Raw genomic sequence first — 57,223 nt, 5'->3', positions numbered from 1 at the left:
AACAGCGCCGGTGGGACCAGTAGGGCCGGTGACACTGCCTCCACCGGCCGGTCCGGTGGGGCCGGTCGATCCCGTAGGCCCGGTGGGCCCGATGGCTCCTGATGAGCCGGTGGGACCGGTGGGGCCAACTCTGCCAGGGACCCCCGTTGCCCCGGCAGGACCGGTCACACCTGCCGGACCGGCAGGACCCGTGGGACCAGTCGATCCGGTGGGCCCGGTGGGGCCGGGACAGATGCAGACCGGCCGGCATACCTTTCCCAGCGGGTCGCTGTTATAATACCTGTACGAATCGTCGTGATTCCGCCGCATAGGCTGTTCCACACCCTTCCATCCGCCGCTCTGCTGCGTCCCTACAGTCTATGCACCACTCCCCCGCCCTGCCACCGAGGACGTAAAAAGGCCCCTGCCGCTTTCGCGGCAGGGGCCTTTTGAACTACTGGAACAATCAATACAGCAGGTTCTTCTCGGTCTGGGGATCAAACAGGTGGATGAGCTCCGGACGGAAGGTGAAGTTGATGTCAGTGCCGTAAGGAATACCGGCGCGATGCTCCTCAGGCAGCTCGGTGGTGGGAATACGCAGCACCACGTCCTTGCCGGCGGCGGTCACATGGAGGTAAACCTCGCTGCCCATCATCTCGGATACGTCCACCTTGCTGGCCACGGTGTGAGGACCAGCCACAGCGGCGAAGGAGATGTGCTCGGGACGGATACCCACAACCACGTCCATATCGCCGGCGCCCTTCTCGGCCAGGATCTTCTGGGCCTTGTCGGCCAGCTCCACCACGGCGTCAGCCACGGCGATCTGATACTTGCCGTCCTTCTTCATCAGCTTGCCGTCGAAGAAGTTCATCTGGGGAGAGCCGATGAAGCCGGCCACGAACAGGTTGGCGGGACGGTCGAACACCTCCTGGGGAGTGCCGATCTGCTGAATGAAGCCGTCCTTCATGATGACGATACGATCACCCAGGGTCATAGCCTCGGTCTGGTCGTGGGTCACGTAGATGAAGGTAGTGTTGATGCGCTGACGCAGCTTGATGATCTCGGCGCGCATCTGGTTACGCAGCTTGGCGTCCAGGTTGGACAGAGGCTCATCCATCAGGAAGACCTGAGGATCGCGGACGATGGCGCGGCCGATGGCCACACGCTGACGCTGGCCGCCGGACAGAGCCTTGGGCTTACGCTCCAGGTACTGGGTGATGTCCAGGATGGCAGCGGCCTCCCGCACCTTCTTGTCGATCTCCTCCTTGGGCACCTTGCGCAGCTTCAGGGCAAAGGCCATATTCTCATAGACCGTCATGTGGGGATAGAGTGCGTAGCTCTGGAACACCATGGCGATATCACGATCCTTGGGCTCCACGTCGTTCATCCGCTTGCCGCCGATGAGCAGATCGCCCTCGGAGATATCCTCCAGGCCAGCCACCATCCGCAGAGTGGTGGACTTGCCGCAGCCGGAAGGACCGACCAGCACGATAAACTCCTTGTCCGCGATCTCCAGGTTGAAGTCGTGAACAGCAGTCACCTTGTTGTCATAGATCTTCTTGATACCTTTCAGAACCACAGTTGCCATATGCATGGACCGTAAGGGCAATGCCTCCGCAAATACCCTCTTGCTCCGGGAGAGCGAAACTCCCGGAACGTTACGACAGGTCTCCACACTGCCGCACCGCCGGTCCGGCGGATTTTCCTCCTTTTTTTCGACTCTTCCGGCCTATAGGAATGGAGTAGGACCGGAAGGCCAGTATTTGGGGGTGCGCTCTATTCAGCCGCAGACCTGTTCGCCGCGGAAGAATACATCTTTCAGTTCCAGGTTCTCGTCCAGGATAACTACATTGGCCCGCTTGCCGGGCTCCAGGCTGCCCACCCGGCTGAAGATGCCGATGGCCTTGGCCGGATTGACGGCAGCGGCGTGGACAGCGTCCGCCAGGGGGATACCGAAGGACACAGCGGTCTTCATGCAGCTCATCAGATCGGTAACCGAGCCGGCCAGAGTACCGTCCTCCAGGGTGGCATACTTACCTTTTACCTTGACGGCCTGACCGCCCAGGGTATAGTCGCCGTCGGGCATACCGGCAGCCCGCATGGTGTCGGAGATCAGGATGACCCGCTTGTCTCCGAACATCTTGAAGACTGCCCGCACCACAGCGGGATGGATATGCACGCCGTCACAGATCAGCTCCACATTGCACAGCGGAGTGTCCAGGGCCGCGCCCACCACGCCGGGAGCCCGGTGGGTAAAGGCAGGCATGGCGTTGAACAGGTGGGTCACCTGCCGGGCGCCCAGCCGGAAGGCCTCCATGGCGGTGTCATAATCGGCGGTGGTATGGGCCAGGGAAATGGTGACCTCGCTCTCCATTGCCTCAATAAACTCCATGGCGCCGGGCTCCTCGGGAGCCAGGGACACCAGCTTCACCAGGCCGTGGGAGGCGGCAATGAGGCGGCGGAGCATATCCACGTCAGGGGCGTGGAGCCAGTCGCCGTTCTGGGCGCCCTTCTTGGCCATGGAGAGGAAGGGCCCCTCCAGGTTGATGCCGCACAGAGCGGCGCCGGGCTTGTCGGCCTCCTTGTGGGCGGCGGCCACCTGGCAAACACGGGTCAGCTGATCCTCCAGCAGCGTCATGCCGGCGGGGCAGATCTGGGTCACGCCCCGGGACAGCTCATATTGAGCCATGATCTCCAGGCCCTCGGGGTCGGCGTCGGAAAAGTCATGGCCCTTGCAGCCGTGGAAGTGCACGTCGGTGAGGCCGGGGATCACATAACAGCCGCTGGCGTCGTAGGTCTTGCCGTCGGCGCTGGAGTTGGACAGCAGGCGGCCGTCAAAGCACACGTCCCGCTGGACAAAGCCCTCGTGCAGGTCAAATACCTGTCCGCCGGTTATCCGCATACGGAAACACCTGCTTCCACCAGCTTGTGGAGGGCAGCCTTGTCGCCCACCAGGGTCACGTCGGGGTGCAGCTGCAGCACGGAGGCGGGCACGTCCTTGGTGACGGGGCCGGTAAAGGCCTTCTTCACGATGTCGGCCTTCTCCTCACCGCTGACGATGATGAGGATGCGGCGGGCATTCATGATGTTCTTGATGCCCATGCTCAGGGCGTGACGGGGCACCTCGTCCCGGCTCTCAAAGAAGCGCTTGTTGGCCTCGATGGTGCTCTCAGTCAGATCCACCAGATGGGTCTCCAGGCCAAAGTCATCGCCGGGCTCGTTGAAGGCGATGTGTCCGTTGTGGCCCATACCCAGCAGCTGCAAATCAATGCCGCCCAGATCCTGGATCAGCTTGTTGTAGGCAGCGCACTCGGCCTCGGGATTCTTGGCCAGGCCGTTGAGCACGTGGGTGTTCTCAGGCTTGATGTCGATATGATTGAACAGATTGTCCTGCATGAAGTAGCGGTAGCTCTGCTCATGGTGAGGAGACAGGCCCAGATACTCGTCCAGGTTGACGGAGCGGACCTCAGCGAAGGACAGGTCGCCCTTCTTGTACCACTCCACCAGCTGCTTGTATGTACCCACGGGGGTGCCGCCGGTGGCGAGACCCAGCACGCAGTCGGGCTTGTAGATGACCTGGGCGGAGATGATGTTGGCCGCCCGGCGGCTCATGGCCTGGTAGTCTTCAGACTGATAAATACGCATATAACGTTTCTCCTAGCCTTTCATTTCAAGGGTGGGGCGGGCAGATGCCCGCCCCGGATATTGAGACGGAATCAGCAGTACTTGGCAATGGCGGCGGTGATCATGGCATAGGCCTCGTCCACCACGGCGGCATCGCTGTCGATCAGACCGGGCATGGGCTTGCGGACAGAGCCGCAGTTCACGCCGTTCTTGGCCAGGATAGCCTTCATCACGGCATACAGGTTGCCGTGGGCGGAGCACATCTTATAAATGATGCGGCAGATATCGTTCTGGATCTGGCGGGCGGGCTCCATCTCGCCCTTCTGGAAGTGCTCATACACCTTCAGGAAGAGCTCGGGCATGACGGCATAGGTGCCGCCGATGCCGGCGCAGGCGCCCATGGCCAGACCGGACACATACTGCTCGTCGGGACCGTTGAAGACGATGACCCCGGCGTCCTTCCACATCTGGATGTCCTGGACAGGCATGGAGGAGTTCTTCACGCCGATGACCTTGGGGTTCTTCTGCATCTCGGCCAGCAGAGAGGGGGTCAGAGCCACACCGGCCAGCTGGGGGATGTTGTAGATGATAAAGTCGGTGTTGGGCGCGGCAGAGGAAATGTCGTTCCAGTAGCCGGCGATACCGTACTCAGGCAGGTGGAAGTAGATGGGCGGGATAGCGGCAATGGCATCCACGCCCAGGCTCTCGGCGTGGGCGGCCAGTTCCATGCTGTCGGCGGTGTTGTTGCAGGCCACGTGGGCGATGACGACCACCTTGCCCTTGGCTTCAGCCATAACATTCTCCAGCACCAGCTTGCGCTCGGCCACGCTCTGATAGATGCACTCGCCGGAGGAACCGCCCACGTACAGGCCGTTGACGCCCTTGCCGATGAGGTAGCGGGTCAGGGCACGGACACCCTCCGCGGAGATGTTGCCGGCCTCGTCATAGCAGGCGTAAAAGGCCGGAATCACACCCTGGTATTTTTTCAGATCGCTCATGTTAGTATTCCTTCTCTCAAATTACAATAATAAACGAAGTTGGAGGATAAATCAACCCTTGACGGCGCCCATGGCAATGCCCTGGGTGAAGTATTTCTGGAAGGCGATGAACACCACCACGATGGGGATGGCAGCCAGCGCGGCACCGGCCATGATCAGGCCGAAGTCGTTGGACATTTCGCCCTGCATGTTGGCGATGGCCAGAGGCAGGGTCCAGTTTTCCCGGCTGGTGAGCATGACCAGCTGGAGGAAGTAGTCGTTCCAGGTGTTGACGAAGGTGAAGATGGCCAGCGCACCGATGCCCGGCTTGATCATGGGGAAGACCACGCTGAAGAAGGTGCGCAGCTCGCCTGCGCCGTCCACTCGGGCGGCCTCCAGGATCTCGTTGGGAATGGTCTCGGCAAACTGCTTCATCAGGAACACGCCGAAGGGCCAGCCTACGGTGGGCAGGATGACGGCCCACAGGGTGTCGTTCAGGCCGATGGCAGTCATCTCCTGCAGCAGGGGGATGACGATGACCTGCTTGGGCAGGGCCATGGCGCAGATGATGATGGTGAAGAGCACGCCCCGGCCGATAAACCGCTTCTTGCCCAGGGCGTAGCCAGCCAGAGCGGCGGTGATGCAGGTGAGCACCATGGCCGCGGCAGAGATGAAGATGATGTTGAACAGCCACTGGAAGGCAGGGTTGTCAAACAGCTTCATGTAGTTTTCCAGCGTCGGGCTGGTGGGGAACCACACAGGATGCTTGGCATTGATCTCAATGACGCCCTTGAAGGAGCCGGTGACGATCCAGTACAAGGGGAACAGGAAGAACAATGCGACCAGGATCAGCACCACAGCTGCAAATACCTTGTAGCCGGTGGAGGTTCCGCTCAGATCAGTTTTTGCTTTCATGTTCTCACTCCCCCCTTAGTCAGTCTTCGCCACTTTGAACTGGATGGCGGAGAAAATGGCGATGATGATGGCCAGCACCACGCCGATGGCATTGGCATAGCCCAGGTCGTTCAGACGATAGGCGGTGTCGTAGACCTGATACATGATGGTCATGGTGGAGTTCAGCGGGCCGCCCTTGGTCAGCAGCTGGATCAGAGCGAAGCACTGGAAGGAGTTGATGGTGGTGATGACCAGCACGTACAGGGTGGTGGGCATGATCTGGGGCCACTTGATCTTCCAGAACACCTGGAGCTTGGTGGCGCCGTCCACCTGGGCAGCCTCCACCAGGGACTGGTCCACGTTGCCCAGGGCGGCTACGTAGAGGACGATGGGCTGACCGATGGAGGTGGTGAACAGAATCAGGATGATGAACCAAATGGCGGTGGAGGAATTGCCCAGCCAGTCAAAGCCGGTAGTACCGGCCACCTGGTTGAGCAGGCCGTTGTAGGGGTGCAGGATCCACTTCCACACCACGGTGATGGCTACCGAGCCGGTGACCACCGGCAGGTAGAACACGCAGCGGAAGAAGGAACGGGGCACGGAGTGCATCTTGTAGATGGCGGAGCTCACCCACAGGGAGAATGCGGTAACTGTGGGCACCGCAATCACCACGATGAGCACGGTGTTCAGGAAGCCCCGATGGAAAATGGGATCCTGGAACAGCTTGATGTAGTTGTCAAGTCCGGCGAAGCCCTTGATGCCGCCCAGGCCGTACTCCATGAAGCTGTAGAACACACAGATGAACATGGGTACCACCACAAAGCCCACAAAGAAGATCAGGCTGGGCAGCAGGAAGCAGTAAGCCGAAATGGTCTCTCTCCGGACCAGAGCCTTGCTCATGCCGGAGAACTGGGAATTCTTCTGCTTGTTCGGCTTCTGCTGGGGCGCTACAGTGTTTTGCGCCATGAGTCTCTCCCCTCTTTCAATGTAGTGTCGTTGGTTCCGGGGACCACCCCGGGATAAAGCATTGTGCCCGCCCCCTCACAGGGAGCGGGCACAACATTGCTAACTCATGTTAGGCCAGCTTGGATCTGACTCAGCCAATGTTGGCGTTGGCCTGCTGCACAAAGCTGTCAGCAGCAGTCTGCACGTCGGCGCCGGTGGTCATGATCTCCTGCAGCATGGGCCACCACAGAGCGCGCTGCTCGGTCCAGCCGCCGGTCAGAGCATAGTAGCGGCCCAGGTAGTCGCTCATCAGAGCGAAGGGAGCGCGGACATCAGCGTCCTCAGCATCGGCGTAGACGTCGCCCCACTCAGAGTGGACGGGGAAGAAGCCGGTGGTCTTCACAGCCTCAACGCCGGCAGTCTTGTCATTGCACACGAAGTCGATGAACTTCTTGGCAGCCTCGATCTTGGCCTCGTCGCCGTTGTTGAAGATACCGAAGCCGTAGGGGCCGGCCATCTCCAGCTCGGGCTTGCCGTCATCAGAGGGGAAAGCCATGGCGAAGGGAGTGAACTGGGTCTGCTCAGCATACTGAGTGTAGTTGGAGTAGTTCCAGCAGAAGGTCACAGCGGCGGTCTGGTTGGCAAAGGCCTGCAGCTCGTCGGAAGCGGCGAAGGAGGCGTTGGCGCTCATGGAGCCGTTGTTGACCATATCCTGCAGCAGCTTCAGAGCCTTCACGTTGTTCTCGCTGTTGGCGTTGTAGGAGCTGCCGTCATCGGTGACATAGTAGTCGGAGTACAGGTTGTTGACGAGAGCACGGGTGCCCTGGTCGCCGCCCTGAGCGCCGCAGTAGATGATGCCGGGCACGGTCACGTCGATGGTGCCGGCGGCAGCGGCGTCGCGAATGGCCTCCATGGCCTTCACGAAGTTATCGGTGGTCCAGGTGCGGGTCTCCTCGTCGATGTACTGCAGAGCGCCGGCAGCCTCAAAGGCCTCATAGTTGATGGCCATGCAGTGAGCGGCCACGCTCAGGGGGTACATGTAGTAGGTGCCGTCCAGCTGAGACACGCTGGAGATACCCTCGGCGATGTCGGAACCGCCGGAAGTCCACATGTCGGACAGGTCCACCATCAGACCCTCACGGGCGTAGTTGCCCACGATACGCTCGGGGCCCTCAAAGATGATGTCGGGGGCGTTGTTGGAGCTGATAGCGGTGGTCAGCTTCTGGTCGCCGTCCTGATAGTTGATGGGGGTGACAGTGATCTTGATGTCGGGGTTGGCCTCATTGAAGGCAGCCACAATGGGCTCCCAGGCGGCAGAATCGGTAAAGCCGCCGATGTTGAAGGACCACAGGTTCAGCTCCACAGCGCCGGTGGACTCGCCGCCGTTGCCGGAAGGAGACTCAGTGGATGCCTCTTCGCCGCCGCCGCAGGCCGCCAGGCCCAGGGACATGGAGGCAGCCAGCGCGAGTGCAAGAATACGTTTCTTCTTCATCGTTCATCCTCCTCAATTTCGATAATTTTCGTGATTACACAGAGGTAACCCGTTGTGTAGATTGTACAGTTCAACACAGGATTTGTCAATAGCGAATCACATATTTTTTTCTTTTTCTATGAAATCTGCAAATTTTTTTCACCGTTCCATGGCAGGCGGTCAGATGTGCTTGTCCGACAGCACTTCCGCCACCAGCTCCTGTCTGGCGCGGCACCCCTCCCGGTCCCGGCGACATACCTCATGGAACAGAACGTCCATCAGGTAGAGCTGGGCGATACGGGCGGCCACCGAGCCGCCCTGGAGGGGGCCCTCCCGGGAACCGCACTGAAGCACGATATCGGCATAGGCGGCGCCGGGAGATTTGGGGAATCGGGTGATGAGGATGATTCTGGCCTGCCGGTCCCGGATGATCCGAAGATTCTTCATCAGTTCCTTGGTGGAGCCGGAATAGGAGAAATAGATCACCAGGTCGCTGGGGGTCAGCTGGGAGGCGGCGATGGCCTGGAGATGGGAATCCATCACGGCGGTAAAGTTCAGCTGGATGGTGCTGAACAGGTGGGCGCACTCCTGGGAGAGGATCATGGATCCCCCCTGCCCCATGCAGAGCACCCGGCTGGCGGAGATAATCATATCAGCCGCCTTGCGCACGGTCTCCGGCTGAATGAGCTCCAGGGTCTGAGCCAGGGCCTCGGCGTCGCTGCGGTAGACCGAGCGGCACATCCCCTCCACGCTGTCCTCTTCCTCCGCCTCCCCCGTCTCGGCGGCGCTGTGGTCCACCCGACCGGCGGTGGCGTTGGCAATGGCCAGCTTGAAGGCGCTGTAGCCCTTATAGCCCAGCCGCTTGCAGAAGCGGGAGATGGTGGCCTCGGCCACCCCCGCCTCCTCCGCCAGCTCGGAGATGGACATAAACTGGGTCTGCTGCTGGTGGATGACAGCGTAGTCAGCCACCTTTTTCTCCGCGCTGGTCAGCTGATAGTACTCGCTGTTGATCCGTTCAAATACATTTACCAACGGCATTGCCGCCCTCTCAATTCCGCTCCAGGATCTGGCCGATCATCTGATCGCACATGATGAGCATACGGGGCAGGTGGAAGGGGCCTTTGAAGGTGGAACCCTTGCAGGGAGGCTCGGTGGGCTTGCCGTCCCGGCGCAGGTAGCCGTACCAGTCGCCGAACTCGGGATCGGAGAAGTACTTCTTGCAGTAGTCCAGGGTCTTCTCGAACCACTCCAGATACTTCTCGTCGCCGGTGTCGCGGTAGATCATCATGGAGGCGATGAGGATCTCATCGTGGGGCCACCACAGCTTCATGTCGTGCTCATAGGCCTCGGGGGGACGGCCCAGGCAGTCGATAAAGTAGAGCAGTCCGCCGTACTCCTTGTCCCAGCCGGCATTGATGGCCTGGTCGAAAATTTTGATGGCGGTGGCATGCTGCTCCTTGTTGCCCCGCAGATTGGCGTCCTCCATCAGGAACCAGGAGCACTCGATGTCGTGGCCGGGATTGACCACGCGGCCCTCGGTGACGTCGCCCCGGAACTCGCCGTTGGGGCCCACGCTCTCCAGGGTGCAGCCCAGCTCGGGCTTGTAGTGATAGCGGAAAATCTCGTCCACACACTGGGCGGCCCGCTGGTTGTACAGCTCGGCCTGCTCAGGATCCACCCGGCGGAGCACGGAGGTGATGTTCAGGTAGATCATGGGGTTGGCCAGAGCGCGGCCGGACCGGGTCTCGGGGATGGTCTTGGGACCCATGCCGGTGGGGTCCTTGATGAGGCCCTGGTTCAGGTTCCAGATCAGTTCATAGGCGGCACGGGCACGCTCCAGGCACTCCTTGTCCCCGGTAACACCATAATATTCTGCGTTGGCGATGGCGTAGAACCCCTCGGAGAAGCAGTAGCGGCGCTGACGCAGGGGCTTGCCGTCGCCGGTGACGGTGAAGTACATGCGGTTGCCCGCCTCGCGGTTGATGCAGCAGCGCTCCATGAAGTCCAGGCAGCTCTTGCTGGCGGCCAGCCACTCGTCCTTCACCCCGTAGGTGTGGCACAGGTAGGCAAACATCCAGGCGCAGCGGCCCTGCATCCACACGCTCTTATCGGTGGAGAAGATCTTACCCTCCCGGTCCAGGCAGGTGTAAACGCCCCCGTTGACCGGGTCCATACCGTTCTTGAGCCAGAAGTTGACGCTCCGTTCCAGCTCTTCCTTGATCCATTTCTGATGGTCCTGCAGACGTGCAGTGATATCCATAGTTGCAATTCCCACCTTTCCAATGTTGGGAGAGTTCCCCCATTGGTTCCATCATACCCGTCAGTACATCCCCCGTCAAGCCCTGAAAGAAAATAATTTTCAGAATCCCGAAAATATGCTTGACAGATTGAAAAAAGCTGGTAGCCTATACGTATAACAGTCTGCTTATTCCCACATATGAAGGAGGACGTCTCATGAAACATCTCGGTATCGAAGTCCCTGTCAAGCACGTACCGGAGCTGGACCCCGGTTTTCTTCCTCTGGGCAAATTCTGCACTTCCTTTCTGAAGGACGCCAAGAAGCCTCTGGACCTGGCTGTGGAGCGGGCCGGCGGTGAGGTTGCCGTCTACAAGACCTTTATCCACGGCACCCCCGACATGGCCGAGGCCGACCGCTACTATGTGGACCGGCTCATCAAGACCATGCTGTGGTACATGGGCGGCTTCAAGGTGTACATCAGCGGCGACAAGGACATTTTCGAGGCCATGAAGGCCACCTACTGCGTGGGCGGCAAGCGTTCCTTCGACGCCGACTTCATGTCCAACGTATATGAGAAGCCCTTTGAGGTGGTGTACTGCGACCAGGTGCCCGCCGAGAAGAGCAATCCCCAGGCCGTGGGCCGTCACCTGGGCGGCTGCCGCATCGGCTTTGACGCCGGCGGCTCCGACCGCAAGGTGTCCGCCGTCATCGACGGCCAGCCCGTCTTCTCCGAAGAGGTGGTGTGGTTCCCCAAGACCACTGCCGACCCCGACTACCACTATGAGGGTATCGTGTCCGCCCTCAAGTCCGCCGCCGAGCACATGCCCCGGGTGGACGCGGTGGGCGTCTCCTCCGCCGGTATCTACATTGAGAACCGCACCATGGTGGCCTCCCTGTTCCTGAAGGTCCCCAAGGAGGACTTTGACGCCAAGGTAAAGGACATCTACATCCGCGCCATCAAGGACACTTTTGGCGACATCCCCTATGTGGTGGCCAACGACGGCGACGTGTCCGCTCTGGCCGGCGCCATGAGCCTGGAGGAGAACAACATCCTGGGCATCGCCATGGGCACCAGCGAGGCCGTGGGCTTCGTGGATGCCAATGGCAACATCACCGGCTGGCTCAACGAGCTGGCCTTCGCCCCCGTGGACGTGAACCCCGAGGCCATGGAGGACGAGTGGTCCGGTGACATCGGCTGCGGCGTGAAGTACTTCTCCCAGGACGGCGTTATCAAGCTGGCCCCCCGGGCCGGCATCCAGCTGGACGAGAGCCTCTCCCCCGCCGAGAAGCTGAAGGTGGTGCAGAAGGCCATGGAGGAGGGCAATCCTGCCGCCGCCGCGGTGTACCGCTCCATCGGCGTGTACCTGGCCCACTCTCTGGCCCTCTATCATCACTTCTACGGCTTCAAGCACGTGCTGCTGCTGGGCCGGGTCATGTCCGGCAAGGGCGGCGACCTGCTGCTGGAGACCTGCCTGAAGGTGCTGGCCGACGAGTATCCCGAGATCGCCGACAAGATCAATCCCACCATGCCCGACGAGAAGGCCCGCCGTGTGGGCCAGTCTGTGGCCGCCGCTTCCCTGCCCGAGCTGAAGTAAATGCGCCACCACATTCTCTGTCTGGGGGACTCCAACACCCACGGCTACTGCGCCGACCCGGCAGACTGCGCCGACAGCGCCCTGTTCCGCTTCAATGAGGAGGAACGGTGGACCTGCCTGCTGCAAAAAGCTCTGGGCGAGCAGTATCTGGTGATTGAAGAAGGGCTGTCCGGCCGCACCACCGTCTTTGACGATCCGGTAGAGGAGGGGCTGTCTGCCCTCCCCTATCTGCGGCCCTGCCTGAAGAGCCACCGGGCCATCAGCCTGCTGGTCATCATGCTGGGCACCAACGACGCCAAGTCCCGGCTGGGAGCCAATGCCCACGCCATCGGCCGGGGTATGGAGCGGCTGGTTCAGGCCGCCCAAAGCGTGGACTGCTGGGGTCCCGGCGGCCGGCCCAACATTCTCATCATCGCCCCCAAGGCCATTGAGGAGGCGGTCTACACCTCCCCGGTGGCTGACGAGATGGGCCCCGGCTGCGTGGAAAAGACCCGGCAGCTGGCGGCAGAATATGAGGAAGTGGCCCGGCGGAACGGCTGCGCCTTCCTGGACGCCAACACCCTGGACCTGGCCTGCAACGGCGTGGATTTCATGCATCTCACCCGGGAGAGCCACGCCAGGCTGGCGGCGGCCCTGGCCCGGATCATCCCCACTCTGATGTAAAGAAAAAACGTGGACGGCAATGCCGTCCACGTTTTTTGTTTCTTTTATCTTATTGAATGGTATAGCTCCCCCGCACCATAATGGTCACATCGGTGGAGGCCTTCACCCCCCGGCCGTCGATGGTGGCCAGATACAGGTGGTTGGCAGTCAGGGCACTTCCGCCGGACAGGGTGGAGCCCGCCGTGGTATCGATGAGACCGGGGGCAGAGTCGGATACGCACACCGCTGTGCCGGAGCGCAGCAGAAACTCGCAGGCCGCGGTGCCCACCACTGTCTGTCCCGCCTTCAGGTTGACGATCTGGAACACACCGCCGGAGGAGGACCCGGAGGAGCCGTTCAGCTTGCTCTCCACCTCCTGCACATAGCCGTCCACCACCGCGTCCAGCTTTTTCTCCAGTTCGGTCTGCTTGTCCGCCACCTTGTCGTCCACCTGCTCCAGAATGGCGGGGAGGGCCTGGTCGTTCAGGTAGCTGAGGGTGACCAGGGGGTCGTTCTTGCTGCCCTGCTGTCCGGCAGCCACCGCCACCCCCACCAGGGCCAGGGTCATCAGACCGCCGGAAATGAGCCGGACCGGCCACTTCTTCTGTTTCATATGTACCTCCTGTCTGGCGGGGAGCCGCCCGGCGGGCGACTCCCCCCTCTTGTGTTCAAACCATGGTTCCCGTGTGCAGGCCAAAGCTGACCGCGATGGCGTTATCCACCCGCTGCATCTGCGCTTCGTCCAGCCGTCCCATGTGCTCTCTCAGCCGCCTTTTGTCCAGCGTCCGGATCTGTTCCAGCAGCACCACCGACTCCTTGGGGAGCCCGTAGGTGTTGGCTGAGAGCTCGATGTGGGTTGGCAGACGGGCCTTGCCGGTCTGGGATGTGATGGCCGCCGCAATGACAGTGGGGCTGTGGCGGTTGCCGGCATCGTTCTGCACGATGAGCACCGGCCGCACGCCTCCCTGCTCGCTGCCCACCACGGGGCTCAGATCGGCATAAAAAATGTCTCCGCGTTTTACGCTGTTATCCACAAAAGCTCACACTCCGCCGGAAAATAGTCACCAGCGTCACACGACCGGAGGCCTATGTAACGCGGTCACTATGATTTTCCCACGGGGCGGCGGGAATTATACCCGCCCTGCAAAATTTCGCGGGGCAGGTCGGCCACCCGCCGTCTGGCCGGGCCTTTCTCCCCCGGCCCATTGTATGCCCGGATGCCGGGGCCGGTGCCTCAGTCCAGATAGGCCCGGTGGACCCGGGGGGACACGGCGCACAGCAGCTCGTACTGGATGGTGCCCGCCATGGCCGCCATATCCTCGATGGGCAGGTGCTCGCCGAACACCTCCACCTCGTCCCCTGGCTCCACGTCCAGGCCGGTGACGTCCGCCATGCACATATCCATGCAGATCCGGCCCACCACACGGGCCCGCTGGCCCTTGATGAGCACCTCCAGCTTGTCGGAGCACAGCCGGGGCAGACCGTCGGCATAGCCGATGGTGAGGGCGGCCAGCCTGGTCTCCCGGTCCAGCACATGGGTACAGCCGTAGCTCACCGGGGTCCCGGCGGGCACCGTTTTCACCGAGGCCACCCGGGTCTTGAGGGTCATGACCGGCCGCAGGCCGGGGCCGTCCAGCCCCTCGCAGGAGGGGTCGGGATAGTGTCCGTACAGGGCAATGCCCGGCCGTACCATGTCCAGATAGGTGCAGGGGAAGTTGAGGGCCGCGGCGCTGGCGGCACAGTGGCGGATGGCAAAGGTGATCCCCCTGCCCTTCAGCTCCTCCAGCAGGTCCAAAAAGCGGGTGAACTGGAGCATGGTGTAATCTTCGTCCCCGTCGGCGTTGGCAAAGTGGGTGTAGATCCCCTCCGCCTCCAGGCCGGGCAGGGCACACACCTGGGCGATGGCGTCCGCCGCCTCCGTCAGGGAATCGCCGCCGCACAGCCAGCCCAGCCGGGACATGCCGGTATCGGCCTTGAGATGAATTTTCAGGGTCTTGTCTGCGGCCACCGCCGCGTCCGACAAGGCTTTGGCCATATCCAGATCGTACACAGTCTGAGTAATGCCGCCGTCCAGCAGGGTGTTGGCCCGCTCGACGGGGGTATAGCCCAGGATCAGGATGGGGGTGGTGATCCCCCCCTGCCGCAGCTCCATGGCCTCGTCCAGGCAGGCCACCGCCAGGTATTCAGCCCCCAGCTGTTCCAGCCGCCTGGCCACCGGCACGGCGCCGTGACCATAGGCGTCCGCCTTCACCACGCCCAGAAAGCGGCAGCCCTGAGGCAGCATGGCCCGCAGGGCTCTGTAATTATGTTCCAGATTGGACAGATCGATCTCCGTCCAGGTCCTTGTCTGCGTCTGTTTCATCGGTTATCCTCTTAATGCCATAAGATACGCGGTATCTGCGTCAGATACCAAAAGGGCGTTGCCGCCCATGGGCAGACTGCGCCGTTCTCATTATACTACGCTGCCGCCGCCGCCACAACCCCGAACCTGATCCCACTTTCATCTATTTTTCATCTAATGTTCATAGATTCCTCAAGACATTTGGGCCACTTTCGGATATACTATAAATACAACGCGCAAATCAACGGACCATTGGGTCCCCCTCAACGGGTATGATAAAGGAGGTTATTCCTATGGTGGAAGGTATCGGCAAGGTATTGGCGGACGTAGGTCTGGCCAGCGTGGGTCTGGTGGCCCTGGCTGCAGAGCAGGCCGGCAAGGCCGGCAAGGTTCTGGTGGAAAAGGGCGCCGTGGCGCTGGAGGAGGGCCGTAAGCACGGCGTGGAGCTCCAGCGCAAGTACCAGGAGGAGGCCCAGCGCCGCCGGGAGGAGCAGTTCGACAAGCATGTCAACGAGATGACCGCCCAGCAGCGGGAGGAGCTGCGCCGCCGTCTGTCCGAGCTGGACGACCTGGAGCAGGAAGTGGCTCAGGCCGCGCCCGGCGACGATGACGACAACGGTCCCACCGCATTTTAAGCCAAAAACAGGAGGCGCCTAAGCGCCTCCTGTTTTTTTAATCTTCTCCAGCGGAGCCCATGGGCTGAAAGTCGGAAAAGACACACTGGATCACCGTGTACCCGTCCTGGGACAGCTCCCCCCGCAGCAGGGCGTGGCTGTCCGGATCAAACCAGAGGGAGCACTCCTGCCCCTCCCCCGCCTGATGGTCCGGGTCCCGGCAGATCACCCGCAGTACCTGCCCCTGGTCCCGCTCCTCCATCACGCACTCGGCCATAAAGCCCTCAGCGGCGTAACGCATCAGGGCGGGCACCGCGTCCATGGGACTCATGCCGCTGTCGTCCAGGGGACCGGTCTCCACCCGCACCCCGTCGTACTCCAGGCTTCCGCCCTCCTGTTCCAGCCGGGCGGTCACTCCGGCCACAGCCTCCGGGCTGGTGATGGTAAACACGCTCTCACCCTCCCGCCGGTATTCCAGATCCATGCCGTACTCATAGACCCGCTGGCCGTAGTCGGCGGTGACGGTCAGCGATGCCGTACAGCCCTCCATGGCCAGGTATTCTCCCCGGATGTCCAGGGCCAGCTGCTCCGCTCCGGTGGCTCCGCCGCCGCAGGCGGTCAGGGCCAGGCAGAGGATCATCGTCAGTACGCACACACACCCTCGGCGGCGCACGGCCGTTCCCCCTTTATTCCACGTGTTCCTTCAGGACCCGGGGCAGGGCGGCCACCACATCGGTGGGGGTCATGCCGTACTCCCCGATCTCCTCCGCGCACAGGTCGCCCGCCGCTCCGTGGAGCCACACCGCCATGGGCACCGCCTGCCGGGCGGGCAGACCCTGGCCCAGCAGGGACAGGATCACCCCTGCCAGCACGTCGCCGCTGCCCCCCTTGGCCATGCCGGGGTTGCCGGTGGTGTTGATGTAGGCAGTACCGTCCGGGAAGGCGGTGATGGTCCGGTGTCCCTTGAGCACCAGACAGCAGCTGTGCTCCACGGCAAAGCTCCGGGCCGCACCCAGCCGGTCCCCGTCGGACAGGTCTCCCCCCAGCCGGGCAAACTCCCCGTCGTGGGGAGTGAGCACCGTATGGAGGCCCTGCCGCGCGTCCAGTATATCTATATGTCCCTCCAGGGCGTTTATGCCGTCGGCGTCCAGGATCACCGGAATGTGGACCTCCCGCAGCAGGTGGCGCACCACGGCGGACACACCGTTGCCCCGGCCCAGGCCCGGGCCGATGAGGCACACGCCACAGCCCGCCAGCTTGTGGTGGATGGCCTCCCCTGCCTCCAGGGAGAGCTGCCCCTCCTTCCCCGCCGGGAGCGGGTAGGGCATGGCCTCATCCAGCTTGGCGGCAGCCACCACCCAAATAGGCGTGGGCACCCCCAGCGACACCAGACCGGCACCGGTACGCACCGCCGCCTGGGCCGCCAGCACCGGGGCGCCGGTGTAGCCCACGCTGCCCCCCAGAATGGCGCAGCGTCCGAAATCCCCTTTGTGGGCGTCCAGCGGGCGGCGGGGCAGAACCACGTCCCCTCCATCCACACTTTGGACCGGGCAGTCCAGGGCGTCCACCAGATCTTTGGGGATGCCGATATCGACCACCGTCAGCCTGCCGGTACACAGGCCGCCTTTGCCTACAAAGTGGCCCGCCTTGGGCAGGGTAAAGGTCACCGTACGGGCGGCCTGTACCGCTGCGCCCAGTACCCGGCCGGTATCGCTCTCCACTCCGCTGGGGATGTCAGCGGACACCACCGGGATGTCGCAGGTATTCATCATATGGATGGCGGTAAGGGCGTCCCCACGCACATCGCTGTTCAGTCCGATACCGAAGATGGCGTCCACCATGGCGTCCGCCTCCAGGCACCAGGCCGCAAAATCCGGGTCGTCCGGCTGGAAGATCTCCAGCTTTCCGCCCGCCGCAGCCAGCTTGACCTCCATGGCCCGGGTATCCTGGGTCATCTTCTCATGGCTGCCCACCAGGACGCACCGCACCTCAAAGCCCGCCTCCAGCAGCTGTCGGGCACAGGCCACGCCGTCTCCGCCGTTGTTGCCCGGCCCGCAGAAACACACCACCCGGCCGGCACAGTCTCCGGTCAGCGCCATAACCTCCTCGGCCACCGCCGCGGCCGCCCGCTCCATCAGCTGGGTGGAAGGCACTCCCCGCTCCTGAATTGTGATCCGGTCGATCTCACGCATCTGCTGCGCTGTGGCGATTCGCATTTTCATCCACGCTCCTGTTCCATGGTATCTCTCGTTTCCCGGCGGGACCGTTTTTCCTCCCGCCAGACCGTCCCCATTATATGCTGTCCGCCCCGCCCAGTCAATTTTAATCTTGCGCTTTTCGTCAATCTGTGCTATAAATAGGTTTACATGCGAAGAAGGGAAAAAGAGCGGCCCCCGGCCCAGCAGAGAGCGTCCGTCACCGGCTGAAAGCGGATGTGGGGTTGGCCCGTTCGGTTCGTCCTGGAGCGGCCCTGGAGACAGGGACGGTCTCGCCCCACGTTATCGGGGCCAGAGTGCCCGCTGTGCGCGGGAAATGCGGGTGGTACCGCGGAAGGTTTGCCTTTCGTCCCAGTGATTTGGGATGGAGGGCTTTTTTCATTTGTAAATACTGCAAAAGGAGCTGCGAATATGAAGGAAACACTGGAAACCATACGCCGGGAGGCGCTGGCTGCCTTTGAGGGCGCCGGAACCGCTCAGGACCTGGACGCCCTGCGGGTCAAGTACCTGGGCAAGAAGGGCGAGCTCACCGCGGTGCTCAAGATGATGGGCAAGCTGTCTGCCGAAGAGCGCCCCGCCATGGGCCAGCTGGCCAACGAGGTGCGCGCCGCCCTGGAGAGCGCCCTGGAGGCCAAGGGCAAGGAGCTGGAGGCCAAGGCCCTGGAGGACCGGCTGAAGGCGGAGGCCCTGGACATCACCGTCCCCGGCAAGGCCGTCAAGACCGGCCACCGTCATCCCATGTATATCGCCCTGGACGAGATCAAGGAGATCTTCATCGGTATGGGCTTCACCGTGCTGGACGGCCCCGAAGTGGAGCTGGCCAAGCTCAACTTCGACCGCCTCAACGCCGAGGAGGGCCACCCCTCCCGTGACTGGTCCGACACCTTCTACTTTGACGAGGACAGCCGTGTGATGCTCCGCTCCCAGACCTCCCCCATGCAGGTCCGGGCCATGGACACCATGGAGCTGCCCATCCGCATCATTGCCCCCGGCCGGGTGTACCGCAAGGACGAGGTGGACGCCACCCACTCCCCCATGTTCCATCAGGTGGAGGGCATGGTCATCGACAAGGGCGTCACCATGGCCGACCTGAAGGGCACCCTGAACACCGTGGTGGAAAAGCTGTACGGCAAGGGCACCAAGACCCGCTTCCGTCCCCACCACTTCCCCTTCACCGAGCCCTCCTGCGAGATGGACGTCCAGTGCCACAAGTGCGGCGGCGTGGGCTGCCCCACCTGTAAGGGTGAGGGCTGGATCGAGCTGCTGGGCGCGGGCATGATCCACCCCCGGGTGCTGGAGATGAGCGGCATCGACCCCAACGTGTACTCCGGCTGGGCCTTCGGCATCGGCCTGGAGCGTACCGCCATGCGCCGCTTCAAGATCGCCGACCTGCGTCTCATCTTCGAGAACGACGTCCGGTTCCTGGAGCAATTCTGAGAAAGGAGTGTAGAAACAATGAATCTGAGCAGAAAATGGCTGAATGAATTTGTCACTGTGACTGCCTCCGACAAGGAATTTGCTGAGGCTATGACCCTGTCCGGCTCCAAGGTGGAGCTGACTCACGACCTGGGGGAGGAGATCTCCAATGTGGTGGTGGGCAAGCTGCTGTCCCTGGAGCGGCACCCCGACTCCGACCACATGTGGATCTGCCAGGTGGACGTGGCTCAGGATGAGCCCATCCAGATCGTCACCGGCGCCTGGAACATTCACCCCGGCGACCTGATGCCGGTGGCCCTCCACAAGTCCACCCTGCCCGGCGGCGTGAAGATCCAGAAGGGCAAGCTGCGTGGCGCCGTGTCCAACGGCATGTTCTGCGGCCTTGCCGAACTGGGCCTGGATACCCGTGACTTCCCCTACGCCACCATTGTCCCCGCCGCCATTCTGGGCGACTATCACCCCCTGGACAAGGACAAGCCCTCCATCCCCGCCGACATTGCCCCCGGCCACAAGATCTATGGCCCCGTGGTGGCCGCCAAGGTGACCGCCGTCACCACCACCGGCTACTCCGCCTATGATGTGACCCTGGACACCGGCGACGGCTCCGTCTCTGTGTCCACCACCTGCCCCAACCTCCATGAGGGGGATCTGGTGGCTTACAATACCAAGAGCAGCACCATCTGCACCCTGACCGACCTCCACGCCCAGCAGGCCGAGTTCCCCCACTGCATCGAGGACGGCATTTTCATCCTCAACGAGGAGGGGATCAAGCCCGGCGACGACATCAAGCCCATCATCGGCGCTGACGACCACGTGGTGGAGTTTGAGATCACCCCCAACCGCCCCGACTGCCTCAGCGTGATTGGTCTGGCCCGGGAGGCCGCCGCCACCTTTGACGCCCCCCTCACCCTCCACGAGCCCGTGGTCAAGGGCGGCGGCAACGGCAGCCTGATGGAGCTGCTGGACGTGGAGACCGCCGCCGCCGATCTCTGCCCCCGGTACACCGCCCGCATGGTACGCAACGTGAAGATCGCCCCCTCCCCCAAGTGGATGCGGGAGCGGCTGCGCTCCATGGGCGTGCGTCCCATCAACAACATCGTGGACATCACCAACTATGTCATGCTGGAGTACGGCCAGCCCATGCACGCCTTTGACTACCGCTATGTGAAGGGCGGCAAGATCATTGTCCGCCGGGCTGCCGAGGGCGAGGAGCTCACCACCCTGGACGGACAGGTCCGCAAGCTCAACGCCAACCACCTGGTCATCGCCGACGAGACCCGGGCCGTGGGCCTGGCAGGCATCATGGGCGGGGAGAACAGCGAGATCGTAGACGACACCGTGGACGTGGTCTTCGAGTCCGCCTGCTTCGACGGCACCTGCATCCGCAAGGGCGCTCTGGCCCTGGGTATGCGTACCGAGGCCTCCGCCAAGTTTGAGAAGGGCCTGGACCCCCTGAACACCCTGCCCGCCGTCAACCGCGCCTGTGAGCTTGTGGAGCTGCTGGGGGCCGGCGAGGTGCTGGACGGCACCATCGACATCCTCAACTATGTGCCCCAGCCCCGGGTCCTCAAGCTGGAGCCTGAGAAGATCAACGGCCTGCTGGGCACCGATGTTTCTGAGGTTGAGATGGTGTCCATCCTGAAGAAGCTGGACTTCCAGGTGGAGGGCGACCAGGTGACCGTGCCCTCCTGGCGCGGCGACGTCATCGGCATGGCCGACCTGGCGGAAGAGGTGGCCCGCTTCCACGGCTACAACAACATCCCCACCACCCTCATGCGTGGCCAGACCACCCTGGGCGGCTACGGCGAGGAGGAGCTGCTGGAGCGTCAGCTGGGCTCTATGTGCCGCTCCATGGGATATGATGAGATCATCACCTACTCCTTCATCTCCCCCACCTGCTACGACAAGATCCGCTGGGACGAAAAGGACCCCCGTCGGGAATCCTTCAAGATCCTCAACCCTCTGGGCGAGGACACCTCCATCATGCGCACCACCGTCCTGCCCTCCATGCTGGAGATCCTGACCCGCAACTACAACTACCGCAACCAGGACGTGCGCCTGTACGAGGTGGGCCGCATCTACCTGCCCGGCGGCGAGGACGGCCTGGCGGTGGAGAACAAGGTCCTGTCCATGGGCGCCTACGGCGATGACATGGATTTCTACACCCTGAAGGGCTGCGTGGAGGCCATTCTCAAGGACCTGCGGGCCACTGATATCCGCTTTGAGGTGCCCTGCGTGACCAACCCCTCCTATCATCCCGGCCGGGTGGCCGACGTGTACGCCGGTGACCAACCCATTGGCGTCATGGGTCAGATCCATCCCCTGGTGGCTCAGAACTACGGCGTGGACGCCCAGTTCTACTGCGCTGAGCTGGACCTGGGCCAGCTCATGTGCGCCAAGGGCGCCGATCCCGAGTACGTCCCCCTGCCCAAGTTCCCCGCCGTCACCCGTGATATCGCCGTGGTGTGCGACGAGGCGGTCACCGTGGGCGCGCTGGAGGAGTGCATCCGCAAGGGGGCCAAGGGCCTGCTGAAGGACTGCAAGCTCTTCGACATCTACCGCGGCAAGGGCGTGGATGAGGGCAAGAAGTCCGTGGCCTTCAACCTGGTGCTCCGTGCCGACGACCGCTCCCTCACCAGCGAGGAGGCCGATGAGGATGTGAAGAGCATCCTGGCCGCCCTGGAGAAGGACCTGGGCGCTGTGCTGCGCTGAGTCCCTGCAAGAAGAACAAAAAGTGCCTGCTGCATATGCAGCAGGCACTTTTTTGATGGATTTATTCCTCTTCCTCCGGCGTCCCTCTCTGGGCGTCGATATAGGGCTTGAAGATCCGCTCCAGCGGGAAGGAGTGGAGCAGCGCCACAATGGTGGGCAGCAGGAACAGGAAGAGGATCATATTGGAGCACACCGTCAACGCCGCAAAGAAGATGACCGCCAGCAGAATGGTGCTGGGCAGGTGAGCGATGGCCAGCTTGGCGCAGGTGACCAGCAGTCCGCTGACCTGGAAGGTGAACCGGGAGAGGACGGGAAAGAGGTAGCAGGCCGCCCCCACCGGCAGCAGCAGAAAGATCTGATAGGCATAGAAGAGCACATACCCCGTGCTGCTGAGCAGGGCGGACTGGTAGAGCAGGTCATAGAGGAAGATCAGAATGACCGCCACCGGGATCACCACCAGGCTGGTGAGGGCGCCCACCTTCAGATTGCTCTTGAAGGTGCTGAAGAACATCCCCCAGCTGTTGCGCTCATTATGGCGGATGCAGCGGACCACGGTGTTGTACAGCGCGGCGGTGGCCGGTCCCAGCGTCACCAGAGGCAGCGAACAGGCCACCCAGAATATGCTGAGGAGGATCAGATCCACCAGTTTCTCTGTATAGCGGTAGATTCCATTCTCCGGATTGAAAATGCCCATTGACGCGGCCTCCCTGGAAGAGTGATTAGGTTGATTGTACCCTATTTTGCCGAAAGATGCAATTCCCTGTTCCAGGCTGTCAGTCCTCAATATGGATGGGAACCCCGTTGACCTCCACCTCTCCCTCCGCCGGGATAAGGATGTACTTCTTACCGTTGAGGGTGCGGGTCTCCACCAGGGCGCTGTACTCGGGGGAAACCTTGATGGTCACATCGGGCATGGAGACCTGAACCTGCTTGGCGTCCACCAGATTGCGGGGACTCAGGCGGGTGTCCTCCCCAAAGCTGTCATCGTAGCGGCTGTCAAAGGCGTTGATATGGCTCTCCGACACGCCGCAGGACTGGAGCACGCATTTCACCGCCCCCTTGGACACCATCAGGGGCTCCTCCTCCTTGTTTTCCTTGTGCTCCTCCACCAGCTCCCGCAGCTGGTCGTGGACCGCCTGCACTACCTCATAGCTGCACTCCTCCCCCAGGGTCTCCCCCAGGATGGCCTGAAAGGTCTCCTTCTGGGCCTGGGCGGGCATGGGGATCTGGGTGCAGAATACGGCCTGGGCAAAGTCCTGGTGGTTCTCCCCCACGTCCTTATTGTAGTAGAGGGCGTCGTACAGGTTGGTGGTGCGGTTGTCAAAGGCGGGGAACAGGAAGCCCAGCTCCGGCGGGGACACCAGCCAGTCGGCCTGCCGGTTGTAGAAGCGGTTCTCCCGCACGTAGAAGCTGAGGGCGGGCTTGGTCTGCTTCACCGGGCAGATGCTGCACAGGATGTAGGAATAGACCTCCTCCGAGGCGTCCTTCTGGGTCTCGCCGTCCTTGGCGCGATAGGGCACGTCGTAGCGGTCATGGGCCAGCAGGATCAGATAGCTGCCCTCCAGGTCCAGGCTGCCGATGGCTTTTTGGAAAAAGGTCTGGACCGCCTCCTCATTCTGAAGGCCGGAGTCCCGCAGGGCCATGAGCAGCTTGTGCTCCTCCCCCTCGGCCACCTGGCGGGTGGCAAAGCTGACGTCGATGAGGTTGCGGTCCATACCGCCGGAGAGGGTGCGGCGGAGAATGGCCAGCAGCTTCTCGCTCTCCTCCTCGCTCATCAGGGCCAGAGACTGGTCAAACTGGGAGACGATCTCCCGCTTTTCATTGACATAACATCCGCGCACATGGGTGATGGCGCTTTTGTCCCCCTTGAACCGGCGGCGCAGCTCGCCTACTTCCTTCTCATTCATGGTCCTGTTCCTCCATTCCCGGGATGATCGCGGCCCCAGCTGCGGGCCGTACAAATAGATTTGATCTCTTGGAGTATCCAAAAAAGAAAGACACGACTTACGTCGTGTCTTTCTTTTTTGGTGCGCGAGGCGGGACTTGAACCCGCACGTGCGTAATGCACACTAGAACCTGAATCTAGCGAGTCTGCCAATTCCACCACTCGCGCATATGGTGCGGATGACGGGACTCGAACCCGTACGGCCGTGGGCCACTAGCACCTCAAGCTAGCCAGTCTACCAGTTCCAGCACATCCGCAAAACACAGCCCCGTCAAAAGACTGCTTGATTATTATAGCGGCCTGGACCTGGTTTGTCAACTATTATTTTCCCCTGCCGCGAAAAATTTATCGGTTCTTCTCCCAGTCCAGCAGCGCGGCAATCACATCATGATAGACCCGTTCCGGCTCCTCCCGAAAGCCATCGGCCATCCGCTGGGCCTGTTCCCGGGTGCCGCAGAACAGCTGGAGGGTAAACAGGTTGCCCTTGTCGTCGTCCAGCTCCATCTTGACCACACTGCCCCCCTCGGGCCGGTCCTCCACACTGGAGCGCACCTGGGCATTGCGGCGGAGGATCCCGTTGACCTTGGCCAGGCGGACATTGCACTTCTGCTTGACGGTATAGGGCAGGCTGCTCTCGCAGGCCGCACCGTTGGCCCGGCCCTTGTCCGTAATGGCGTAGAGCTCCTCCTCCAGGGTCAGATGTCCGGTCTCCACCAGCTCAGAGACCGCCTCGGCAAACTCAAAGTAGTCCACCCCGTCGTCACACATGGTCAGATCGGTGAGAGCGTGAAAGTCAATGGGGGCCGCCACCCGCGCCATGATATAGAGGATGAGAAACTTGATATCCAGTTTGTCGTGGATAAAACCGTGACGTGCCATGGAGCGCTCCTTTCCAAAGCGTTTGCCGCTTATCCTTCATTATACCCAAGCCGGCCCCAAATCACAAGTGCAATTTCCAATGGTCCCACCGCTTGACGGAGGCTTGTCCGACAAGGTATGATAGAATCAGCATTCCGGTTGACGCCGGGCACTCAGTCAAAATTGGAGGATACCGTCATGGGAAAAAAATTACTGCCCCTGCTGCTCACCCTTCCGCTGCTGCTGTCTGCCTGCGGCGGCACGCCGGAGCCGGAGGACTCCGCCTCCCCTTCCCCCTCACCCGCTCCCACGGTGGAAGTGGCCACGCCCTCTCCCACCCCCTATGACGGCCCCGTCAATCCCCTCACCGGCCTGCCCATCGGGGAGGAATGGGTCAACCGCCGCCCGGTGGCCATTATGCTCAACAATCTGAAGCAGGCCCTGCCCCAGCTGGGCCAGTCCCAGGCCGACATCATCTATGAGATCCCCGCCGAGGGCGGCATCACCCGCATGGTGGGCGTTTACCAGTCCCTGGACGGGGTGGGCACCATCGGCTCCATCCGCTCCGCCCGCCCCTACTATCTGGAGGTTGCCCTGGGCCACGACGCCATCTTCCTCCATGCCGGCGGCAGCGAGGACGCCTACAGCAAGATCAGTCAGTGGGGCGTCACCGCCCTGGACGCGGTGCGGGGCCCCTACCTGGGCAAGACGGAGGGCAGCAACCTGATGTGGCGTGACCCGGTACGCCGTCAGACCTACAGCCTGGAGCACACCGTGGTCACCACGGGACAGACCATCACCGATCTGCTGCCCACCTATAACATCCGCCTGGATCACAAGGAGGGCTACACCTATGAGATGGAGTTTGCCGAAGACGGCACCCCCGCCGACGGTGTAACCGCCAATCAGATCACCGTTCCTGTCTCCACCTACAAGACCGGCCGCTTCGTCTACAACGAGGACACCGGCAAGTACGGGGTGGAGGAATACGGCTCTCCTTACATAGATGGCAATACCCAGGAGCAGGTGGAGGTAACCAATGTGGTGATCCTCAAGACCGCCTGCCGCAACACAGGCGACTATCTGGGCCACATAACGGTGGATCTGTCCAGCGGCGGCAGGGGCTACTTTGCCTGCGGGGGCAAGATCACCGATCTGACCTGGAGCAAGCAGTATCCCAACGGCCAGTTCCACTACACCGACTCCAACGGCGATCCCATCACCTTCGGGGCGGGCACCACCTATGTGTGCATCGTCCCCACCGACTGCGACGTGTCCTTTTCCTGAATCATAAAAAAGGTGCCGCGGCGAATCACGCCGCGGCACCTTTTTTAGAGCTCTTCCGGATGAACCGTAATGTCCTCCGCCGGCACCTTGCCCCAGTCAAAGCACTTGGCCAGCTCCGCCGGGGTCACCGGCTCCGGCCGGTCCAGCTGCCCTGCCCAGAAGGCCAGCAGGCCGGTAAGCTCCTCCGGCGCGAACCGCTGCCGCAGCTCGCCCATGTCCAGGTCCCGTTCCCGCTTGGACAGCCGCCGTCCGTCCGGGGCCAGCAGCAGGGGGACGTGGCAGAACTCCGGGGGCGGAAAGCCCAGCAGGGTGTGGAGCCAGATCTGCCGTGGGGTGGAGTCCAGCAGGTCTCTCCCCCGTACCACCTGATTGATCTCCATGGCCCCGTCGTCATACACCACCGCCAGCTGATAGGCATACACCCCGTCAGACCGGCGGATGATAAAGTCTCCGCAGTCCGTTTGCAGGTTCTCCCGGTAGTCTCCCTGCAATTTGTCCTGAAAGGATATCTCCTGATCTTCAACCGCCAAACGCCATGCGGGACAACGGGTTGCGGATAACTCCCGTTTTTCTTGTTCCGTCAGGTGTTTGCACCTGCCTGAGTAGATGATCTGTCCGTCCGACCGGTGAGGCGCCGAGGCGGCCAGCCGCTCGGCACGGGTGCAGAAGCAGGGGTAGACCAGCCCCATCTCCTCCAGTCTCCGGAATGCTCCGGCGTATAATTCAGTGCGTTCACTCTGGGAATAGGGCCCATGGGGACCGCCAACCTGATACCCCTCGTCCCAGTCCAGCCCCAGCCAGCGCAGATCGTCGGCCACCTGACGGGCGTACTCCTCCCGGCACCGATCCGGGTCCAGGTCCTCCATCCGCAGCACCATGGTCCCCCCGGCGGAGCGCACCGACAGCCAGGCCAACAGGCCGGAAAACAGATTGCCCAGGTGCATCCGTCCACTGGGACTGGGGGCAAAACGTCCCCGCAGCTGTTGCATATGCCCTCTCCCCTTTCCTCCTCAGTATACTATACACCGCCCCTCTTGACCATTGCAATTTTCCGAAAACCATGCTACACTGATGACAATTGGATACGCTCCGAGCGGGACCGCCTAAGGGCAATGCCTACGGCGCACCGCCAGGGTCGGGCTGGAAACGGCGCGGCCTTCCGTCTTTGAAAAGGAGTCTCTTTTACAGGGGGGGTATTGTACCCCTCTGCCTGGAGGTACCGTAAAAAGACGGTACCTCTTTTTTGTTTGGAGGGACATCACATGAAATTGATCGATACCCACGACGCGGTAGGCCATGTGCTCTGCCACGATCTGACGCAGATTATCCGGGGTGTTACCAAGGACGCCCGGTTCCGCAAGGGCCATGTGGTCACCGAGGAGGATATCCCAGTGCTGCTGAGTATGGGCAAGGAGCACCTCTATGTGTGGGAAAAACAGCCCGGCATGCTCCACGAGGACGAGGCCGCCCTGCGGCTCCAGGCCCTGTGCCAGAACGAGCATATGCACGCCACCGCCGTGAAGGAGGGCAAAATCGAGCTCATCGCCGACATGGACGGTCTCTTCCAGGTGGATGTGGAGCGGCTGACCGCCCTCAACGGCGAGGATGAGATCATGATCGCCACCCGCCACACCAACACTGCCGTCCATAAAGGGGACAAGCTGGCGGGCACCCGCATCATCCCCCTGGTCATTGCCGAGGACAAGCTGAAAGCGGTGGAAGAGCGGGCGGGGAGCGGTCCCATCCTCTCCCTCACCCCCTGGAAGCTGAAGACCTGCGGTCTCATCACCACCGGCAGTGAGGTGGCAAAGGGCCTCATTGAGGACACCTTCACCCCCGTCATCATCGACAAGCTGGCCGCCTACGGCATTCAGGTCACGGAGCACTGCCTGCCTGGCGACGACATGGCCGCCATCACCGCCGCCGCCCTGGACTACAAGGCCAAGGGGGTGGACCTGATCCTGTGCACCGGCGGTATGAGCGTAGATCCCGACGACAAGACGCCCAAGGCTATCAAGGACACCGGCGCGGACATCGTGTCCTACGGGGCCCCCGTGCTGCCCGGCGCCATGTTCCTGCTGGGCTACTTCGCCGACGGCACCCCCATCATGGGTCTGCCCGGCTGCGTCATGTACGCCAAGGCCACTGTGTTCGACCTGGTGCTCCCCCGCATCGCCGCCGGGGTACCCATCAGCCGGACTGACCTCAAGGCACTGGGCCACGGCGGTCTGTGCCTGGGCTGCCCTGAGTGCCACTATCCCATCTGTCCCTTCGGCAAGGGGTGCTGACCATGCTCACCGATCTCTCTCTGGAGCAGGCGGTAGAACGAATGACCCAGGGGCTGTCCCCCTTGGGCGTTGAAGTGCTGCCTGCTTTTCAGGCTCTGGACCGCACGCTGGCCCACGACGTGGCCGCCCCCATGGACCAGCCCCCCTTTGACCGCTCCCCCCTGGACGGCTATGCCCTCCGCTCGGCTGACATCGCCGGGGCAGACCGGGAACACCCCGTCCTCCTGCCTGTGGCAGATACCCTGTACGCCGGGGACGCCCCTCACCACCCTCTGGGTCCCGGTCAGGCCATCCGCATCATGACGGGGGCCATGCTGCCTGAGGGCTGCGACTGTGTGCTCCGACAGGAGGACACCGACCGGGGGAACCCTGTTTCCATTTACGCCTCCCTCCCTCCTTATCAAAATTATGTTCGCCGGGGCGAGGACTACCGGGCGGGCAGTCTGCTGCTTCCTGCGGGCGCACGGCTGGACGCTGCCGCCCTGGGCGTGCTGGCTAGTGCCGGCATCACGGAGGTACCGGTCCGCCGCCGTCCCAAAGTGGCTCTGCTCACCACCGGGGACGAGGTGGTGGAGGCGGGCCAGCCCCTGCCCACGGGAAAAATTTACGGCTCCAACGGCGTGCTCCTCTCCGCCCGTCTGGCGGAGCTGGGCATCTCCGTCCTCTGCCGCCACGCCGCCGACTCCCCAGCCGCGGTGGCAAAAGCCATGGCAGAGCTGCTGAATCACTGTGACCTGCTGATCACCACCGGCGGCGTGTCGGTGGGAGACAAGGATATCTTCCACCAGGCCCTCCCCCTGCTGGGAGCGGAGCAGGTGTTCTGGAAGGTGAACCTGAAGCCGGGCACTCCCGCCATGTTTTCCCGCTTCGGCGGCAAACCCATCCTGTCCCTGTCGGGCAACCCCTTTGCCGCCTTCACCACCTTTGAGCTGCTGGCCCGGCCCCTGCTGGCCGCCCTGGCCGGGGAACCCCATCTGCTCCCCCGGCAGAAGCAGGCTGTTCTCACCACCCCCTATGACAAGCCCAGCCTCCGGCGGCGCTTTCTCCGGGGCATCTACCAGGACGGTGAGGCCGCCCTGCCCCAGGGCCACTCCTCCGGCCAGCTGGCCTCTCTGGTGGGATGCAGCTGTCTGGTGGAGCTGCCGGCGGGCGCCCCTCCGGCGGAGGCCGGACAGACCGTTCAGGTCTGGCTGCTGTGACCGCCCCATATCGATTCAACAGGAGGTTAGTATGGAACCTGCTTTCAATCATTTTGACGAGGCCGGCAACGCCATCATGGTGGACGTGACCGGCAAGGACCCCACCTACCGCACGGCGGTGGCCGAGGGTACCATCAAGGTCACCCGCCCCATTCTGGACGCCATTACCGGCCGCACCGCCGCCAAGGGCGACGTGCTGGGGGTGGCCCGGGTGGCGGGCATTATGGCCGCCAAGCGCACCTGGGAGCTGATCCCCCTGTGCCATCCTCTGCTGCTCAGCCACCTGTCGGTGGATTTCGAGATTCTGGAGGAGGTCTGCGCCGTGCGGGCCACCTGCACCGTCAAGCTCTCCGGCAAGACCGGGGTGGAGATGGAGGCCCTCACCGGCGTCTCGGTAGCCCTGCTCACCATTTACGACATGTGCAAGGCCATTGACAAAGGCATGGAGCTGGGGGACATCCACCTGGTCCATAAGGAGGGTGGCAAATCGGGGGTGTATGACCGTGTCTGAGCCCCTGGTGGTGGCGGTGTCCGGGGTGAAAAACTCCGGCAAGACCACCCTCATCGAATCGGTCCTCCCCCTTCTGTCCCAGGCCGGGCTGAACGTGGCGGTGGTCAAGCACGACGGCCACTCCTTCCTCCCCGATCCCCCCGGCACCGACACCGGCCGCTTCATGGCCGCCGGGGCTGCAGGCACCGCCATCTTTGACGGGGAGAAATTCAAGGTGGTCAAGCGCCGGCCGGTAACGGAGGATTTTCTGATCACCCAGTTCCCCGAGGCCGACCTGATTTTGCTGGAGGGCTTCAAATACACCGCCTGGCCTAAGCTGGAGGTGGTGCGCAGGGGCAATTCGGAAGCCCCGGTGTCCGACCCGGCCACCCTGCTGGCTCTGGTCACCGACCTGCCGCTGGAGTGCCCCGGCGCGCCGGTCCTCTCTCTCAATGATCCTCAGGGCGTGGCCCGTTTTCTGCTTCATCTGGTAAAGGAGGGCCTGCCTCATGTATGATCAATTTGGCCGCAACATCCGCTATCTGCGGGTGTCCGTCACCGACCGGTGCAACCTGCGCTGCCGCTACTGCATGCCCGAGGAGGGGGTGGAGTGGGTGGACCACAGCGCCATTCTCTCCTACGAGCAGATTGCCCATCTGGTCCGTCTGGCCGCCGGTCTGGGGGTGGAGAAGGTACGCCTCACCGGCGGCGAGCCTCTGGTGCGCAAGGGCCTGGCCGGGTTGGTCCGGGAGATCAAGGCCATTAAGGGCATTCGTACCGTCAATCTCACCACCAACGGGGTACTGCTGGCCGAACAGCTGCCCGACCTGCTGGAGGCCGGACTGGACGGGGTCAATCTCAGCCTGGACACCCTGGACCGGGAGCAGTTTGCCGCCCTCACCCGGCGGGACGAGCTGCCCCGGGCTCTGGAGGGCCTGGAGGCCGCGCTGGCCGCACCGGGACTCACCGTCAAGGTCAACTGCGTCCCTTCAGGCGGCAACGACGCCCAGCTGGTGCCTCTGGCCTCCCTGGCAAAGGACCGGAACCTGTCGGTCCGCTTCATTGAGCTGATGCCCATTGGTCTGGGGGATACCCTCACCCGCCGCACCGAAGAGGAGGTCCTGGCCCGGCTGGAGGAGGTCTTCGGTACCGCCATCTCCTGCCCCACCGACCCCCTCAGCGGCCCCAGCCGCAACGTGACCTTCCCCGGCTTCCGGGGCCAGGTGGGCTTCATCAGCGCAGTATCCCACCAGTTCTGCCAAAGCTGCAACCGGGTGCGGCTCACCGCCACCGGTTTTCTCAAGACCTGTCTGCAATACGACCACGGGGTGGACCTGAAGGCCCTGCTGGACGCCGGCGCAGACGATGCCACTCTGCAAGCCGCTATGGCGGACGCCATCAACCACAAACCCGCCAGCCATCATTTCGGCGGCCAGCGGGAGGCGGCCGACGAGGGCCGCAACATGAATCAGATCGGAGGATAAGCACATGGGCAAAGTGATCGCTGTCTGTGTCAGTGAACAGAAGGGTACCCAGAAGAAAAACGTGGGCTCCGCCCAGTTCGTGGAGGACTGGGGCATCCAGGGGGACGCCCACGCAGGCAAGTGGCACCGGCAGGTGTCCCTCCTCTCCCACGAGCAGGTGGAGGCCTTCCGGGCCCGGGGCGCTGTAGTGGATGACGGCGCTTTTGGTGAAAACCTGGTGGTGGAGGGCTACGACTTCAAGATCCTGCCCATCGGCACCAAGTTCAAGTGCAACGACGTGCTGCTGGAGCTGACCCAGGTGGGTAAGCAGTGCCACGCCCACTGCGAGATCTACAAGGTCATGGGCGACTGCATCATGCCCCGGGAGGGCGTGTTCACCAAGGTGCTCCACGGGGGCACCATCTCGGTGGGGGATGAGCTCACCATCGTGGAGGAGGGCTGAGTATGCGGGTAGCCATCATCACCCTCAGCGACTCCGGCTATGCCGGACAGCGGGAGGACAAGAGCGGCCCGGTGATCCGGGAAATGGTGGAGGGGGCTGGCTATGAGGTGGTCCACACCGCCCTGCTGCCCGATGGGCTGGAGCCCCTGTCCTCGGAATTGAAGCGGCTGTGCGACAACGACCTGGCCGACCTCATCCTCACCACCGGCGGCACCGGCTTCTCCCCCACCGACCTGACGCCCGAGGCCACCCTGGCGGTGACCGAGCGCCCCGCCCCCGGCATTGCCGAGGCCATGCGGTGGCAGTCCCTCCAGATCACCCCCCGGGCCATGCTGAGCCGGGCGGCGGCGGGCATTCGCAAGCAGACACTTATGGTCAACCTGCCCGGCAGCCCCAAGGCGGTGCGGGAGTGTCTGGAGTTCATCCTCCCCGCTCTGGGCCACGGCCTGGAGATTTTAAGGGGGACTGCGGGCAACTGCGCCCGTTAACATAAGTCCTGAATTCTTCGAGTCCGTCATGCCTAAAATGTATCACATCATGGCGGCGGGCCGGGGCGCTCCTGGAAACGGGGCCGCCTACCATTTTGTAAAGGAGAATGCAGTATGAAAAAAATCCTGTCCCTGATCCTGTCCCTGTCGTTGGTCCTGGCCCTGGCCGCCTGCGGCGGCGATCCCGGCGCCGCAAACAGTCCCGCCCAGAATAGTGAGACCCCTGCGGGCAACACCCCCGCTCAGGAGGAGCCGGTGGATGTGGTGGTGTTCGCCGCCGCCTCCATGGAGGCCACCCTCACCCAGATCGCCGAGCAGTACAAAGAGGTTGCGCCCAATGTCAACCTGATCTTCACCTTCGACTCCTCCGGCACCCTGAAGACCCAGATCGAGGAGGGCGCCGTATGCGATCTCTTTATCTCCGCCGCCCAGAAGCAGATGAACCAGCTGGACGCCGCCGACACCACCGGCACCAACGAGGGTCTGGACTTTGTGCTGTCCGACACCCGCATCAACTTTGTGGAGAACAAGGTGGTGCTGGCGGTCCCTGACGACAACCCCAAGGACATCCAGTCCTTCTCTGATCTGGCCACCGACAAGCTGTCCCTGCTCTGCCTGGGCAACGACGACGTGCCCGTGGGCGCCTACTCCCTCCAGATCCTGGACACTCTGGGCATCGACATCGCCGCTCTGGAGAGCGCCGGTAAGGTGACCTACGCTTCCAACGTGTCCGAGGTGGCCAACCAGGTGAAGGAGGGCGCCGTGGACTGCGGCATCATCTACGCCACCGATGCCTTTACCTATGAGCTCAATGTGGTGGACCAGGCCACTGCCGACATGTGCGACCAGGTCATCTACCCCGCCGCCGTCATGAAGTGCGGCACCGACGAGGCCAGCCAGGCCGCCGCCCAGGCCTTCCTGGACTACCTGCACACCGACGAGAGCGCCATCTCCGTGCTGGAGGGCGTGGGCTTTACCGTGATCCAGTAAAAAACAGGGGCCTGCCGCACAGCGGCAGGCCCATTTGATAAGGCAGGTGATCCCTCTGGACCTCTATCCCCTTTTGAATTCCCTGCGCATCGCCGCCATCTCCACCGTGCTCATCTTCTTCCTGGGCATCCTGGCGGCCTACTATGTGGCCAAGCTGCCCAGGCTGGTCAAGGGTGTGCTGGACGTGGTGCTCACCCTTCCCCTGGTCCTCCCTCCCACCGTGGTGGGCTATTTCCTGCTGCGGCTGCTGGGGCCCAAGCGGACCATCGGGCTGTGGTTCCTAAATATGTTTGACCTGCGGCTGACCATGGTGTGGTACTCCGCCATCTTCGCCTCGGCGGTGGTGGCCTTCCCCCTGATGTACCGCACCGCCCGGGGCGCCTTCGAGTCCTTCGACGTCACTCTGGCCCATGCCGCCCGTACTCTGGGCAAGTCCAACACCTGGATCTTCTGGCGGGTCATGATGCCCTACTGCAAGCAGGGCATCATCGCCGGTACCGTACTGGCCTTTGCCCGTGCTCTGGGCGAGTACGGCGCCACCGCCATGATTACCGGATACACCCCTGGCAAGACCGCCACTATCTCCACCACAGTGTACCAGCTGTGGCGCACCGGAGATGATGCCGGAGCCATGCGGTGGGTACTCATCAACCTGGCCATCTCCGCCGTGGTGCTGCTGGCTGTCAATATGCTGGAGAAAAAGGACCGCCGCCCCCGCCGCCGAACCGTTCCTGTCACCGGGGAGGTGGAGTGATGCGGCTACAGGTTGACATTCACAAGGACTTCGGCAAATTCCGGCTGGACTGTTCCTTTGAAACGGAGAGCGGCCAGGTCACCGGTCTGCTGGGGGCCTCGGGCTGCGGCAAGAGCCTGACCCTCAAGTGTATCGCCGGGATCGAAAAGCCGGACCGGGGCCGTATCGTGCTGGACGGCAGGGTACTTTTTGACTCGGAGCGGCACATCGATCTGCCCCCTCAGAAGCGGCGGGTGGGCTACCTCTTCCAGAACTACGCCCTCTTTCCCAACATGACGGTGGAGCAGAATATCGCCGTAGGGGTACAGGACAAGGCGCTCCGGAAAGAGACGGTAAACCGTCTGATCTCCTCCTTTTACCTGGAGGGGCAGGAGCACAAATATCCCCGGCAGCTGTCCGGCGGCCAGCAGCAGCGGGTGGCATTGGCCCGCATTCTGGCCAGCCAGCCGGAGGTCCTGCTGCTGGACGAGCCCTTCTCCGCCCTGGACAGCTATCTGAAGTGGCAGGTGGAGCTGGAACTGGCCGACATTCTCTCTGCCTTTTCCGGCCCGGTGCTCTTTGTCACCCACAACCGGGACGAGGTACAGCGGCTGTGCCAGCAGGTGTGCGTACTGGACAACGGCCGCTCTCAGGCCGTGATGCCGGTGCATGAGCTCTTTGAGGCCCCCCGCACCCTGTCAGCCTGCCTGCTGTCGGGCTGCAAGAACGTATCCCGGGCACAGCCCACAGCCGGCGGCATGGTGGAGGCTCTGGACTGGGGTGTGACCCTGGACCCGGGGCAGCCCCTGCCGGAGGGACTCACCCACATTGGTGTCCGGGCCCACTACATCAGGCCCGTGGAGGGTCCCGGCCCCAATCGCCTCCCCTGCCGGGTGGAGCGGGTGGTGGAGAACGTGTTCTCCACCGTGGTCATGCTGACCACTCCCGGCGGCAGTCAGGGCTTCTCCTGGCTGCGCATCGAGCTGGAGAAGGAGCGCTGGACTGCCCTGGCAGGCCGTGACCCCCTGTGGCTGGAGCTGCCCGCCAAGGATCTGCTGCTGCTGACCAGTAATTAGAAAGCGTCCCCACGGCATGCCGTGGGGATTTTTCTGCATTCATTTGATGGGTACCGCCCGGAAAGCCTCTCCCAAATTCACGGGAGCCACACCCCCGGCGGTGAGCTCGGTAAGCCGGGCCGCAAAGGCCTCGGTATTCTCTTCGGGCAGCAGCACATGGACGGTGACATCGGCGGCATACTCGCTCTCCCCCAGCACGCCCCCCTGAGCCTCCGCCTCCTGGCGCACCCGCTCGAAGAAGGAGTAGGGACAGGTCACCGCCGTTTCCACCCACCGGCGCACCACCGAGATCCCGGCGGCGTCCAGGGCGTCCTTGGCACTTTGGGTGTAGGCCCGCACCAGGCCTCCCGCCCCCAGCAGCACCCCGCCGAAGTAGCGGGTCACCACACAGCACACGTTGGTGACCTCCTCCCGCTGGAACACGTTGAGCATGGGCTGTCCGGCGGTACCCTGGGGCTCCCCGTCGTCGGAGTAGCGCTCCACGCCCCCCTCCTTGATCCGGTAGCACCAGCAGTTGTGGCGGGCGTCGTAGTACTTCTTTTTCATGGCCTCGATGTAACCCCGGGCCTCCTCCTCGCTCTCCACCGGCCAGACATGGCCGATGAACCGGGAGCGCTTCTCCACAAATTCCGTCTCAGAGGCGGCGGTGGGAATGTAGTATTCCGTCATCTGCCCTCCCACTCCCTTCTGGTGATGGCGAAGTAGTGGGCCAACCGGGTCTCTCCCAGCTGCTCCACCGGCTCCACTCGGGACAGGCGGTAGGTCATGCCGCATTTCTGCATCACCCGCTTGGACTTGCGGTTGCCGTCGTAGTAGGCTGCCCAGATTGCCTGGTAGCCCAGGTCGGCAAAGGCGTGGCGGAGGATGGCCTCCACCCCCTCGGGGATCAGGCCCTGGCCCCAGCAGTCCCGGGCCAGGGAGTAGCCCACCTCCTCACTGGGAGTACCCAGCTCGGTGCGGTGCTTGCCCACAAATCCGGCGGAGCCGATGAGACGCCCGTCGGACTTCTGAATGACCGCCAGGGTATCAGAGGGCAGGAAGATGTCCCGGATCACCCGCAGACTCTCCTCCACGTCGGCATGAGGCTTCCACCCCGCCCAGGGGCCCACCTCCGGGTGGCTGGCGTAGGCGTACAGGCCGGCCGCGTCCTCCTCGGTAAAGGGACGCAGCAGCAGGCGCTCGGTCTCCAGTGGTTTCATGGTGTTGCCCTCCTTAATCTTCCCAAAACTCCTTGGGGGGCGTCCAGCCGGACACAACATAGTCCTTCAGCCGGCCCAGCTGGATGGGGGTACACACGGCCTCCACCTCGATGGTCTCGCCGTAGTCCACCCGCTCCACCTTGGCCTCCCGGTGGAGCAGATCCAAAACGCCGCCCTTGTCGTAGGGCAGGTGGAGCACCACACGGCAGGCACCGGTATCCAGCCGGTCGCCGATCTTACTCAGCAGCTCGTCCAGCCCCTGGCCGGTTTTGGCGGAGATGGACACAATGTCCTCCCCGTGAGGCAAAATCTCGCTGGGGCAGCGGTCGATCTTGTTGAACACGTCGATGCGGGGAGTCTGCTCCGCCCCCAGCTCGCAGATCAGCTTCTCCACCACCTCGGCCTGCTCCCGCCACTCCGGGTTGGAGGTATCGATGACGTGGAGCAGCAGGTCGGCGTAGGACAGCTCCTCCAGGGTGGCCTTGAAGGCCTCCACCAGATGGTGGGGCAGCTTGCGGATGAAGCCTACCGTGTCGCTGAGGAGCACTGTGCAGGTATCGGAAATCTCCAGAGTGCGGGTGGTGGTGTCCAGGGTATCGAAAAGCCGGTTGTTGGCGGGGATGTCCGCCCCGGTCAGCTTGTTGAGCAGGGTGGACTTGCCCGCGTTGGTGTAGCCTACGATGGCCACCACCGGCACCTCGTTTTTCTCCCGGCGGGCCCGCTGGGTGGAGCGCACCCGGCGCACCTGCTCCAGCTCCTCCCGCAGCTTCTGGATCTTTCGGCGGATGTGCCGCCGGTCGGTCTCCAGCTGGGTCTCACCGGGGCCGCGGGTACCGATGGCGCCCTCCTGCCGCTCCAGGTGGGTCCACATACCCAGCAGCCGGGGCAGCAGGTACTGGTACTGGGCCAGCTCCACCTGGAGGCGGCCCTCCTTGGTGCGGGCCCGCTGGGCAAAGATATCCAGAATAAGGGCAGCCCGGTCCAGCACCTGCACCTTCAGGTCCTCCGACAGGGCCCGCTGCTGGGAGGGAGACAGGGGGTTGTCCACGATGACCATGTCGGCCTCCATGGCGTCCACCAGCTCCTTTACCTCCGCTACCTTGCCCTCGCCGATGAAGGTACGGGGATCGGGGGTGTCCTTGTTCTGAAACACGGTGCCCACGCATACGCCGCCCGCCGTCTCCAGCAGGTCGGCCAGCTCCTCCATGGAGGAATCGTCGGCGTTTTCCGCCTCGGACAGGCAGTGGGCGTTGAGGCCCACCAGCACTGCCCGGTTGATGGCTTTTTTCTCTTGGTTTTCTGTCATGTGTCCTCCGATGGGCGCAGGCTGTGCGCCCCCGCATTATTTTTTCCGCAGAACTTCCACGATCTCACCGATGAAGATACGGTGATAATCCTTCTCTGGGTACCACTTGCTGTCGATCTCCCCGTCCAGGAAGTGGGTGGGGTCCATGTCCTGCCAGTAGGCTTTCTTGCACACCAGCACCAGGTCGGCCTCCTCAAAGTAGGGGGCCCCCTCCGCCGTGGCTACGGTAAAGCCGCACTCCTTCACCTTATCCACATCCCGGCCGCTCTTGGAACCGCAGAGGGCCAGGGCCTTCCGGTATTGCTCTCCGAAGAAGCACAGGGTAAAGGTGTCCTCCCGCTCCACGAACTCCAGGGTGTACCGCTGAGGCCGGATGTATACCGTGGCCACCGGCTTGCCCCACAGCACCCCCAGGCCGCCCCAGCTGGCGGTCATGGTGTTGTACTGGTCTTGTTTTCCGGCGGTAATGAGCATCCACTGATCCCCGATCAGGGAAAAGACGTTCTGGTCCAGAGCCTTGGGATCGATTTTCTCAAACATGGTACGCACCTCCTGTTATCTCCCCTATTATATGTGTCTTTTCCGAAAAAAGAAAGGTGCTGTTCCTGCTGGTGACGGATATTCGCCGGGCCAGGATCTTTTTTGTCAGGCAAGCAGTTTTCCCGCAGGCATACTTTGTGTATGGCAAGGGGAAACTGCGCGGCATGGCGGAAAAGGGCCGGCCCCGCGGATGTCCGGCATCAGCAGGTACAGCACCATTGAAAAAAGGGCTCGCACCGAAACCGGTACGAGCCCTCAGAGACGAACTTACTTCTTGTCCAGGCCGAACTTCTTGTTGAAGCGGCTGACACGTCCGCCAGTATCCACCATCTTCTGCTTACCAGTGAAGAAGGGGTGACACTTGGAACAAACTTCCACGCGGATGTCCTTCTTGGTAGAACCAGTCTCGATCACGTTACCGCAGGCACACTTGATGGTAGTCTGCTCGTAGTTGGGATGGATGCCTTCCTTCATGATGTGTTCACCTCTTTCTCGTTCCGGATGAAGCGGCGCAGCAAACCTCCACGCCTTATAAACGCTAGAATATGATAGCACAACGGCTGGTGGATTGCAACAGTTTTTTTCAGAAATTTTCAAATTCCTACAGGTCGATCCCCTGATTCAGGGCAAAGAACCACAATACCCGGCGGATCACCTGTTTCCCGGTGATCTCCTCCAGGGCACGGCTGTAACCCTCCAGCTGGGGCCGGTAGTGCTCCGCCCGCTCCGCCACGGTGCGTTTGGTCACCCGGTCGGTCTTGAAGTCCACCACCGTGATGCCCTCCAGGGTCTCATAGCAGCAGTCCACCACGCCCTGGAAGAGTACCTGCTCCCCCTCCCCCGCCTGGGGGTAGTAGCGGCTGGCAGGCTCCAGGATGGAGAACTTGAACTCCCGCCGCAGGGAGACCGAGGACAAAAGCGCCTGGCCCAGGTCCGACTGGAAGAAGGCGGCGATGGGGGCCGGGTCGGCAGCCTCCCCCTGCTGGGGGGTGATGTACTGCTCCGCCACCAGCCGGTCAATCTCGGCCTGTACCCCTTCCACCGTCTCAGCCTTTTCAAAGTCAATGTATTGCAGCACCTGATGGAGGGCGGTGCCCCGCTGGGCGGCGGTAAGCCCCATCTCCTCGGCGGCAAACCGGGGTCTGCCGAAGCTGAGAGGCCGGGCGGGCCGCGGGGCCTCCTCCGCCGCCTCTTCATCCAGTCCCCGTCCCTTTAGCTGGGTAGCAGTGAGCTTGGAGGGAATGGTCACCTCCGCCCCATGAGGATAGGTCCAGCGCAGCAGATCGGTCAACGCCCGGCCATCCTCCCCTTGCACCTCATCCGCCGCCTGGGCGGGAGCTGTCCAGTGCCGTGGCGGCGCCTGCGTCAGCGGTGTGCCATCCACAAACTGGATCTCCCAGTCCGGGCCGAAGGGAGCGTCCGGAATCGCCACCTCCTGGCCCGCCGCCCGGCGGAGGGCTCCCCCGTCGGGGCGGCACAGGGCGGCCAGCAGCACCCACTGGCCCACGCTCTGGCAGCCCAGCAGCACCTGGGGGTCCACCGGATACCCGCTGTCCCCCGCCAGCTTCTCCAGGTCCTTTCCGCCGCCGGTGAGGGCCACCGACAAAATCAGCTTCTCCTTGGCCCGGGTCATGGCCACATACAGCAGCCGCAGCTCCTCCGCCATCATCTCCCGCTCCAGCTGCCGGGCCACCGCCATCCGGGCCAGAGTGGGATACTCGATGCCACGGTCCATATCCAGCCCCTTGGGGCCCACCCCCAGCTTGGGGTGGAAGAGGATGGGACGGCTCATATCCTCCCGGTTAAGCCGGCGGGCCAGCCCACACAGCAGTACCACCGGGAACTCCAGGCCTTTGGACTTGTGGATGCTCATGATGCGCACCCCACCGCCGGTACGGCCCGCCGTGGGCGGAGCCAGCTTGGCCCCATTCTCCCGCAGCCGGGTCAGGTAGGTGAGGAAGCGGAACAGGCCCTTGTGGCCCGCCCCCTCGAACTGCCGGGCCAATTCCGCCAGGGCCAGCAGGTTGCCCTGCCGGGTCTCCCCCTCCCCCATGGCGCCGAAGATGCCCAGCAGATTGGTGCGGTCGTAGATGTGCCACAGCAGCTGGTGGCTGCTCATATCCCCCGCGCCGAACCGCAGGTCGTCCAGCTCGGCCAGAAAGGCGCGGCTGTCCTCCCTGTCGTCTGCGGCCAGGGCGGCGTAAAAATCGGTGTCCGGGCTAGCAGCCCGAATCTGGGCCAGCCGGTCGGCGGAGAAGCCGTACACCGGGGAGCGCAGCACCGAAATGAGGGCCACGTCCTGCCGGGGGTTGTCTACGATCTGGAGCAGGGACAGGGCCACCGAGATCTCGGTGGAACCGAAGAAGTCCCCGCCTCCCTCGGCCTCCCACAAAATGTCCCGCTCGCCCAGGGCCCGGGCATAGTGGCGCAGCACCGTATTGGGGGAGCGAAGCAAAATCACAATGTCAGAGGGCCGCACCGGCCGGGTGCCCCCCTGCCCGTCAGAGACAGGGAAGTGTTCATCCAGCAGCTCCCCGATGCGGCGGGCGGCAAACCGGGCCTCCAGCAGGTCCCGGCTCACCTTTTCCGCCCCCTCCTCCCCGTCCATATCCCCATCCAGGGCGTCCAGTTCCACGCAGTAGGTGGGGTCCGGTTCAAAGGGAGCCCCGGGGTAGAGGGCCTGGTCGTCGGAATATTCCATCTCACCAAAAGGCACCGACATGATGGCCCGGAACAGGTAGTTGCTCCCCTCCAGCACCTCCGGCCGGGAGCGGAAGTTGCGGGACAGGATGACCCGCCGCTCCTCCCCCTCCATCGCCTCGGTGTAAGGCTTGAAGGTACGGTATTTGCCCAGGAAGATGGTGGGATCGGCCAGTCGGAACCGGTAGATGGACTGCTTCACATCGCCCACCATGAAGAGGTTGGTGCCGTCCCTGGACAGGGCGGAGAAAATGGCATTCTGTACCTCGTTGGTGTCCTGGTACTCATCCACCATGATCTCGTCGTACCGGGTACTCCACTGGCGGGCCAGTTCGGTGGGCCGGCCGTCCTCCCCCACCAGCAATTTGACCGCCATGTGCTCCAGGTCGGAGAAGTCCAAGAAACCTCGCCGGGCTTTTTCAGTGGCGTAGGCCGCTTCAAAGTCCCGCACCAGGGCAAACAGCCCCCGCATGGCAGGATAGACCGTCCGCAGATCGGCCAGCAGGTCCTCCCCGCTGTCGGCAAACCAGTCCTCCAGCTTCTCCAGCCGCTTTTTGCAGGCGGTGCGGATGGCCTTCACCCGCTCCACAGCGGCAGGGTCGTCCACCATCTTTTTCCGCCCCACGGTGGGGAAGGGGATGGGCAGCAGGGCCCGGGCTTCCTCCCAGCCCCGGCCCGCCGCTTTCTCAAATTCCCCCAGGGCTCTGGCAGTCTCGGCCACGCTGTCGCCGTAGTTGGCCAGCAGGTTGGCGTCCCGCTCACACAGGTCCCGGGCCTCCTCCATCCGCCGCCGCCAGTAAGCCGCCTGCCCGGCGGCATCGGCCAGCAGCAGCGCCCCCCAGGGGGTCTGGACCGGATCGGTCACCCCCTCCAGAGCAAAGGTGCGCTCCTGCCCGGCCAGCCAGGCAGCGGGATCGGGGTGGGCCTGGACCCTCCCCCGGATATCCAGTACGATCTGCACCAGGCGCTGGTCGTCCCGTCCGGCGGACATGGTGTCCACCAGCCGGGCAAAATCGCTGTCCGGCTGGATGTCCTCATAGCGCTTGTCCAGCACATCGTTGAGGGCGCGGAGCATCAGGATGCCCGCCTCCCCCTCGTCGCACAGGCGGAAATCCGGGTCGATGTCCAGCAGGTGGCCGCACTCCCGCAGCAGCTGGGCGCAGAAGGCGTGGACGGTGGAGATGCCCGCCTTGTACACCAGGGTGGCCTGACGGCGCAGATGGCTGTCGGCGGGCCGCAGAGCCATCCGGTCGGAGATCTCCTCCACGATACGGCCCCGCAGCTCGGCGGCGGCGGCCTTGGTGTAGGTGATGACCAGGAAGCGGTCCACGTCGGCCCCCTCCTCCACCCGGGCCAGCAGACGCTCCACCAGCACCCGGGTCTTGCCGGAGCCCGCCGCAGCGGACACCAGAAGGCCGCCCCCCCGGTTGTCCACCGCCGCCTGTTGTTCTTCTGTCAAGGAAAAGGCCATCTGGTTTCCTCCTTTCTATGGGGCCGGATTTGATCGACCGATTATCTGCCCTCCCACTTGCGGGCGTGGGCCTCGTCCCAGATCTCGGGATCGCCGATGCCCACTTCCTCGTAGCGGTACACCGGGTTCTTGCCCGCCTTCTTCTGGTCCACATAGTCCTTGAGCACCTTCAGGGCCTTGCCCCCCAGCAGCAGGATAGCCACCAGATTCACCAGGGCCATCAGGCCCATGAGCACGTCGGCCAGATCCCACACCATGGAGAAGCTCATCTGGGCCCCGATGAAGATGGCCGCCACGCAGGTCAGCCGGAAGATCAGCAGGCCCACCTTGGAGTCCCGGATGAACCGGAAGTTGGACTCAGTATAGTAGTAATTGCCCACCAGAGAGCTGAAGGCAAAGAGGAAGATGGACACGGTGATAAAGATGGGGCCAAAGGGGCCCACCTGGGCATGGACCGCCGCCTGGACGAAGTTCATGCCCTCGCTGTAGGCGTCGATGGGCACGCCGGACAGCAGCAGCATGAAAGCGGTGGTGGAGCAGATGAGAATGGTGTCGATGAACACAGAGAGCATCTGTACCAGGCCCTGCTTCACCGGGTGGGACACGTCGGCGGCGGCCGCCGCGTTGGGGGCGGAACCCATGCCCGCCTCGTTGGAGTAGAGGCCCCGCTTGATACCCTGCATGATGCAGGAGGCGCCGATGCCGGCAAACATGGCCTTGGGGTCGAAGGCCTGGGAAAAAATGAGGGAGATCATGTGGGGCACCTGGCCAATGTTCTTGACGGTGATGAACAGGCCAAGGGCGATATAGATGGCGGCCATGACCGGCACGATGCCGGAGGTGATGGCGCTGATGCGCCGCACGCCGCCGAAGATGCACACCCCGGTAAGGATGGCCAGCACCGCGCCCACCACGGCGGGCCAGATGCTGGTGGCATAGTTAGGCAGATAGTACTGGAGGGCAGAGCCGGCGTTGTAGGCCTGGAGGGCGTTGAAGCCGTAGGCAAAGCAGGCAATGAGCAGCACGGCAAACACCACGCCGAAGAAACGGCTGCCCAGGGCCTTCTGAATATAGTAGGCTGGGCCGCCCACCCAGTTCTCCCCGTGCTTCTCCTTGTAGCACTGGGCCAGGGTGCTCTCAATGAAGGCGGAGGCGGCGCCGATGAGGGCCAGCAGCCACATCCAGAATACCGCGCCGTAGCCGCCGATGACGGTGGCGGCAATGATGGCGTTGGCCACGCCGGCGATGTTGCCGGTACCCACCCGGGAGGCGGTGGAGATCATCAGGGCCTGGAAGGAGGAGATATCCTTGCCGTCCTTCTTCCGCTCCCCCAGCACCCGGATGGCCTCCGGGAACAGGCGAAACTGCACCCCCTTGGTCCGGATGGTGAAGTAGAGCCCCGCGAAGATGAGCAGGGCGATGAGGATATAGGTGTAGAGGAAGTTGCTGGTATTGCTTAAAAAGCTTCCAAAAAACGCCATGTGGTTGTAATTCCTTTCTTTGATCCTTACCTGGATTTTATCTTTTTCCCATGGGATTCAAACAGCTAATTGTCCGGGAAATACCTGAGGGGGAGTTCAGTCCTTCTCCTGCTCCACAGCCGCCCAGAAGTCCTCGCCTTTGACGGTGGGCAGCCACCGCTTTTTGTCGCTCCCTCTGCCCTCCTCAAAGTGGCAGGCGGCGGCATAGTCGCACCACTGGCAGGCGTTCTGCTCCGGGCCCCGCCAGAAGGGGTCGGCGTTGATATTGCCCGCCGCCAGCTCCTGGCCGATCTCCCGCAGGACGTGGTCGGTGTGGCGGGACAGCTTGCCCAGCCGCTCGGCGGACACCAGTGCGTCGCCGGTGATCTGGCCGCTTTTGTTCACCCGGACGGGCAGGAATCGGACGGGCCCCTCCTCCGGGTCCTCCATGGCGGCCAGCACGGCGGGGTCGTCCAGCACCACGCCGCGGCGCCGCAGCTCGGCGTCCACCTTCTTCTGCCGGGCCTGGTCGCTCATAGCCCGGCTCCCTGCCACCACCGCGTCTCTGGCTGGCAGGTAGAGGACGCCAGCCCCTATCACATCTTGCTTGTAAAGCTCTTTTCCCTCACGCTCCAGCGTAAAAAGATAGAGCAGCATCTGAAGGCCCATACCGTGCCAAATATCTGTCAAGTCAAAAGACTTGCGTCCCGTCTTGTAGTCTACGATCCGCAGGTAGAGCCGCCCGTCGTGCTCCCAGCCGTCCACCCGGTCCACAAAGCCGGAGATGCTGACGGTGACCCCGTCCACGCTGAGCTCCACCGGGGGCAGATCCTTGCCGCTGCCGAAGCCCAGCTCAAAGGAGATGGGCTGGAACCGGGAGGCGCGCAGCTCCTCCGCCACGTTTTCCACCACGGCGTACACCGATTTGCGCAGGCGGCGGAACAGGTATTGGAACCGGGCGTTCTCGTGCTCCAGTCCTCCCAGCTCCTCCGCCACATAGCGCTCCACGACCTGATCGGTGAGGGTGCGCAGCTCCTGGGGGGAGACCTCCTTCACGCCGCCCCTGTCCTTACAGGCTTTTAAGACGTGCTCCAGCACGTCGTGGATGAAGGTGCCGTACTCGGGGGCCTGAAACCCGGCGGCCCGCCGGGGCTCCGCCTTCAGGCCGTACTGCATGAAGTAGGAGAAGTGGCAGGCCTTGTACTTGTCCATCCGGGAAGCCGACATAGGCACCCGCCGTCCGTAGAGCACATCCACCGCCGGGCGGGACAGCCGTCCCCGCTCCCGGCTGGCGGCGGTGGTCATCCGCTCCACCAGGGGGGCATACTCCGGCAAAGCATTGAGAGCAGATGCCGCCTGGGAAAACCGCCCCGCCAGCTCCAGGGCGGGCCGGGGAGCCGCCAGACGGAAGGAGCCGTCCAGCCTCCCCTCCTCCACCCGGCGCAGGTGGGGGAACATGGCCTTCAGCCGGGAGCTCAGGAAGGAGGGGCGATGCTCCTCCCCCTCGGCCCCGGCGGCCGACCAGCAGACATAAAATTTCTCCCGGGGCAGGGCGCAGGTCTCATAGACAATGGTCATCTCCCGGTACAGCTTGTCCCCCGTCCTTGGGGCGGGCTCCAGGCCGTAGGAGGCCAGCAGACTGCGGTCGTCGTCGCTGAGCAGCCCCGGCGAGGGGGCCACCGCCGGGATGGCGCCGTCGTCCGCCCCCAGCAGGAAGACCGCCCGATAGCCCTTGTGGGCCAGTCGGGGCATCTCCCCGGCATTCACCCGGTCCAACGACACCGGGATGGCGCCCACGTCGTACTGGGAGAGCACCAGGGAAAAGAGCCGTGCAAACTCCTCCAGCTCCATGGGGGTGTCCCCCAGGATCTGGGCGCACTGCTCCAGGCCGCCGCACAGGATCTCCCACAGCTGGGCGTACTCCTCCGCCAGGGCGGCCTGATCCCGCTGCCTTAGTTCCTCCGTCCGCCGGGCCAGCTGCCCGGGCACCTCCATGGCCTCCAGAAAGCGGTAGAGGGCCATGGCCTGACCCTTCCCCGTCTTATCCGGCTGCCTGCGCAGCTCCTCCAGGGGGGCGGTCACCTGCCGCCGCAGGGCGTTGAGCCGGGCCAGCAGGGCGGTGTCCTCCTCGCTGAATTTGCGGCCGTAGCCCTTGGGATGGTTGGTCCAGTCCTTCTTGCCCGTCCAGGCGCTCCCCTCCAGGCTCCAGGTGAGGGCATAGTTCTCCAGCAGGTCCACATCCTCCTGACTCAGACCGGTGAGGCCGGTTTTCAGGCAGCGGAACAGATCGTCATACCGGTAACCCCCGGACACGGTGTCCAGGGCGGCGGTAATGAGGGTGAGGATAGGCTTTTCCAGAATGTCGCTCATGCGGCTGAGGAAGACCGGTATCCCGTAGCGGGCGAATACCGTCTCGATGGTTGGGCCGCAGCCCTCCAGGCTGCGGGCGCACACCGCGATGTCCCGGAAGCGGAAGCCCTCCTCCCGCACCAGGCGTAAAATCTCCGCCGCCGTCCACTCCACCTCGGAGTAGGGGGTGTTGGCGGTAAAGAGGGTGATCTCCTCCCCGCCCTCCTCCAGAGGGGCGGGCCGGGCGGCAAACAGCTGGCTCTCCAGGTGGGCCAGGGCGGCGCTCCGGCCGGTCCGGTCTCCGGTCAGCACTTCCACCTGGGCGGGCACTCCCCGGTCCTTGGCCAGCCGCAGCAGCTGCCGGGCGGTGCGCCGGGCGGGCGAAAAGATACCGGTCCCCCCCTCGTCCTCCTCCAGCTTGTCACAGGTGAGGGCCACCGTCACCGAGGTCCCCTTGTCCAGCAGGGCGGAGAGCACCTGCCGCTCCTGGGGCGTGAAATCGGTGAAGGCGTCCACATAGAAATCCTTTCCCGCTGCCCAGTCTGTCTCTGCCAGTACCTGGGCCAGCCGGGTCAGCTTGTCCCGGGGATCGGCCCACCGCTGGGCGGTCATGGCCTCGTAGGCGCCGTAAATGAGGGAGAGGTCGGTAAGCTTGTCCCCTTCCCCGCCGCCGGTCTCGCTGCCTGCCGTCCACAGCTGTTCCGGGCTGATGCAGCAGCTCTTCAGCTCGTCCACCGTGGCCAGCAGGCTGCTGAGGAAGGCGGGCTTGCGGGAGGGCCGCTGGTACACCTTCAGCTGGTCGGCCACCGACTTGAGGGCGGTACACAGCAGCAGCAGCCGGCCGCCCCCGTCCAAAGTGGGAGCCGCCAGGCCGCCGTGGGCGGAAAACACCCGGTTGGCCAGCCGGGTGAAGGAGAGAACCTCGGCGTGGAGGGAAATTGCGTTGCCGCCAATGGCGCACAGCTGCCGCTCCATGTCGTGGGAGTGCTGCTCCGGCACGATCAGGACCTGAGGCCGGGGCGTCTGTCCCATGGCTGTGAGCATGGCGTGGGTCTTGCCGGTGCCTGCCCGGCCCAGCAGCAGCTTGAGCATATGGATCCCTCCTTTCCGGTCAGTGGTGAGATTATAGCATATTTACCGCTCCGGCACAATGGACAAAGGCGGCCCCCGCTGTCCGCGGGGGCCGCCTTTGGGCTCAGCCGTTCTGATCCTTGTCCATCATGATGCTTAGAATGGTCTTATCGGTCTGGACCATGCCGGGGGTGCTGACCAGGCCCATGTTCCGGATGGCCTGCTCCGGGGTAGCCGCGCAGATACCGTCGCTGGCGCTGACCACCACGCCGCCCACCGCCAGATAGGCGCTCATGATAGCGGCGCTGGTGGCGGTGGCCAGCTTGAGGGCACAGCCGATCTTGCCGCCGTCACAGATCATGCCGGTGAGGTTGCCGCTCATGTTGATGATGGCGGCCCCGATCTGGGCGTCGGTGCCCCCCAGCAGCCACACCATGGCGGCGCTGGCAGCGGCGGCGGCGGACACGCCGCAGCCGCAGGTGGCGCTCAGCTTGCCGGTGAAGAGCTTGATGTAGACGTTGAGCATATGGGAGAAGGCCAGGGCCTTTTCTGTGGCCTCCCGGCTCGCTCCCAGGTGCTTGGCCAGCTCCACCACAGGGATGATGGCGGTGATGCCGTGGTTGCCGCTGCCCGCGCTGCTCATCACCGCGTAGGGGCAGCCGGACATACGGCCCTCGGCGCTGGAGGCCACCCGCACCATGGTGTTGGTCATCAGGCTGCTGCCCAGAATATCGGTGCCCAGCTGATTTTTCAGGGTGTCGGCAATGCCGATGCCCAGCCGATTCTCCAGACCGTAGTCGGACAGGGCCTCGTTCATCTCCGCCCCCTCCAGCATGAAGGCCAGCTCCTCTTCGCTGGCGCTGTCCACCAGCTCCCGGATCTGGGCCACCGTCATGGACTTCAGCTTCTCATGGAGGGCGTCCTCGCTGTCCACGCTGTACTCCTTTTCAAAGAGCACCTCATTGTTGGCGCTGGTGTAGACGATATTGGAGTGGGTGCCCCGGATGGTGCTGATACCGATGCCCCGGGTGGTGATGATCTCGGCATGGGCGTACAGCTGGGTCTCCTCCTCGGCGATGGAGACAATGACCTGCTTGTCCTCCACCAGCCGGGTGGCCTCCTTGCTGACGATGCTGTTGATCTCCTCCAGCAGCTGCAGGCCCTTCTCCGGATTGCCCAGGCAGGCGCCCAGGGCGGCGGCATATTTCAGGCCTACCCGGTTAAAGCCGGGGATACCCACCGACATGCCGTTTTTATAGATGCCGGGGTTGACCTCCATCTTGATGGACACCACCTGGCCGCCGATGGCGTGGTAGGCATCCGCCGCACACAGGGCCACGCACACAGGCTCGGTGCAGCCCAGGGCGGGGACCACCTCCTGGCGGAGCAGCGTGAGCATTTCTTCCTTTGTCAACTGCATAATGACCTCTCCTTTTTATGGATGACCTGCCAAACTGGTCACCGTTTTCTTCATCCCCGTATATGAGCAAGCGCCATGCCAATTTATTTGGCATCCTTTGGAGCCCCCATAACCGGAAAATTCAAATTTATTATGCCTGCTTCTGGAAAATTTGACTTGACGAATTGGTTTTTTGGGGGCATTATACTATTAAATTGGTCAAACAACAGGTTAACTGGTCAAAAAGGGGGGACCTTCCATGAAGAAAGAGATCGCCGTGATCTCCCTGGATACGCTGGCCGGGCAATTTTACGCCCAGCAGGTCCGGGACTTGTTCGGGGACCGGGTATCGGTGGACGCCTACAGCGTGCGGGACGAGTCTGTGACCCATATGGTCCGGCGCTATGCCCTTTACATGATCTCCACCGACGCCTTTGACACGGTGGGCGACCTTCATCAGTATGTCCCCATCGACGGTGAGATGATGGAGGTCCAGGTGACCTTCCGCTGGTCGGTGATCCGTCAGCTCCAGGCTCTGCCCCCGGGCAAGCGGGCCCTTTTCGTCAACCTGAGCCAGAAAATGTGCCGGGAGGCGGTCACCCGCCTCAATCAGCTGGGGGTGAACCAGCTGGTAATGGACCTGTATCACCCCGGCGCGCCGGTGCCGGATATGTCCCGGTATGACTACGTCATCACCCCCATGGAGTCCCGCTATGTGCCGGAGGGGGCCCGGGAAATCATCGACATCGGCCAGCGGGTGTGCACCAGCTCCACCATGATTGAAGCCGCCCTGCGGCTGGGCTTTGAGGATTTGCTGGAGTCGGAGGCCTTCAAGCAATATCAGGAGAGTGTAGCCACCAACACCTACAGCTTTGACCGGATCTTCTCCCGGGGACTGCGGCTGGAGAGTCAGTTCGATATGCTGATGGAGATCCTGGACGAGGGCCTGGTGGGCGTCAACGAGCACGGAGAAGTATTTGCCTGCAACCGAAAGATGGAGGAGCTCACCGGCATCCCCCGTATGGACGCCCTCCAGCAGCCCGCCAACCAGATCTATCCCTTCATTCCCTTCGAGACCTGTCTGAAAGAGGAGCGGGCCCAGCCCGCCCGGGTGGTCAACGTGGGCGGAGTGAACATGAATGTGACGGTGGCCCCCGTGCTGCGCAGCGGCAGCTGCATCGGTGCCTTCGCCACGGTGCAGCGCTTCTCCGACGCGGAAAATCGGCAGAACGAGCTGCGCACCCAGCTGCTCCACAAGGGGCACCGTGCCAAGTACACCTTTGCCGACGTGCGGGGCAATTCTCCCGCCCTGATGCGCTGCATGACCATGCTGAAGAAGATGTCCCAGACCCAGCTGCCCATCCTGCTCATCGGCGAGACCGGCACCGGCAAGGAGCTGTTTGCCCATTCCATCCACAACGCCTCTCCCCGCTCCTCCAGCCCCTTTGTGGCCATCAACTGTGCCGCCATGCCGGAAAACCTGCTGGAGAGTGAGCTGTTCGGCTACGAGGAGGGTGCCTTTACCGGCGCCCGCAAGGGCGGTAAGCCCGGCCTGTTTGAATTCGCCCACAAGGGCACCCTGTTTCTGGATGAGGTGGAGGGCATGAGCACCGCCCTCCAGTGCAAGCTGCTGCGGGTCCTCCAGGAGCGGGAAATCATGCGTGTGGGAGGCAACCGTATCATCTCCGTGGATGTACGTATTGTGGCCGCCACCAACGAAGATCTGGAACAGCGGGTGGAGGAGGGCAGCTTCCGCCGGGACCTCTACTACCGCCTGAACACCCTTCCCGTCCTGATCCCGCCTCTGCGGGAGCGGGGTCAGGATCTGCTGACGCTCATCGACCAGTTCCGCAGCGACAGCGGGGCTTCCTTCACCCTCTCCCCCGAGGTCAGGCAGCTTCTGCTCACCCACCAGTGGCGGGGCAACATCCGTGAGCTGCGCAATGTGGTGGAGTACTTCAGCTATGTGGGCAGCCCGGTCATCACGCCCCAGGACCTGCCTCCCACGTTCCACTACCTCCCTGTGGCCGACAGCAGCCGCGCCACTTCCTCCGCCCCGTCTCTGCCCGGCCTTACCTATTTAAAAGAGTATCCCCCGGAGGATCAGGAATTTGTGCTCCTCCAGCTCTACCAGGCCGATCAGAGCGGCTCCAACGCAGGACGGGAGAGCCTGTTGAAGGCGGCCAAAGAGTCCGGACTATCCTGCTCCCAGCAGGAAATCCGCCGCATCCTCCAGAGTCTGGATCAGCAGGGCCTGGTCCATGTGACCCGGGGCCGGGGCGGAACCGGCCTGACCTCCAACGGGCGGCTTCTGGCCCAGAAGCTGTCCCACACATCTGAATAATCAAAAACAGGTTTTTGGGGTAACCATTTTATAAAATAGGTCGCCCTATAACCATTTTAAAAAAGAACTCCATTGGAGCCCGGCAGATCATACCGGGTTCCAATGGAGTTCTTGCATAAATAGAATCTCTAAAACTTAGATAATATAAACAAAATACGGCTTTATGAAAGAAAATATACCATGTGCAGGCCAATCAGGCATGGCGCTTGCTTTTAAACAGGGGCGTTGAGAGGCAATACAAAAGCAAGCCAAACGGAAAGGATGGTATGTGCATATGAAGTACAACTTTGACGTCGTCGTGGATCGCAGCGGCAACTGCGCGGCCAAATATGACGAGCGGATCAAAAAATTCGGCACTGACCAGGTGATCCCCCTGTGGATTGCCGACATGGACTTCAAAACCGCCCAGCCTGTGATCGACGCCCTGACTGCGCGGGCTCAGGAGGGCATCTGGGGCTACACCAGCCGCCCGGCCAGCTACTTTGAGGCGGTACGGGGCTGGCAGAAGCGCCGCAACAACTGGGAGATCGACCCCGCCCTCATGAGCTACAGCCTGGGTGTGGTCCAGTCCATCAGCGCCATGGTCAAGCTCTTCACGCCCGAGGGGGGCAGCGTGCTTATCCAGACCCCGGTGTACTCCGAGTTCTACGATATGACGGAGGCCTGGAACCGGAAGGTGCTGGAGAACCAGTTTGTGGAGCGGGACGGCAAATGGGAGATGGACTGGGCGGATTTTGAGGAAAAGCTCACCCAGGCCGACCTGTTTCTGCTGTGCAATCCCCATAATCCTCTGGGTATCGTGTGGACTCCGGAGGAGCTGCGCCGGATGGCGGAGCTGTGCATGAAGCATCATGTGGTCCTTTTCTCCGATGAGATCCACTCCGACCTCATCTTCCACGGCAAGCGGCACACCCCGGTGGCCACCCTCTCCCCGGAAATCGCTCAGTATGTGGTGACCGGCATCTCGGGCACCAAGACCTTCAATCTGGCGGGTCTCCAGGCCTCCACCGTGGTCTTCCCCAACGCCCACATGAAGGAGGTCTTTGACCGCTATTGGATGAACATGGACATCCACCGCAACAACGCCTTCTCCCTCACCGCCATGGAGGCCGCTTTCAACCACGGTGAAGAGTGGCTGGAGCAGCTGCTCCCTTATCTGTCCGCCAATTTTGACTATGTGGTGGACTACTGCAAGACCCGCATCCCCAAGATCAAGACCTATGCCCCCGACGCCACCTACCTGATGTGGCTGGACTGCCGGGAGCTGGGGCTGGATAACGACGCCCTTCACGACTTCATGATCCACAAGGCCGGCCTGGGCCTCAACGACGGCTGCTCCTTCTGCCGCAGCCTGGACGGCTTCATGCGGCTCAACGCCGCCTGCCCCCGCAGCGTACTGGAGCAGGCCCTGGGCCAGCTGGAGCGCGCTGTCAACGCACTGTAACCCTCCCCTCTTCCAAAACGTCCTACTGAAATAGAGAAAAGGAGATCGTGTTATGTCTACTGTTTAAAAAAAGCAGTCCCTGTGGCAGCAATACCGCCTGCCCATCCTGCTGCTGGCGGGCATCGCCATCGGCTCCATCATCGGCGTGGTGAACCCGACGCTGGGTCAGGGTCTGAAGCCTATTGGCCAGATCTTTCTCAACCTGATGTTCACCATTGTGGTACCTCTGGTGTTCATCTCCATCGCCTCCGCAGTGGGCGGCATGGCCAATATGAAGCGGCTGGGTAAGATCCTGGGAGGCACCATCGGCTGCTTCCTCATTACCGGCGCAGTGGCCGGCATCTGCGTTCTGCTCTGGGTCAACCTGTTCAGCCCCTCTGCCGGCACCAGCATCGCTATGACCACCACCGAAATGGGTGAGATGCAGAGCGCCAGCGACATGATTGTAGGCGCCCTGACGGTGGATGATTTCTCCAAGCTGCTGAGCAAGAGCAACATGCTGCCCCTGATCATCTTTGCCATCATTTTCGGCTTCTGCGTAGCGGCCTGCGGCGGCGAGGACAGCCCCATGGGCAAGCTGCTCAACAACCTCAACAGCATCATCATGAAGTTCGTCAGCGTCATCATGATCATCGCCCCCATCGGCCTGGGCGCCTATTTCGCCAACCTGGTGGCTGAGTACGGCCCCGAGATCATCGGCGACTACGGCCGGTCCATGGTGGTATACTATCCTCTCTGCCTGCTCTATGTGGTGATCTTCTTCCCCCTCTACGCCTTCTTCGCCGGCGGTACCCAGGGCGTCAAGCGGATGGTCAAGCACATCCTCACCCCAGCCGTTACCGCCTTTGCCACCCAGAGCTCCGCCGCCACCCTGCCTGTCAATAAGGAAGCCTGCGCCAAGATCGGCGTTCCCGAGGATATCAGCGACATCGTGCTGCCCATGGGCTGCACCATGCACATGGACGGCTCCGTCCTCAGCTCCATCACCAAGATCGCCTTCCTCTTCGGTGTGTTCCAGATGCCCTTCACCGGCGTTGGAACCTACGCTATGGCCATTCTGGTGGCCATTCTCTCCGCCTTCGTGCTCTCCGGTGCTCCCGGCGGCGGCCTGGTGGGCGAGATGCTCATCGTCAGCATGTTCGGCTTCCCCGCCGAGGCCTTCCCCCTCATCGCCACCCTGGGCTTCCTCTTCGACCCCGCCGCCACCTGCCTGAACGCCTCCGGCGACACCATTGCTTCCATGATGGTAGCCCGCATCGTGGAGGGCAAGGACTGGCTGAAGAAGGCCCGCAGCAGCACTTGACAGAACACCCCCTATCCTATATCTTAGACAGAAGCATTCCCTCCCCGGAATGCGGCTGATCACACAAACGATTCTCTGGAGGTATTTTTATGAAGATCATTGTTACCGACCGCGCCCCCGGCGCCATCGGCCCCTACTCTCAGGGCTACGAGACCGCTTCCCAGGTCATTACTTCCGGCCAGCTTCCTGTGGACCCCGCCACCGGCACCATGCCCGAGGGGATCAGTGCTCAGGCCGAGATGAGCTGCAAGAATGTGGGCGCCATCCTGGAGGCTGCCGGCGTGGGCTTTGACCGGGTGGTCAAGACCACCTGCTTCCTGGCCAACATGGAGGACTTTGCCGCCTTTAACGAGGTCTATGCTCAGTACTTCGTGTCCAAGCCCGCCCGCAGCTGCGTGGCGGTCAAGGACCTGCCCAAGGGCGCGCTGTGCGAGATCGAGGCCATTGCGGAAAAATAATCTTTAAGCGAGGTAGCATATGAAAGTCACACTGATCGGCAGTCATCTCTGCCCCGACACCCTCTACGCCATCAATGAACTTGCCGCCCGGAAGGTGGAGATCGAGTTCAAAAATCTGTCCGCCTGCCTGGCAGATCTAAAGACCTATCTGGCCCTGCGGGACAGCAGCCCGCTCTTTGAGGGCCCCAAGGCAAACGGCTCCATCGGCATCCCCTGCTTCATTCTGGAGGACGGTACCACCACGCTGGAGCTGGATGACGTTCTGGCCCGGCTTTGAGCCATTCCGGCGGTCTTTTGCATCAAAAAAGCAGACACCCTGTGGGTGTCTGCTTTTTTTACTGGCATTCCGTATTCTCTTTCTGATCGTCTGTCACTTCCAGAACTTCCACCAGGATTTTTTCTTGGGGGGGCTTGTAACGCTCATGTCCACATCCTCATCCCCGATGATGGGCCCCATTGGCCCACTGTCCAGGAGCCTCATATAGGACGGGTCGAGGAACGCCTGCTGCGGCGCTCCGGACACATTGCCCACCCCAGGGAGCATATCCTTTGCTTCCTCGTCCTCCAGATCATCATGAATGCCCAGCCCGCTGTAAATATCGTCTCCTCCAGATGCGCCGGGGGCTCGGGGCATCAACTCTTCCAGCTCTGCGGCATCCTCATCAAAGATGCTTCGCATACTGCCCGAGAAGGTCTGGTTCTCCACATCCCGGTAAGCGGCCTGAGCCTCCCGCCGGGGGCCTATGGCGGGGTTAAAGAAGCATTGCATATCTTCAAAGGTGGTCTCCGCGTCCTGGGCGGGTGTTTTAGGCTCCGTGAAGATCCTCTTCACGCCCTCATAGCCGGGCATCTGCGCTTCGTAGGCCGCCTTCTCCGGGTCGAACATCCGCTTCATGCCAGTATAGTTCGGTGGCGCTTCCGCGGGCCTGGGGTCCTTGAAGATTCGTGTCAGTCCCTCATACTCGGGCTGCCGCGCCTCTGCGGCGGCCCTGCTCTCATTGAACATCTCCCGCATGCCGACGGTAGAGGGCGCCGAACCATCAGCCGCTTTGGCCGCCCGTTCGGCCCGTTTGGCATCCACTGCCGGCCCCCGCTGGGGCACCCGGGTCCCGTCCGGCCTGCGGGGCGCCGCCTCCGACATGCGCCCCGGGAAGAGATTCACATGATTTCCCTTCAATTTCTTCTGCAGCCCGGCAGACATGATCTTGAGCTTTTGGGCTTCCTCCGGAGAGCTTTGTGACGTTGGTTCGATCAGCAAAGGATTCAGACCCCGCAGGAACACCTCGTTGGTGACCATGCTTTCCAGATGTTCATCACTCATATCCGAACCGCCCTTACGCATACCTCCAAAAAACGAGTCCACCGCTGCCACGGTGGGGGCCGACCGCAAGGCATGGTCGGACATTGCCTGGAACTGGGCATCCACCAATCCGGGTGCCAGCTGGAATTCGGTCTTACCGTCTACCTCCTGTTGGCTCACGGTGCTTCCTTTGGCTGCGGCCACCGCCTGGTCTCCGGCCTGTTTCAGCTCCCCCTTCAGGAAGGACGACAGATTTTGGTGATGCATCTGATTGACGCGGAACATGCCGGCGTCGCGGTTGCTTATGTCCAGATTGGGATTGTCGGAAGCCAGGACTCCCTTGGCATAGTCCGCACCCACCAGTTTCCCCATATCCGTCCGGATCTCTTCTGAAGAACTGCCGGTATGGGCCGCCACTCTTTGCATATAGGCCGGATCATGCATGCTGTCCAGCATCTGAGAGATGGCCACATTGTGTGTCGTGGTCCCAAGCGCGGAACCCTTCTGCGCCGCCGTACGGTTCAGCATGCTGTTGTGATACCCCGCCGTACCCGGCTGCACCGCCGTGGGATTGCTGATCTGCATCTTGTCCTTTTTCTTTTCCTCTTTGCTCTTGCCGGACTTGCACTGAGCGGGGGCAGAGGCGGCGGACATGGGAGAAATGGACATCATCTCTCCGCCGAAGCCGTTCTGGGGCCCCGCCTGGGCGGTAAGGCCGGAGGACACACGCTGGCCCATCACGTCGGCCTCGTGCTCCAGGGCGGCATTCTCCACCACCGGGAAGCCGCCTGCCACCCGGCCCTGGGCCTGCTGGACCACATGGGCCAGCTCATGGCCCAGCACATCCATGCCGGCGCGCTCATCCAGCAGGATATCGGTGCCCTGGGCCACCGCCTGGACCCCCATCTCCTCCGGGATATGCCCCCGGCTGATGCGGATATTGGAAAAGTCCGCGCCGAAACCCGGCTCAAACTTCTCCCGCAGCTGGGGGGACATGGGCTGAGGCGCTCCGGCGCCGGACAGGTGAAGCATCTCGCTCCGGGAGGGCGCCGCCTCCTGGACGGGCGGAACGGCCCGATCCGGGGCCTTGCGTTTTGTCATATAGGTCTGCATCTGACACGTCCCCCTTCTCAGAAATGGTAGACAGAACAAAATTCCGTCTCTTTCGTGGACTGGCTGCCCAAACGCAGCAGCTTCTCGCACAAAGAAAAGGCATTGCGGTCGATGGCGGAGGTCCATACCTCCGTCTCCGGCGGAAGAATGGCTTTGGCCGCCCGGATGCTGCGGGCAAGCAGGGCCGCTGTGGTACGTCCGCCCCGAAACTCCGGCAGCACATACAGACCCGCCAGATGGCACCCCTCGCCTTTTCGGTCGATGAGAAATACGCCGGACAGCTTCCCATCCACCGTACAGAAGCTGCTCAGCTCCGGCCAGGGCCGCTCCAACTCCTCCATGTGGGCAAAGCCGGGCAGTTCCCCCTTCCACAGCAGCTTCTGATAGGCCTCCCCCACCGGCCCGGGGGCCTCCTGGACACTGTATACCTCCAGGCCTGGAACGGAAGACACATTCACATCGGGGATATCCCCCAGCCGTGTGGCAAAGCCGGTGGAGACGGGCTCCGGCCGGGAGAAACCTGCCCGCTCCAGAATGCCCAGGGTCTGCCGTCCGTCTTCCAGCATGCTGTGGGAGTAAACCGCCCGCACCTGTTCGCTGCCCCGGACCCGGATCTGCCCCAGCAGCCCCCGGAGGAGGTAGGTCCCCAGGCCGCACAGCCGGGCTTCCGGGTCTACAAAGATGTACCGGAGGTAGTAATCGCCGCGGTCCCACTGGGCCAGAGCGGCGCCGCAGGCCCGGCCGTCAAACACCGCTCCCACGCACACCGTCTCTTCCTGCTCCAGCAGAGGGCGGAAATT

At 62.8% G+C, this 57,223-nt stretch carries 50 protein-coding genes, 2 tRNA genes and 2 riboswitches (1 of these 54 only partly in view); of the genes, 21 read left to right on the top strand and 31 right to left on the bottom strand.

Annotated elements, in window-relative coordinates:
• Window positions 1-445: 445 nt before the first annotated feature.
• The 9 genes from ugpC to B5G34_RS08820 form a co-directional block, all read right to left on the bottom strand.
• Complete coding sequence (gene ugpC, locus B5G34_RS08860; protein ID WP_087336233.1) at window positions 446-1,567, bottom strand: sn-glycerol-3-phosphate ABC transporter ATP-binding protein UgpC; 1,122 nt, start codon at window positions 1,565-1,567, stop codon at window positions 446-448.
• A gap of 192 nt (window positions 1,568-1,759) precedes the next feature.
• A complete protein-coding gene (gene nagA, locus B5G34_RS08855; RefSeq protein WP_087336208.1) occupies window positions 1,760-2,881 on the bottom strand; it encodes an N-acetylglucosamine-6-phosphate deacetylase in 1,122 nt (373 codons plus the stop codon).
• Window positions 2,872-3,624 carry a glucosamine-6-phosphate deaminase gene (nagB, locus tag B5G34_RS08850; protein WP_087336207.1) on the bottom strand — a complete coding sequence of 251 codons (753 nt, stop codon included), beginning with the start codon at window positions 3,622-3,624 and terminating at the stop codon, window positions 2,872-2,874. The genes nagA and nagB overlap by 10 nt, the downstream gene beginning before the upstream one ends.
• Window positions 3,625-3,695: 71 nt before the next feature.
• Window positions 3,696-4,601 carry a dihydrodipicolinate synthase family protein gene (locus B5G34_RS08845; protein WP_087336205.1) on the bottom strand — a complete coding sequence of 302 codons (906 nt, stop codon included), beginning with the start codon at window positions 4,599-4,601 and terminating at the stop codon, window positions 3,696-3,698.
• A 51-nt stretch (window positions 4,602-4,652) separates the two neighbouring features.
• Window positions 4,653-5,495 (bottom strand): carbohydrate ABC transporter permease, encoded by an 843-nt coding sequence (locus B5G34_RS08840; RefSeq protein WP_087336204.1) that lies wholly within the window; start codon window positions 5,493-5,495, stop codon window positions 4,653-4,655.
• A gap of 15 nt (window positions 5,496-5,510) precedes the next feature.
• Window positions 5,511-6,440, bottom strand: coding sequence for a sugar ABC transporter permease (locus tag B5G34_RS08835; protein ID WP_087336203.1), 930 nt, complete (start codon window positions 6,438-6,440; stop codon window positions 5,511-5,513).
• Window positions 6,441-6,570: 130 nt separating this feature from the next.
• Window positions 6,571-7,911: an extracellular solute-binding protein gene (locus tag B5G34_RS08830; protein WP_087336201.1), complete on the bottom strand. Its 1,341-nt coding sequence runs from the start codon at window positions 7,909-7,911 to the stop codon at window positions 6,571-6,573.
• A 159-nt stretch (window positions 7,912-8,070) separates the two neighbouring features.
• Window positions 8,071-8,928, bottom strand: coding sequence for a MurR/RpiR family transcriptional regulator (locus B5G34_RS08825; RefSeq protein ID WP_087336200.1), 858 nt, complete (start codon window positions 8,926-8,928; stop codon window positions 8,071-8,073).
• A gap of 10 nt (window positions 8,929-8,938) precedes the next feature.
• Window positions 8,939-10,150: an AGE family epimerase/isomerase gene (locus B5G34_RS08820; RefSeq protein WP_087336198.1), complete on the bottom strand. Its 1,212-nt coding sequence runs from the start codon at window positions 10,148-10,150 to the stop codon at window positions 8,939-8,941.
• 194 nt (window positions 10,151-10,344) lie between these two features.
• On the opposite strand from B5G34_RS08820, the gene B5G34_RS08815 reads away from it, so the two are divergent.
• Together B5G34_RS08815 and B5G34_RS08810 are read left to right on the top strand one after the other, a co-directional pair.
• Window positions 10,345-11,724 (top strand): ROK family protein, encoded by a 1,380-nt coding sequence (locus B5G34_RS08815; RefSeq protein ID WP_087336197.1) that lies wholly within the window; start codon window positions 10,345-10,347, stop codon window positions 11,722-11,724.
• Entirely contained in the window at window positions 11,725-12,387 is a 663-nt protein-coding gene (locus B5G34_RS08810; protein ID WP_087336195.1) for a GDSL-type esterase/lipase family protein, read from the top strand.
• A gap of 49 nt (window positions 12,388-12,436) precedes the next feature.
• On the opposite strand, the gene B5G34_RS08805 is transcribed toward B5G34_RS08810, so the two are convergent.
• The 3 genes from B5G34_RS08805 to alr form a co-directional block, all read right to left on the bottom strand.
• Entirely contained in the window at window positions 12,437-12,979 is a 543-nt protein-coding gene (locus B5G34_RS08805) for a hypothetical protein (RefSeq protein ID WP_087336192.1), read from the bottom strand.
• Between the two features lie 55 nt (window positions 12,980-13,034).
• Window positions 13,035-13,400 (bottom strand): type II toxin-antitoxin system PemK/MazF family toxin, encoded by a 366-nt coding sequence (locus B5G34_RS08800; RefSeq protein WP_087336190.1) that lies wholly within the window; start codon window positions 13,398-13,400, stop codon window positions 13,035-13,037.
• Between the two features lie 200 nt (window positions 13,401-13,600).
• A complete protein-coding gene (gene alr, locus B5G34_RS08795) occupies window positions 13,601-14,728 on the bottom strand; it encodes an alanine racemase (protein WP_087336187.1) in 1,128 nt (375 codons plus the stop codon).
• A 272-nt stretch (window positions 14,729-15,000) separates the two neighbouring features.
• Here alr and B5G34_RS08790 point away from each other — a divergent pair, with 272 nt between their 5' ends.
• Entirely contained in the window at window positions 15,001-15,342 is a 342-nt protein-coding gene (locus B5G34_RS08790) for a hypothetical protein (protein ID WP_087336186.1), read from the top strand.
• Window positions 15,343-15,379: 37 nt separating this feature from the next.
• Here B5G34_RS08790 and B5G34_RS08785 read toward each other — a convergent pair whose 3' ends face one another.
• Entirely contained in the window at window positions 15,380-15,994 is a 615-nt protein-coding gene (locus B5G34_RS08785) for a hypothetical protein (protein ID WP_087336184.1), read from the bottom strand.
• 13 nt (window positions 15,995-16,007) lie between these two features.
• Entirely contained in the window at window positions 16,008-17,543 is a 1,536-nt protein-coding gene (locus B5G34_RS08780) for an NAD(P)H-hydrate dehydratase (protein WP_242956936.1), read from the bottom strand.
• 405 nt (window positions 17,544-17,948) lie between these two features.
• Between B5G34_RS08780 and pheS the strand changes: the two genes are divergently transcribed.
• Complete coding sequence (gene pheS / locus B5G34_RS08775; RefSeq protein WP_087336180.1) at window positions 17,949-18,974, top strand: phenylalanine--tRNA ligase subunit alpha; 1,026 nt, start codon at window positions 17,949-17,951, stop codon at window positions 18,972-18,974.
• A gap of 18 nt (window positions 18,975-18,992) precedes the next feature.
• Window positions 18,993-21,686 carry a phenylalanine--tRNA ligase subunit beta gene (gene pheT / locus B5G34_RS08770; RefSeq protein WP_087336179.1) on the top strand — a complete coding sequence of 898 codons (2,694 nt, stop codon included), beginning with the start codon at window positions 18,993-18,995 and terminating at the stop codon, window positions 21,684-21,686.
• Window positions 21,687-21,747: 61 nt separating this feature from the next.
• On the opposite strand, the gene B5G34_RS08765 is transcribed toward pheT, so the two are convergent.
• The 5 genes from B5G34_RS08765 to B5G34_RS08745 form a co-directional block, all read right to left on the bottom strand.
• Window positions 21,748-22,380, bottom strand: coding sequence for a DUF624 domain-containing protein (locus B5G34_RS08765; RefSeq protein ID WP_087336176.1), 633 nt, complete (start codon window positions 22,378-22,380; stop codon window positions 21,748-21,750).
• Between the two features lie 79 nt (window positions 22,381-22,459).
• A complete protein-coding gene (locus B5G34_RS08760) occupies window positions 22,460-23,593 on the bottom strand; it encodes a DUF4317 domain-containing protein (protein WP_087336174.1) in 1,134 nt (377 codons plus the stop codon).
• A gap of 118 nt (window positions 23,594-23,711) precedes the next feature.
• Window positions 23,712-23,799 (bottom strand) — tRNA-Leu (locus tag B5G34_RS08755).
• 3 nt (window positions 23,800-23,802) lie between these two features.
• Window positions 23,803-23,888, bottom strand: a tRNA-Leu gene (locus B5G34_RS08750).
• 88 nt (window positions 23,889-23,976) lie between these two features.
• The gene (locus tag B5G34_RS08745; RefSeq protein ID WP_087336172.1) at window positions 23,977-24,510 is read right to left on the bottom strand and encodes a DUF4364 family protein; all 534 of its coding nucleotides are present in this window, start codon (window positions 24,508-24,510) and stop codon (window positions 23,977-23,979) included.
• Between the two features lie 177 nt (window positions 24,511-24,687).
• Between B5G34_RS08745 and B5G34_RS08740 the strand changes: the two genes are divergently transcribed.
• Entirely contained in the window at window positions 24,688-25,776 is a 1,089-nt protein-coding gene (locus tag B5G34_RS08740; RefSeq protein ID WP_087336170.1) for a DUF3048 domain-containing protein, read from the top strand.
• A gap of 44 nt (window positions 25,777-25,820) precedes the next feature.
• Here B5G34_RS08740 and gluQRS read toward each other — a convergent pair whose 3' ends face one another.
• Window positions 25,821-26,765 (bottom strand): tRNA glutamyl-Q(34) synthetase GluQRS, encoded by a 945-nt coding sequence (gluQRS, locus tag B5G34_RS08735; protein ID WP_087336168.1) that lies wholly within the window; start codon window positions 26,763-26,765, stop codon window positions 25,821-25,823.
• Between the two features lie 86 nt (window positions 26,766-26,851).
• A riboswitch (molybdenum cofactor riboswitch) is annotated at window positions 26,852-26,968 on the top strand.
• A gap of 70 nt (window positions 26,969-27,038) precedes the next feature.
• Here gluQRS and B5G34_RS08730 point away from each other — a divergent pair.
• The 10 genes from B5G34_RS08730 to B5G34_RS08685 all read left to right on the top strand — a co-directional run bounded on the left by B5G34_RS08730 (window position 27,039) and on the right by B5G34_RS08685 (window position 34,966).
• Entirely contained in the window at window positions 27,039-28,064 is a 1,026-nt protein-coding gene (locus B5G34_RS08730; RefSeq protein ID WP_087336166.1) for a molybdopterin-binding protein, read from the top strand.
• A 2-nt stretch (window positions 28,065-28,066) separates the two neighbouring features.
• On the top strand, window positions 28,067-29,263 hold the full coding sequence (glp, locus tag B5G34_RS08725; RefSeq protein WP_087336163.1) for a gephyrin-like molybdotransferase Glp: 1,197 nt from the start codon (window positions 28,067-28,069) through the stop codon (window positions 29,261-29,263).
• 31 nt (window positions 29,264-29,294) lie between these two features.
• Window positions 29,295-29,774, top strand: a complete 480-nt coding sequence (gene moaC, locus B5G34_RS08720; RefSeq protein ID WP_087336161.1) for a cyclic pyranopterin monophosphate synthase MoaC — start codon at window positions 29,295-29,297, stop codon at window positions 29,772-29,774.
• Window positions 29,767-30,270: a molybdopterin-guanine dinucleotide biosynthesis protein B gene (mobB, locus tag B5G34_RS08715; protein ID WP_242956934.1), complete on the top strand. Its 504-nt coding sequence runs from the start codon at window positions 29,767-29,769 to the stop codon at window positions 30,268-30,270. Before moaC ends, mobB begins: the two co-directional genes overlap by 8 nt.
• Window positions 30,263-31,237 (top strand): GTP 3',8-cyclase MoaA, encoded by a 975-nt coding sequence (moaA, locus tag B5G34_RS08710; RefSeq protein ID WP_087336156.1) that lies wholly within the window; start codon window positions 30,263-30,265, stop codon window positions 31,235-31,237. The genes mobB and moaA overlap by 8 nt, the downstream gene beginning before the upstream one ends.
• Before the next feature lie 4 nt (window positions 31,238-31,241).
• The gene (locus B5G34_RS08705; RefSeq protein ID WP_087336154.1) at window positions 31,242-31,679 is read left to right on the top strand and encodes an MOSC domain-containing protein; all 438 of its coding nucleotides are present in this window, start codon (window positions 31,242-31,244) and stop codon (window positions 31,677-31,679) included.
• Between the two features lie 2 nt (window positions 31,680-31,681).
• Window positions 31,682-32,167: a MogA/MoaB family molybdenum cofactor biosynthesis protein gene (locus B5G34_RS08700; protein WP_087336152.1), complete on the top strand. Its 486-nt coding sequence runs from the start codon at window positions 31,682-31,684 to the stop codon at window positions 32,165-32,167.
• A 3-nt stretch (window positions 32,168-32,170) separates the two neighbouring features.
• Window positions 32,171-32,289: riboswitch (molybdenum cofactor riboswitch) on the top strand.
• Complete coding sequence (gene modA, locus B5G34_RS08695; RefSeq protein ID WP_087336150.1) at window positions 32,282-33,157, top strand: molybdate ABC transporter substrate-binding protein; 876 nt, start codon at window positions 32,282-32,284, stop codon at window positions 33,155-33,157. It overlaps the preceding riboswitch by 8 nt.
• Before the next feature lie 55 nt (window positions 33,158-33,212).
• Entirely contained in the window at window positions 33,213-33,911 is a 699-nt protein-coding gene (modB, locus tag B5G34_RS08690) for a molybdate ABC transporter permease subunit (protein ID WP_087336231.1), read from the top strand.
• Window positions 33,911-34,966 carry a sulfate/molybdate ABC transporter ATP-binding protein gene (locus B5G34_RS08685; protein WP_087336148.1) on the top strand — a complete coding sequence of 352 codons (1,056 nt, stop codon included), beginning with the start codon at window positions 33,911-33,913 and terminating at the stop codon, window positions 34,964-34,966. Before modB ends, B5G34_RS08685 begins: the two co-directional genes overlap by 1 nt.
• A gap of 39 nt (window positions 34,967-35,005) precedes the next feature.
• Here the strand turns inward: B5G34_RS08685 and B5G34_RS08680 are convergent, their stop codons facing one another.
• The 9 genes from B5G34_RS08680 to B5G34_RS08640 form a co-directional block, all read right to left on the bottom strand.
• Window positions 35,006-35,635, bottom strand: a complete 630-nt coding sequence (locus tag B5G34_RS08680; protein WP_087336147.1) for a YigZ family protein — start codon at window positions 35,633-35,635, stop codon at window positions 35,006-35,008.
• On the bottom strand, window positions 35,632-36,165 hold the full coding sequence (locus B5G34_RS08675; RefSeq protein ID WP_087336145.1) for a GNAT family N-acetyltransferase: 534 nt from the start codon (window positions 36,163-36,165) through the stop codon (window positions 35,632-35,634). Before B5G34_RS08675 ends, B5G34_RS08680 begins: the two co-directional genes overlap by 4 nt.
• Window positions 36,166-36,178: 13 nt before the next feature.
• Window positions 36,179-37,471, bottom strand: a complete 1,293-nt coding sequence (gene hflX, locus B5G34_RS08670) for a GTPase HflX (protein WP_087336143.1) — start codon at window positions 37,469-37,471, stop codon at window positions 36,179-36,181.
• Window positions 37,472-37,507: 36 nt separating this feature from the next.
• Window positions 37,508-38,011, bottom strand: a complete 504-nt coding sequence (locus B5G34_RS08665; RefSeq protein ID WP_087336142.1) for a flavin reductase family protein — start codon at window positions 38,009-38,011, stop codon at window positions 37,508-37,510.
• Between the two features lie 267 nt (window positions 38,012-38,278).
• Entirely contained in the window at window positions 38,279-38,485 is a 207-nt protein-coding gene (rpmE, locus tag B5G34_RS08660; RefSeq protein ID WP_007489589.1) for a 50S ribosomal protein L31, read from the bottom strand.
• 127 nt (window positions 38,486-38,612) lie between these two features.
• Window positions 38,613-42,182, bottom strand: a complete 3,570-nt coding sequence (gene addA, locus B5G34_RS08655) for a helicase-exonuclease AddAB subunit AddA (RefSeq protein WP_087336139.1) — start codon at window positions 42,180-42,182, stop codon at window positions 38,613-38,615.
• Window positions 42,183-42,223: 41 nt separating this feature from the next.
• Complete coding sequence (locus B5G34_RS08650) at window positions 42,224-43,663, bottom strand: alanine/glycine:cation symporter family protein (protein ID WP_087336137.1); 1,440 nt, start codon at window positions 43,661-43,663, stop codon at window positions 42,224-42,226.
• Between the two features lie 96 nt (window positions 43,664-43,759).
• Window positions 43,760-47,083, bottom strand: coding sequence for a PD-(D/E)XK nuclease family protein (locus B5G34_RS08645; protein ID WP_087336135.1), 3,324 nt, complete (start codon window positions 47,081-47,083; stop codon window positions 43,760-43,762).
• Window positions 47,084-47,186: 103 nt separating this feature from the next.
• The gene (locus B5G34_RS08640; protein ID WP_087336132.1) at window positions 47,187-48,482 is read right to left on the bottom strand and encodes an L-serine ammonia-lyase, iron-sulfur-dependent, subunit alpha; all 1,296 of its coding nucleotides are present in this window, start codon (window positions 48,480-48,482) and stop codon (window positions 47,187-47,189) included.
• A gap of 238 nt (window positions 48,483-48,720) precedes the next feature.
• On the opposite strand from B5G34_RS08640, the gene B5G34_RS08635 reads away from it, so the two are divergent.
• From B5G34_RS08635 to B5G34_RS08615, 5 genes are all read left to right on the top strand, one after another.
• Window positions 48,721-50,805: a sigma 54-interacting transcriptional regulator gene (locus B5G34_RS08635; RefSeq protein ID WP_087336131.1), complete on the top strand. Its 2,085-nt coding sequence runs from the start codon at window positions 48,721-48,723 to the stop codon at window positions 50,803-50,805.
• A gap of 274 nt (window positions 50,806-51,079) precedes the next feature.
• Window positions 51,080-52,249: a PatB family C-S lyase gene (locus tag B5G34_RS08630; protein ID WP_087336129.1), complete on the top strand. Its 1,170-nt coding sequence runs from the start codon at window positions 51,080-51,082 to the stop codon at window positions 52,247-52,249.
• 79 nt (window positions 52,250-52,328) lie between these two features.
• Window positions 52,329-53,552, top strand: a complete 1,224-nt coding sequence (locus B5G34_RS08625; RefSeq protein ID WP_087336127.1) for a dicarboxylate/amino acid:cation symporter — start codon at window positions 52,329-52,331, stop codon at window positions 53,550-53,552.
• An 89-nt stretch (window positions 53,553-53,641) separates the two neighbouring features.
• Complete coding sequence (locus B5G34_RS08620) at window positions 53,642-54,010, top strand: RidA family protein (RefSeq protein WP_087336125.1); 369 nt, start codon at window positions 53,642-53,644, stop codon at window positions 54,008-54,010.
• Window positions 54,011-54,029: 19 nt separating this feature from the next.
• Complete coding sequence (locus B5G34_RS08615) at window positions 54,030-54,287, top strand: glutaredoxin (protein ID WP_087336123.1); 258 nt, start codon at window positions 54,030-54,032, stop codon at window positions 54,285-54,287.
• A 93-nt stretch (window positions 54,288-54,380) separates the two neighbouring features.
• On the opposite strand, the gene B5G34_RS08610 is transcribed toward B5G34_RS08615, so the two are convergent.
• A complete protein-coding gene (locus B5G34_RS08610) occupies window positions 54,381-56,423 on the bottom strand; it encodes a DUF4157 domain-containing protein (RefSeq protein WP_204245929.1) in 2,043 nt (680 codons plus the stop codon).
• Window positions 56,424-56,440: 17 nt separating this feature from the next.
• On the bottom strand, window positions 56,441-57,223 hold the 3' portion of the coding sequence (locus B5G34_RS08605) for a GNAT family N-acetyltransferase (protein WP_087336118.1). 66 nt of this gene lie beyond the right edge of the window; the window shows 783 of its 849 coding nt (coding positions 67-849); its start codon lies beyond the right edge, outside the window; it ends in the stop codon at window positions 56,441-56,443.

The organism is Flavonifractor sp. An82 (genome assembly GCF_002159265.1).
In the GTDB taxonomy this organism is placed as follows: domain Bacteria; phylum Bacillota; class Clostridia; order Oscillospirales; family Oscillospiraceae; genus Flavonifractor.
Note: the sequence above shows the minus strand (reverse complement) of the source record. Positions and strands in the feature narration are given on the sequence as shown.

What these genes read in the sequence shown, in the direction of transcription:
- B5G34_RS08790 (WP_087336186.1), top strand. Translation starts at nt 15,001, where the DNA reads ATGGTGGAAGGTATCGGCAAGGTATTGGCGGACGTAGGTCTGGCCAGC.
- moaC (WP_087336161.1), top strand. Translation starts at nt 29,295, where the DNA reads ATGGAACCTGCTTTCAATCATTTTGACGAGGCCGGCAACGCCATCATG.
- B5G34_RS08740 (WP_087336170.1), top strand. Translation starts at nt 24,688, where the DNA reads ATGGGAAAAAAATTACTGCCCCTGCTGCTCACCCTTCCGCTGCTGCTG.
- B5G34_RS08830 (WP_087336201.1), bottom strand. Translation starts at nt 7,911, where the DNA reads ATGAAGAAGAAACGTATTCTTGCACTCGCGCTGGCTGCCTCCATGTCC.
- pheT (WP_087336179.1), top strand. Translation starts at nt 18,993, where the DNA reads ATGAATCTGAGCAGAAAATGGCTGAATGAATTTGTCACTGTGACTGCC.
- B5G34_RS08760 (WP_087336174.1), bottom strand. Translation starts at nt 23,593, where the DNA reads ATGAATGAGAAGGAAGTAGGCGAGCTGCGCCGCCGGTTCAAGGGGGAC.
- ugpC (WP_087336233.1), bottom strand. Translation starts at nt 1,567, where the DNA reads ATGGCAACTGTGGTTCTGAAAGGTATCAAGAAGATCTATGACAACAAG.
- alr (WP_087336187.1), bottom strand. Translation starts at nt 14,728, where the DNA reads ATGAAACAGACGCAGACAAGGACCTGGACGGAGATCGATCTGTCCAAT.
- hflX (WP_087336143.1), bottom strand. Translation starts at nt 37,471, where the DNA reads ATGACAGAAAACCAAGAGAAAAAAGCCATCAACCGGGCAGTGCTGGTG.
- B5G34_RS08835 (WP_087336203.1), bottom strand. Translation starts at nt 6,440, where the DNA reads ATGGCGCAAAACACTGTAGCGCCCCAGCAGAAGCCGAACAAGCAGAAG.
- B5G34_RS08650 (WP_087336137.1), bottom strand. Translation starts at nt 43,663, where the DNA reads ATGGCGTTTTTTGGAAGCTTTTTAAGCAATACCAGCAACTTCCTCTAC.
- moaA (WP_087336156.1), top strand. Translation starts at nt 30,263, where the DNA reads ATGTATGATCAATTTGGCCGCAACATCCGCTATCTGCGGGTGTCCGTC.
- B5G34_RS08765 (WP_087336176.1), bottom strand. Translation starts at nt 22,380, where the DNA reads ATGGGCATTTTCAATCCGGAGAATGGAATCTACCGCTATACAGAGAAA.
- B5G34_RS08645 (WP_087336135.1), bottom strand. Translation starts at nt 47,083, where the DNA reads ATGCTCAAGCTGCTGCTGGGCCGGGCAGGCACCGGCAAGACCCACGCC.
- B5G34_RS08635 (WP_087336131.1), top strand. Translation starts at nt 48,721, where the DNA reads ATGAAGAAAGAGATCGCCGTGATCTCCCTGGATACGCTGGCCGGGCAA.
- B5G34_RS08675 (WP_087336145.1), bottom strand. Translation starts at nt 36,165, where the DNA reads ATGAAACCACTGGAGACCGAGCGCCTGCTGCTGCGTCCCTTTACCGAG.
- B5G34_RS08640 (WP_087336132.1), bottom strand. Translation starts at nt 48,482, where the DNA reads ATGCAGTTGACAAAGGAAGAAATGCTCACGCTGCTCCGCCAGGAGGTG.
- B5G34_RS08815 (WP_087336197.1), top strand. Translation starts at nt 10,345, where the DNA reads ATGAAACATCTCGGTATCGAAGTCCCTGTCAAGCACGTACCGGAGCTG.
- B5G34_RS08665 (WP_087336142.1), bottom strand. Translation starts at nt 38,011, where the DNA reads ATGTTTGAGAAAATCGATCCCAAGGCTCTGGACCAGAACGTCTTTTCC.
- glp (WP_087336163.1), top strand. Translation starts at nt 28,067, where the DNA reads ATGCTCACCGATCTCTCTCTGGAGCAGGCGGTAGAACGAATGACCCAG.
- pheS (WP_087336180.1), top strand. Translation starts at nt 17,949, where the DNA reads ATGAAGGAAACACTGGAAACCATACGCCGGGAGGCGCTGGCTGCCTTT.
- addA (WP_087336139.1), bottom strand. Translation starts at nt 42,182, where the DNA reads ATGGCCTTTTCCTTGACAGAAGAACAACAGGCGGCGGTGGACAACCGG.
- B5G34_RS08820 (WP_087336198.1), bottom strand. Translation starts at nt 10,150, where the DNA reads ATGGATATCACTGCACGTCTGCAGGACCATCAGAAATGGATCAAGGAA.
- B5G34_RS08685 (WP_087336148.1), top strand. Translation starts at nt 33,911, where the DNA reads ATGCGGCTACAGGTTGACATTCACAAGGACTTCGGCAAATTCCGGCTG.
- B5G34_RS08705 (WP_087336154.1), top strand. Translation starts at nt 31,242, where the DNA reads ATGGGCAAAGTGATCGCTGTCTGTGTCAGTGAACAGAAGGGTACCCAG.
- B5G34_RS08610 (WP_204245929.1), bottom strand. Translation starts at nt 56,423, where the DNA reads ATGCAGACCTATATGACAAAACGCAAGGCCCCGGATCGGGCCGTTCCG.
- B5G34_RS08840 (WP_087336204.1), bottom strand. Translation starts at nt 5,495, where the DNA reads ATGAAAGCAAAAACTGATCTGAGCGGAACCTCCACCGGCTACAAGGTA.
- rpmE (WP_007489589.1), bottom strand. Translation starts at nt 38,485, where the DNA reads ATGAAGGAAGGCATCCATCCCAACTACGAGCAGACTACCATCAAGTGT.
- B5G34_RS08805 (WP_087336192.1), bottom strand. Translation starts at nt 12,979, where the DNA reads ATGAAACAGAAGAAGTGGCCGGTCCGGCTCATTTCCGGCGGTCTGATG.
- B5G34_RS08745 (WP_087336172.1), bottom strand. Translation starts at nt 24,510, where the DNA reads ATGGCACGTCACGGTTTTATCCACGACAAACTGGATATCAAGTTTCTC.
- B5G34_RS08825 (WP_087336200.1), bottom strand. Translation starts at nt 8,928, where the DNA reads ATGCCGTTGGTAAATGTATTTGAACGGATCAACAGCGAGTACTATCAG.
- nagA (WP_087336208.1), bottom strand. Translation starts at nt 2,881, where the DNA reads ATGCGGATAACCGGCGGACAGGTATTTGACCTGCACGAGGGCTTTGTC.
- B5G34_RS08615 (WP_087336123.1), top strand. Translation starts at nt 54,030, where the DNA reads ATGAAAGTCACACTGATCGGCAGTCATCTCTGCCCCGACACCCTCTAC.
- B5G34_RS08630 (WP_087336129.1), top strand. Translation starts at nt 51,080, where the DNA reads ATGAAGTACAACTTTGACGTCGTCGTGGATCGCAGCGGCAACTGCGCG.
- B5G34_RS08780 (WP_242956936.1), bottom strand. Translation starts at nt 17,543, where the DNA reads ATGAAAATGCGAATCGCCACAGCGCAGCAGATGCGTGAGATCGACCGG.
- B5G34_RS08810 (WP_087336195.1), top strand. Translation starts at nt 11,725, where the DNA reads ATGCGCCACCACATTCTCTGTCTGGGGGACTCCAACACCCACGGCTAC.
- modA (WP_087336150.1), top strand. Translation starts at nt 32,282, where the DNA reads ATGAAAAAAATCCTGTCCCTGATCCTGTCCCTGTCGTTGGTCCTGGCC.
- B5G34_RS08700 (WP_087336152.1), top strand. Translation starts at nt 31,682, where the DNA reads ATGCGGGTAGCCATCATCACCCTCAGCGACTCCGGCTATGCCGGACAG.
- B5G34_RS08845 (WP_087336205.1), bottom strand. Translation starts at nt 4,601, where the DNA reads ATGAGCGATCTGAAAAAATACCAGGGTGTGATTCCGGCCTTTTACGCC.
- gluQRS (WP_087336168.1), bottom strand. Translation starts at nt 26,765, where the DNA reads ATGCAACAGCTGCGGGGACGTTTTGCCCCCAGTCCCAGTGGACGGATG.
- B5G34_RS08680 (WP_087336147.1), bottom strand. Translation starts at nt 35,635, where the DNA reads ATGACGGAATACTACATTCCCACCGCCGCCTCTGAGACGGAATTTGTG.
- nagB (WP_087336207.1), bottom strand. Translation starts at nt 3,624, where the DNA reads ATGCGTATTTATCAGTCTGAAGACTACCAGGCCATGAGCCGCCGGGCG.
- B5G34_RS08620 (WP_087336125.1), top strand. Translation starts at nt 53,642, where the DNA reads ATGAAGATCATTGTTACCGACCGCGCCCCCGGCGCCATCGGCCCCTAC.
- B5G34_RS08730 (WP_087336166.1), top strand. Translation starts at nt 27,039, where the DNA reads ATGAAATTGATCGATACCCACGACGCGGTAGGCCATGTGCTCTGCCAC.